Source organism: Kribbella sp. NPDC023972, assembly GCF_040639075.1.
GTDB lineage: Bacteria > Actinomycetota > Actinomycetes > Propionibacteriales > Kribbellaceae > Kribbella.
In genome coordinates, this window is sequence record NZ_JBEZZH010000001.1 from 1,250,714 (window position 1) to 1,306,591 (window position 55,878).

Below are 55,878 nucleotides of genomic sequence, written 5' to 3' on the forward strand. Positions count from 1 at the left end.
AGCCGGCGCACCACTACCGCCGACAACGGAACTCGCAGCAGAGCACAGCGTCTCGGTCGGAACCGTCAATCGAACTGTTGCCCTTCTGAAAGCCGAGGGACTCGTCCAGGCCAGCCGCGGCCGACGCGCGACAGTGATCGAAACGGGTTGAGCACAGCAACTATCAGGTGAAACGACCGACGGCGCTCGGGAGCGTGCACCGCGGCTGCTGCAGCGCTCGCCTATCTGATCGGTCTGAGCCCTTCGTTGCTGGCGGAATCGGTCTCGCGTTGGCCGACCGGGATAGTGGTCGCTGCTGGTTTCGGATTGGGTGTCATCTTGCTGGCCTCGATCGGGACTGCGCAGTGGTTGATCCTTCGTTATCAGGTGGCCATGGCCGGGGGCTGGATCGTCGCGGCTGCGGTCGCCTGGCTGTGCGGTTTGGGAGTCTTCCTCGGCTTTGCGATGCCGCTGTGGCGGCCGGGGCAGCCGCTCGTTCTCACGGTGGGGACCGGCATCGCCGGCGGTTTGCTGATGGCAGCTACCAGCTCGGCGATCACGGGTGTGGCCCTTCGCCGGCTCGTGTAGGGCCTCTCCGATGCATCAGATCGCTCATATTCCAGGTGAGCGCGGCCGGTCTTACCGACCGGCGGCCGGGGGGTGTCGAGCAATCGATCGAGCTCGCCGCCGGCATTTTCCTATCCGGCATCTGAGATCTGCTGCAGGTCACGCAGGTCACGCGTGGAGACCGCCCTGCGGGTCAGCAATGCCGCCCAGCCAGCGCCGAGAGCGCCGAGAGCGTAGTCTCAGAGGGCAGTGCGATTGGCAGTGACCGAGAGCAGCGAGCTCGCGGCCTGCAAGCAGCGCGCATTGCCAATGAGAGGGAAGCCGATGGACAAGCTACCCACACCTTCAGCGCGGCCCGATGATCATTCAAGTAGAGCCGATCAGCGCGAGCGCAACGCCGACTCGAGAGAAGCGGCGTTGGACACGCGTGAAAGAGCCGTCGAGGCCGCGGAATCCGCGGAGGCGGGCCGTGACCAGGAGAACCAAGCCATCCTTGAGGCCGCCGACAAGCGCGACGAGGCGGCCGACGTCCGCGACGCGGTCGCCGATGAGCGCGACAAAGGCGCCAGCCTGGACTCATTTCTCCGGGACGCCGACTACAGCCCAGGACACAAGGCAAGGATGTCAGCCGGCATGGACCGGGTCGATTCGAAGGACGACCGGCACTCGGCCGCCGATGACCGCAGCAATCTGACCCGAGACAACCGGGAGCGGTCCGAGCTTGACGATGACTAGCTTCACCGAGCACACCCAGGAACCGTTCGTAGAGCAGCGGAATCCGGTGCAGCAGACCCGTTACTGGATAGGCGCAGCCGGTAGCTGCAACGCCGAGCACGATCAGGGCGGCAAGGAGGACGCGCATCACGCGACCGTAAGGTACCGCTGAGATCTCGCCCGCCTCACGTCATGGCTCAGCCTCATCTCAGTTGCTGCGACTGGGCGCGCTGGGCTAACGCTCAGCAGTTCAGCGTGGGAACACGCTGGGAACCAAGAGGGGTCGATTCGAGTCAACTGGAGTCAAAATCGACCGAACTGGAGTTGGCTGGCTACGCGTGGAGGGGCGTATGTCGGCGGGGGCGTCGGTTTCCTAAACCGCACGTCGGCCGACCCGACGGCACGGCCAGTGTGCCTCAGGCGGGAGAGCGCCATCTGCGGAAGCACTGCTGCGCTTCGCCGAACCACATGCTTGGCCCATCCACGAAACCGCTCCCGGGTTTGCCAGTCTGGCGGTTGACGACGATCACCGCTAAGGATGGCTCGCCCCGCGCGATGCACTCCGCAGAGACACGGCGTAGAACTCTGTTGATGTGATGCGGTAGCGGAACGTCGTCGGGAAGTCTATAGCCATAGCGAGTTCGCCACAACTCAGCGTCGTACGACGCATCGCCGCCGTGACGAGTGCGCCTCGCGCCGTCGCCGCGTACCGCTCAGAATCCATGCTTCGCCCTTGGCTGGCGGATCCGACGCGCCGACGGTCACCTCTGCTGGCCGCGACTTGATCCCTGCGGAGTCTTGCGACCGCTGCCCGAGGGTTCGACGATGGCTGCATCCCCCCTCAGAAGGAGCATCATGAGCGAGCAGACGAGCAATGCCTTGCCGATCGTGCTGATCCACGGGCTTTGGATGACCGCCCGAAGCTGGGACCGCTGGGTGGAGTACTACCGGGCGAAGGGACATGAAGTCGTCGCGCCGTCGTACCCCGGATTCGAGATCGAGGTGGAGGCCCTGCGTGAAAGGCCCGAGATCATCGCCGAGGCGACCGTCCCCGAAACGCTCGACCATCTCAGCGAGGTGGTCGAGAGCCTGGACCGCCCGCCGGTCATCATGGGCCACTCCTTCGGCGGGACCTTCACCCAACTCCTGGTCAACCGCGGCTTCGGCGCGGCCGCCGTGACGATCGACTCGGCGCCACCCGAGGGCGTGCGGGTGAACCCGCCGTCCCAGATCAAGTCCCTGTTCCCGGTCCTCAAGAACCCGGCCAACCGGCACCGCGCGGTGGGCTTCACCAAGGAGCAGTTCCACTATGCCTTTGCCAACACGGTTAGCCGGGAGGAATCCGACGCGGCGTACGACCTTCTCCACATCCCGGCGCCCGGCAGTTGGGTGTGGGCGTACGGCCTGATAGCCAACTGGAAGCCGGGTCACCAGGAGACCTGGGTCGACTACGACCTGGACGACCGTGCTCCGCTGCTGTTCATCATTGGCGGCCAAGACCACTTGATGCCGCCCTCGGTGATCCGTTCGAATGCGAAGAAGTACCGCAATTCCGAGGCGCTGACTGAGACCTACGAGTTTCCGGACCGCTCACACTTCACCGGTGTCGAGCCTGGCTGGGAGCAAGTGGCCGACTACGCGCTCGAGTGGGCGACGAGCCATGCGCGAGAGCGGCAGGGCTGACCAATGCGCAGGCAGGTGGCGTCGCCACAGCTGGACGCCGGGATGACTGCGATGAGTCGGCCGCCGGGGTCGACTCCACACGGGCTTCCCGTTGAGATCGTCGAGGAGTCGAATGGTAGGTGGGCGATCACGTCCAAGACTCTGAAAGCGAGGAACCGTGGCGATTCACACGAAAGCCGAGGCGCTTGCGATCATTCGCCGTGCCTACGGACCCGACCTTGCCGATTCGATCGCAGGACAGCTGCCAGATCAGATCGACCCTGACAACGAGGCGGACGCGGACCTGCTCTTCCGCCTCGGCGTGACCCGAGAGGGTCTCGTCGATGCACTCGGCGGCGAACTCTGAAGGCCGGCCGAGCCTTAGCGCCAGGCCGGCACGAAACCATGCCGCGCGCGAGCCACCAACTATAAGTCTGAGGTGGTTGGAACGACACCAAGCCGAGGGCAACCAGACCGGCTTGCTACTTCGAAAGAGCGCAGGCACCGTGACGCGAAGACCAACACCATCTTCGCCTCGGCGGTCGGCTCACCCCATCCGCCGCTTCAGTCGCATGGAAACCTGTGCTGAACCCAGGACATAGCGGCGGCTATCGGCACCGTGCTGAGCTGCCCGAGACGAGATGGTGCTCCGGCATCACAATGGAGTCCCGCGCACGTGGCGGTTGCCGGGCGGTCGTGGGGAGGGGTTGTGGTGGAGAAGCCGATCATGCTTGTGGTCATGGACGATCAGACCGTCCGAGCCGCACTTGTCGACGATCTTCAGCGGCGCTTCGGCGCGGACTATCGGGTCGTGGCTGCCGGATCGGGTGCGTCGGGGTTGGCGCTGGCTGCGGAGGCCAGGGGGCGAGGCGAGGAGGTTGCGCTGTTCATCGTCGACCAATCGCTGGCCGGGCGGCCTGCAGTCGACGTCCTGAGTCGCGCCCGCGAGGTCGTTCCGGTGGCGAAGCGCGTTCTGCTGATAGACCGCGGTGACTGGTCGGCGGCTCACCCGGTCGTGGCGGCGATGGCGTTGGGACAGGTGGATTACCACCTCTACAAACCCTGGCATCCGCTCGAGCGGATCCTGTATCCGGCGGTCAGCGAGTTTCTTGCCGCGTGGGACAAGTCGCAGGAAGCGCAGGTCGTGCCGGTCCGGATCGTCGGCGCCGAATCCTCGGCGCGATCCCATGAGCTGCGGGACACCTTAACCCGAGTCGGTGTCCCGTACTGGTTCTACGATCACGACTCGACCGCTGGAATCGAGTTGCTGGCGGCCGCCGGTGTGGACCGCTCCAGGCTGCCCGTGGTCGCGTTCTACGACGGGACGGTGCTCGTCGATCCGGCCCTGCCCGAAATCTGGCAGGCCTTGGGGGTGCGGACCCGCATCGATGTCAAGTCCTGTGATCTCGTGGTCATCGGAGCGGGGCCGGCCGGATTGGCGTCTGCTGTGTACGCCGCGTCGGAGGGATTGGAGACCCTGGTGCTGGAGTCTGCTGTGCCGGGCGGACAGGCGGGAACCAGCTCGCTGATCCGGAATTATCTGGGTTTCCACCGGGGCATCAGCGGCGACGATCTGACCAATCGCGCCGTCGAGCAGGCCTGGTTGTTCGGAACGAGATTCGTGCTGTCGCAGGCGGCGGTCCGGCTGGGCACGCGGAGTCGGCTCCAGTTGGTGACCACCAGCGACGGCAGCGAGGTCACGGCCCGTGCCGTCGTCATCGCGACCGGGGTGACGTGGCGTCGCCTTGACATCCCGGAGCTCGACGCCCTAGTCGGCGCCGGAGTCTTCTACGGCGCGGCAGGCGCTGAGGCGAAGGCCATGCAGGGGCGCGACGTGTTCGTCGTCGGCGCAGGCAACTCAGCCGGTCAGGCCGCGATGCACCTCGCCAGGTACGCGGCGTCAGTTACGATGCTCGTCCGCGGCGAGACGCTCCGCGCCACGATGTCGGAGTACCTCGTCTCGGAGATCGAGCAGGCGCCAAACATCCACCTCCGGCTCGGCACCGAAGTAGTCGGCGGAGCAGGGGCGGGACGGCTTGAAGGCATCACGCTCCGGGGGCCAGCCGGTGCCGGTACGGAGGTAGTCGCGGCCTCGGCGCTCTTCCTGCTAATCGGGGCCGAACCGCGCACTGCGTGGCTGAACGACTCCGTAGCACGAGACGACCATGGCTTCGTGCTCACCGGTCGAGATCTCTTCACCAATGGTGAGGCTTCGCCGAGCTGGACGCTGCGGCGCCCGCCGATGCTCTTGGAGACCAGCATGCCGGGGGTGTTCGCCGCGGGCGACGTCCGCCATCGGTCCATCAAGCGCGTCGCCGCGGCCGTCGGCGAGGGCTCCACCGCGATTCAGCTGATCCACGAATACCTCAGCGATCCCGAAGGCCTGGACACCAGGTGATCTTCGCGGTCCCGCTATCGGCGATTTCGTAAGTACAGAGATACCTGCGAACTGGCCAGAGCCGAGCCCGTGGACTGACTCCGTTCGCGCGACGGCTCTTACTTGAGAGCGACGGCGACAGACAGACGCCGAGGTGCGCGTAAAGCCTCCCAAAATCCGGCGACACCCCTGGGCTCCGGCCACAGCTCCCTGCTGGGACTGAATCAATATGGGTAGATTCAGCAACGGCCCTCGGGCAGACCCTCGGGAAGGTAGCGAGGGGTAACTCGGCCAGAAGATGCAGCCCGAAGGCTGCAGACGGCCCACCAGTCCCGCGACCCGGCGCCGCTGGCGACTGGCTTGGGGACTGAACTCCTGGTGAAACGACCAGGCCAAAGTGGTCCCAGAGCGCACAGGAGTCGGCCACAGATGGGCCGAGTTCAGGCGCGCTGACTCAGTCCGTCCCCCTTCTAATCCGACGGTCAGGATCCGAGCGTCCGAAGCATTGTCTGGGTGGTGAGAGTCAGGAACCGTGTTCCGAGCCCCGCGGATGCCCTGGCCAATTCGACTGACGCTTGCCAGGTCGCCCTTGGAACCAAGCGCCGGCGATCACGGTCGTGGGAGTCGACACCAGGCGAACCGGTGAATGCTTGTGACGCCTGGAGGTTGAGTCGGGGACTTCGATTTCCAAATCTGGAAGTCGCCGGCGCGGTAGCGCGACTCGCAACCACCACCCGCAGGCTGTTGAACAGCGAGTCGTGTGGCCCTGTGGATGACGTCGGCGACTGTCTCGGTTACCGTGCCGACTATGGGTCTTTGCGACATTACTGACCGTCAGGCGGTGGTTAGTGCGCTATCCGAGTTCGATCAGATCGGTCGCGAGGCATTCCTCGCTAAGTACGGCTTCGCGCGGGCACGCTCGTACTTCATTGAGCACGAAGGAAAGCTGTACGACTCCAAGGCCATTGCCGGCGCTGCCCACGGCATCCAGCACGGCACAGCGCTGGTGCCCGCCGACTTCAGTGGCGGCGATGCCACAGTCGCTGCCCTCATGCGACGGTTGGGCTTCCACATGACCACAGGCACATCGGGTAGTACGCCCCATTGGTGGGATGGTGATGCTCGAGAGAAGTACCTGGGTGGAGATCCGCCAGGTCGAAGGCATCGGCACCTATTTGCAGTGTCCTCTGCTCAGGGAAAACGGCCAGCAGGACCCCTGGTACAACCTGGTCCCGACCGTTGCGGTCGGAGACGTAATCTTCCATTGGAGCGTTCGTGAGGGACGGTTCGTGGGAGTCAGCCAAGTCGCCACGCCAGCCCGCGTTACCCGTAGCGGCGGGGATGATGGGTATTGGGTTGATCTGGAGGGATTCACGCCCCTCGCAGTGCCGGTCGACCACCATGTGCTGCGTGGCAAGGCCGATTTCATCTACGAACTGCGCGATGCACTCGAGGAGCGACACGGCCGGCCGCTCAACGTTCCATTCCAGTTCACGAACGACCGATCTCAGCTTCGGTTCATGTCGAACTACTTTGCCAAGCTCCCCGCCGACCTCGTCACCGAGCTGTTCGGTGCAGAGGCGAACTGGCACCCGCAGGCGGTGACCGTCTCCTCAGCGCATGCCCAGTCGAGTCGTATCGTCACTCATCAGGTGCCGTCCCCGGCGTTCCTCGCGCCGTTCAGGCCCAAGGCTGATACAACGTATGAGGCCTTCGTGACGGCTGGACGACAGCGTCGCCATCGTGACCACGAGACGCTTGTCAACGCCTGTGCTCTGTGGCTGCAATCAAGTGGCCACACATCGGCCCGCAACGCAGCCGTGGATCTCGGATTGCTCGACGGAACGGTCATCATCGAAGCCAAAATCATTGGAGGCGCCTGGCCGGGCGCCATCCGCGCCGCCCTCGGGCAGCTTTACGAGTATCGCTACTTCCAAGTTGCACGACCTGACGCCGCGCTGATTTTCCTGTGCGATCAGCCTGTACCGACCGAGTGGGTCGCCTACCTCGAGGACGACCGCGGCGTCGGATGCATGTGGCCTGCACCGCCATCCGGTTTTGCATTGACTTCACTGGCCCGTCGAGCACTTCGGCTATAGCTAATCAGAGAGTGTCGTCCGTCGCGGACCCGATTCTGTATCCGCTGCCGCACCTTCGTGAGCTGCTACGCACATTGGAGGAATCCATGTCCGTACTCGTTGTGACAAGCTGCACTGGTCTGAAGGCCACAACGTCAAACGCAGAGCTCACAGTAGAGCACTTCGACGATCCAGATCGGCTGGCTAGACGCGAAGCCGAGCTATGTGCGCTCATGCGGCCCGCCGGAACGATGTACACCGGTCAGCAGCACGTCGCGGCCATGGACGGCGTGCGAGTGTTGCGCGCCGCGCTCGGCGCCGACGCGATCGCGGTCGCCATCATCTCAGCTGGCTACGGCGTACTGGACGAGTCACGTCGAATCGCTCCATACAACGTGACTTTCCACGGGATGCCGAGACAAGCAATTCGATCTCGCTCCGCGAAGCTCGGTATCCCCGGCGCGATTCGCGCACTGCTTCCGGGGCATGACGTGGTCTTCCTCCTACTCGGCAAGGACTATCTGACAGCAATCGATCCACCGCTTGCGCCTGACCGACGTCAGCGGCTGGTGTATCTGGCAGGGCCGCGTGAAAGCCGTGTCACGACCGGCAGCGTGGTCGTACCAGCTGGCAACGCCCAAGCAAGATGCTATGGCGCCGGTGTGGTGGCACTCAAAGGCCGGATCCTGCAACTAATCCGACACGAGATCGAACGGAGCGGCGTACAGGCGCTCGCGAGTTGCCCGTGGGTCGAGCGTCGAGTTTGGACAGGCGGAGCCAGGCACGCTCGGCTCCATCCAACCGAGTGGCGGGTAGACGACCCGAAGGCATCCCGACGCGAGGTCGGTAGCCTGAGGCATGGCAATTGTTGGTAACGAGGAGCACAAGCGTCGGCTCCAAGAGATCGAAGAGACCGACTTGACGGCGGAGCAAACACTGCTCGCCAACATGCTGGCGACGTGGGATCAGACGTTGGTCGAGGCGTTCCACGAGCACGAGACGGTCGCGGGTGCCCTCCGCGCGGTCGGGCTCACCCGCGCTGCTGATGTGCTCGACGGTCGAGGACGTCCCGAGCACTGAGAGCGGGCGAGCCTGCCGAGGCGGAACTTGCGAGGCGCCCCCTGGGGACTGCGTTGGGGACTGAACTGGCGGCTAGAGAAGTAGATCGGAGTGGTCGCCTAGCGCACTGAAGTAGGCCAGCGATCCGCAAGTTAAGCCGTGATGACCCGGTCCGTCCCTCTTCTAATCCGTTGGTCGCAGGTTCGAATCCTGCCGGGCGCGCCATGTGATGTCTCAAGACATAGGCGACAGCCGAACCCACGATTCGTGGGTTCGGCTGTTGGTTATTTGGGGTGTTTGCGGGTGGGGCCGGGTGGCCGTCCGGTGGGCTGGTAGTCCTTGGTGGGGTCGAGGACCAGTTCGCGTAGGAGTTCGCCGGTGGCGGCGTCGACGACTCTGATGTCGAGGTCGTGGACGAGCAGGAGAACGTGGGTTCGGGCGTGGGTTCGGCCGATGCCGAGGTGGTGGAGCCGGCCGTTCACGCGGAGGGTGACCACGCCGGTGTCGTCCACGCGGTCGGTGCGCACCCGGTGGTGAACCTCGCCGGTCCGGTCGGTGCTGGGGGTGGCCTTGGGGCGGGCGGTGTAGGCGGTGGCCGGGGTGGCTCGGTGCGGCAGGGACCGGTGCGGGCGGTGCTGGTTGTAGGCGGCGACGAAGGCGTCGAGCAGGGCCTGGAGTTCGGTGATGGTGGTGGGCTGGACGGGTTGGGCTCGCAGCCACTTCTTCATCGTCTGCTGGAACCGCTCGACCTTGCCGCAGGTGGTGGGGTGGTTGGGGCGGGAGTTCTTCTGGACGGTGTTCAGCTTCCGCAGCTCGGTCTCGAGGCCGTTGCGGCCGCCTTTTCCGCCCGATAGCCGGGTGGTGTAGACCATGCCGTTGTCGGTGAGCGTGGAGGCCGGGATTCCGTACTTCGCAACGGTTTCGCGGAACGATGTGACCACGATGGGCCGGTCATCCGGGGGTGGGCGGTGACCGAGAGGGCGTAGCGGGAGTGGTCGTCGAGCCAGGTGATGATCTCCACGTCGACCCCTGGTGAGCCGTCGGGGCGGGTGAGGCGGTAGTGGGTGAAGTCGGACTGCCAGCACTCGTTCGGCTGTTCCGCGGCGAACCGCAGGTACGACGATCTGGGCCGCTTGGCCGGGTCCGGCACGACCGCGCCTGCCCGGGCCAGGACCCGGTGGATCGTCGCCCGCGACAACCTGACCTGGTGGTGGTGTTGCAGGTGCCAGCCGATGGTGTCCGCGCCGGCGTCCAGGCCCTGCTCGGTCAGCTGTTTGCGCAGCGTGAGTACCAGCTCCACCGTCTCCGGTGGGTGGCCCGCGGCGAGGTCCTCGGCCGCCGCGACCGCGGCTCGAACGCCGCCTCACCCTCGGCCAGATACCTGGCCTTCAGTTTGTAGACCCACGCTCGATGCACCCCGTACCGCAGGGCCACCTCACACGCCGTTTGACCCTCGACGAACAAAGCAGTGATGACCAACCGAGCCTTCGACATGCCCGAGCGTCCAGCCCGCCAGCTCTGTCGCCGATCACCTGAGACACGTGTCGCCTATGACTTGAGACATCTGTCGCCGATGTGTTGAGCCACAACACTGCCGGGCGCGCCACCTCACGAACAGCACATATGCCGACCAAGGCATATACTCGGTCGGCGTGCGTGGAACAGTTTTGTGAAACCGCGCCCCCCAGACTGGCGCCACGGGGAGGCGCCGCGGGGCCATATAGAGCAGTACCGCGGCAAGTTCCGCGCAGTCGTGTCTGCTGGCTCCGATCCCCTTACACGCAACGCAGGCACCTCAGGAGCTCCCTCTACGCAACTGAGGACGAGGCCGAGATTGAGGGCCTCAACAGGAAGTACATCGGAGCCCGTTCCGGCTCCACCCAGTTCGCCAAGCTCGACCCCGAGCTGCTGGAGAAGTTCTGCGCCCGGCTCCGCAAGTGCAAGCACCTGTGCGGCGGGCGGCGTTCAGGCAACCACGTCTGGTTCCGCTCGGAGCGAGCTCGGTTCGACAGATCCACTTCGTCCTCCCCGGCGCCGGCCACAGGGGTGTGCGATGGAAATACCTATTGGCTCACAACTTCCCTCCAACAAGACGCTTCGCGCCCAGTTCCAGGTGCCGATCCTCGCTGGCCCCACGCAGGGGAATGAGGTCCAAACGCGCGAACGTGCATCCTGGGCCTGCCGCCGCTCGTAGCGACTCTGATCGATGCGGGCCCACACGGCGCCCGCGAGCAAACCGCCCAGAGCACCGACTCCCCCACCCGCTTCCTTCTCGGCGGAGTCGTAACATCAGGCTCGGGTTGTAGCTCCGGCGCGGAAGCGCAGACTTGCTCGGTCGAAGAATTGAAACTTGGCGGACGGACCTCGGTCGCCTGGTGCCTGGTCGGGCTCTGTGGCAGGACACGTTGGGGTACGGCTGGGGTACGTACAGCAGCGAGATTTAAGTTGCTGGTCGGTCGGCCAAACCCGCCCATGAAACCGGCCCTCACCCGAGTGTTGCACCCTCTGGCATCGCCGCTGGCCCTGTGGAACAGTGATCGAAATGGCGCCGCAGCAGGCGGCACCACAAGCTGCCGGGGGGAACCATGAAAGCACGAGCGGCAATCGCCTCATCGTTGGCACTTCTCGCGTCGACGGTGTTCGTCGGGACGGCGGCTGCCGCCCCGCCGGGCGCGGGACTGGAGACGGTCCAGGCGACGTGCGGTGGTCAGGAAGTTACCGCGACTGTGACGGCCGGCGCGACGTTCTGGGTCGGCGAGCAGCACTACCTGCTCACTTCATTCACAGGAACGTTTACGCCGGTTGAGGGCGAGCCGGAAACGTTCACCAAGACGTACGGCCAAAGGCAAGGCTTGGCGGACGAGATCACATGCACCGGCACTGAGGAGGTCCCAGGCGAGGGGACGTTCACGTTCGTCGTTACAGCCGTCCCCGTCCCATAGGGTACGGGCGGCACGGTGGATCCCGTCGAAGTACGGCGGGATCCAGCCGTTCCAACGGTCACCCGAGTGACAGTGACTTCCCGCCGCCGGCGGCATGCGACTCTCTACCAGCGGTTTCGGCAACACGGCCGGCCGCAGCGAGCGCGAGATTCCCATGCGCATCCGTCGTTTCGTGCCACGAGTCATGGCATGCATCTCGACCACCCTAGATCGCGGCTCTCACCCGGTTGGCCCGACCAGGCGCACCGGCCGCCGGCCTTCGATCCGTAGTCGAGTTTGTACCGCGGCAGATAAGTGCGGCTATTGGCCGTTTCTCAGTTCAGGCTGATCATGGTGGACGTCGCCACAGGTTCCAGATCTCCAGAGCGAGCGGCGTAGCGCTCGATGGGCCCCGCTGTCTGTGCGTCAAACCACCGGACAAAGGCCTTGTACGTCAGCGCCTTCACGTCCTCGGGCCCACGACAGTCACTCCGCGTAGATGACGCCGCAGGGAAGGCACATTGAGCAGGTGCGCACTTCTGCCGAGAGCAGTCATGGTCGGAACCTCGTAAGATGTGGCCGGTGGGATGGGAGGCACTCGGGCAGTGGGGTGGAGACGTCGCTCGCATCGAACCGCTGGCTGGCGGAGTCGCCAACGACGTGTGGAGCGTGCGCGTCAACGGGAACCTCGCGGTCGGTCGTCTCGGCACCAGGAGCGACGCTGATCTGGCGTGGGAGACCGAGCTCCTGCAACACCTCGGCCGGGAAGGTCTGACCGTGCCGGTGCCGATCCCCACCACGGACGGCCGGCTGTTCGCCGACGGTCTGGTGGTGATGACCTACCTGGAGGGCGGACCGCCCGAGACGCAGGCCGACTGGCGCCGCGTGGCCGGCACGCTCCGCGAGCTGCATCGGTTGACAAAGGGCTGGCCGCAGCGCCCAGGCTGGCGATCGTCGACCGACCTCCTGCACGCCGAGACCGGGACGAAGATCGACCTCGGCGCGATGCCCCCTGAAAGCGTCGCTCGATGCCGAGCCGCGTGGGCGCGGCTCACCGGACGTCAGACCTGCGTCGTCCACGGCAACCCCAACAACCCTGGCAACGTCCGCATGACCGCGAATCAGGTCGCGCTGATCGACTGGGACGAGTCGCACGTCGACGTCCCCGACCTCGACCTCGTGCTGCCCGACAACGCCGCCGGCCTCGACGACGAAGCGTACGACATCGCCGCGCAAGCGTCGGCCGCATGGGAAGCCGCCGTCTGCTGGGACGACGAGTACGCAGTCAAGCGGCTCGCCGAAGTCCGAGCGGTCTGAGAACGCGTTCGAGAAGTGGGGTTATTGGCGGTCGTGTGCGCACATCTGCCGCAGAGATCGCGCGCCCAGGTGTCTCGGCTCGTCGTAGGCGACCGGCGCAAGGCTCGTGCGGCGTCGTAACCCCGGCCGGCCGCTTACAGAGCCAGTGCAAGAATCAGTTCCTGGAAGAGTTCCTAGCCGGATGTGTCACTGGTCTGTCACGGACGTCTTGAGACTCGGCACTCTCTTCGGCACAGTCGCGCATCACTCTCGGCGGCATGAGCGGAAGTCACCAGTCAGTCAACGCGATGGACGTGCACTGGGAAAACCGGTATGGCGCAGAACTGGTTGTACTCACCGGCGCAACCGCGGAGTTCGCCGTCGCTCGCCCACCACGCACCAAGCCCGAAGCTCTCGCTCTGGCATGGGAGTACTTCGTCTACAACGACGGCTACTACGACCAGTACGGAGCGGACAACCTCACCGAGCTCGCCGCCAGTCTCCTCGCCGCGCCAGTCTGGCTCGCCTGGTGGGATTGAACCCACACCGACCACTCTCCACCGCGCTCATCACCCGATCACGGAAGCGTCCGGAATTTGGCATGACCGCACGCATCGCGCCATGAGAGTGCGTTCGCGACTAGTGTGCCGCCATGGTCGCCCAGATTCCGATCTCAGTCGCTGCACTTGTGCGCGACGGTCTCGTGCTCCTGGTGCACCGCCATCCATCGCGTCGGTGGTATCCCGACTGCTGGGACCTCGTCGGCGGACATGTCGAGTCAGGCGAGTTGCCTCACCAGGCCGTCAGTCGGGAATGCCTCGAAGAACTCGGTGTCCACGTCCACGACCCCCTACCCATTCCGATGACGGTCACTGACCCCACCCTCGACATGCACGCGTTCCTCGTCACACGCTGGGAAGGAGAACCTGTCAACGCCGCACCCGAGGAGCACGACGACCTTCGCTGGTTCCGGCCCAGCGATCTCGCAGACCTGAAGATGGCCCACCCGGCCAGCCTGTCGAGCATCCTGAGCGCCGTCCAGGTCGCAACCGGTTAGCCGCTACGAACCGTCCGCTCATCGGCATGACCGCGCTTCCCTCTCGCGGCAGATGAGGGCGTTGGATCGACGCCCCACCGTAGCGAAGCGTCAGTGCGGGTACGCCGCCGAGTCGGTTGGCTCTATGTCCGCGCTGAGAGTTGTTGTTCCCAGAACGGCTCTGCCTGCGACTCGACGAATCGCAGCACTTCTGCGGCGAGCGCGTCGTAGTTCTCGTGGTGCAGCTCCTTCGCGCCCGGCTCGTAGTTTCGCGGCCCGAAGACGAACCAATGATCGCCCTGGGGAGAGTCCGCACTTCCAAGTCGCCGTCGAGGGGCGGGGATGTCCTGGGCCGTCACCTTGTGAGGTGGCTTGTGCTTGCCCCAGGAGGTGGTGAAGCCGTCAGGCCCGCACTCAGCGACCTCGACGGCGAAGCTTCCGCCAGCAGAGAAGAACTGGAAACTGATCAAGCAGATTTGGGCGTCGGAGCGGCGATGCCGGTGCGGCAGAGATCCGGTGAATCCCTTGGAAGCAGCTGCTGTGTGATCGCATCCTTCAAGGCGCCATCCATCGCCTCACGCGGCGTCATGCCGTCTCCTTCCCACGCTGTCGACGTCAAGATCCTCGTCACGGTGGGCTTCAACCCTACTGGGCCACAACGTCCCGTCATCGGCATGAGCGGATGGTTTCTGGGACGGATGCGGGCAACCACCATTCATCGGTAGAGTTGTGGGCATGTGTGCTTGTGCGTCCGTGACTCGTCCCTGCCGTTTTCGCTGACGGCGCTGGGACAGTCTGTAGGTAAGTTCCTCGGTTCCGCGCCGCCGGCTTTCTGCCAGGCGGCCGTTTCGCGTTGCCTGGCCCCTGCCATCTCTCAGGAGCCGCCACATGTACGCACACAAGCACCCCGAGCCGACCGATCCGCGCGTCGGACCTGCAACCGTTTACTTGATCGTTGGCCTGCCCGGCGCAGGGAAAACAACTCACGCGAAGGAACTGGAGATCAGCGCGTCGGCCCTACGGCTGACTCCAGACGAGTGGCAGATCATGCTGTTTGGCGATCAAAACCCACCAGACAAGCGTGACCTCGTCGAAGGCAAGCTGGTTCAGCTCGGCATGCGGGCCGCGGAGCTGGGCACTAATGTCGTCTTCGACTTCGGGTTCTGGGGAAAGGACGAACGATCAGCGCTCCGCTGGATCGCTGGCGCCGTCGGCGCGCGTAGCCAAGTCGTCTACCTGCCCATTGACCACAAGGAGCAACGCAGGCGTGTCACCAATCGGTTCGCAACCACGCCCGATCAATCCTTCCACATGACCGACGTTGAACTCAAGCAGTGGCGGGCTCAGTTTCAAGCGCCGGACGACGAAGAACTGCGAGGTTCTCAGATCCCACCCGTCCCACCGGAGCACGCGACATGGTCGGCGTGGGCCTCGCAGCGCTGGCCATCCTTGCCCGATCAGTACGCACCGACCGCCGCTAACTCCCGCTACTCACACGAACCATGACCCAATACGCTGCTTCGAATCACCGTGCGCACATCGGCGTACGTGCGTTGGCCAGCGCCGCAGGGGTCGCCAGGCTTCCAGCTGGTCGCGCATCAGATGGCGGACATGTGTCGCGCACCTGCAGGCGGATCACAGTGCTGGATGGTTCTGCCCAGTAAGCCAAGCAGTGCGGCTGCCGACGTTCTCATTACGAGGAGGAAGTACAGCGAAGCACCAGTCACCACGCATGAGGCCGAAGCGCTTGTTGCTGGCGAACGTGGACCAGAAGCGCTCGCGCCGTCGCATAGGCTCTCTACCAGCGGTTTTGCTGACACGGACGCACGCACCACACGCGAATTTCCCAGTGGTAGCCGTCATTTCGCACCACCGTCAGCACGACGGCTGGCCGCCTACCAATGCCGGCCGCTCGGAATCCACGGCTGACCGCGCCTCGCGCTGCCCAGCCGCTGCAACAAGGTGCAAAATCACTGAATTGGTACTCGGCCGGTGCCGGTGCCTACCGTGCCGAGATGAATGATGCCCAAGGCAACCGTCACTCTTGGAGCGCCGAGACCAATGGGCTACCCGTCCACCACTCGGGCGCCTGCTCCGGTAGCTCGCCGGTAGCCTGCACCGGCCGACTCGCATCCTGGCCGTCGGAGGCCGCCGATCCAGCGACCAGCCCTGATCGTCCGTCCCCCAGGTTCCTCTGCTACCGCAGTTCGTCCAGCAGGTGAAGCTGTCCGCCTGGGTCGAGTTGGCGTTTGCTCCGCCGTGGTTGTGGTGGTCAGTTAACTGCACTGCCGAGGTCGCCTACTGCTTGGCTGACCGTTGTTTGGACCACGTGATCCAGCCGACCGCGGTCGTGATCGCAGGGACGGCGAACAAGGTGATCAGCCACTGCACGGGGCTGGATGGCGACTCGCGATCCAGCGGGTTGCGGTCGGCGCCGGTGATCGCTGCCCAGCTCCATGGCACGTGGACGACCAGGAACACCAAGGCCGCAATGCCGACAAGCAAGGCGGCCTGGCCGCGACGGAAACGCCAGAGTGCAATGAGCAAGACGATCGGATACACAACCCACGATGGCGTGATGCCGTCGTCTACCCAGGAGACAGGCGCACACAGCAGACTAACGATGATCATGCCCAGGAGCGATCTCCGCCACGGTTGAACGTCGGCGCGCTGCTCCACCGAACCGCTCATCGGCCACCTCTTATCCCTGACCCCTGGACGCGCGGGCGGCGCTGCAGCCTTCGTGCGCCGCCGAGCCCCTCCCCGCAAGCCCGTCACCTCGATGGTCGTCCCGTTCCTGCATTGCGTCAACGGCGTCGGGCCGCCGCGAGCCCGCGCCTGTGGAAGGTGTACCGGTTCCGACGCCCGTCGACTCTGGAGTCTCAGCGTCTGGGCTTTGCCTGGTGGGGTGTGCACCGCGGCCCGCGTTGACCCGAACCGGTATCGGGTGTGGATCCACGAAGGATTGCCCGCTCGCCTGATGGGCAAGGCGATCCTGTTCGGCCTCAGACACCACGTTCTGTCGATCCTGGTCAAGGTCGTGATCGGGTTCCTGCTGATCGGCGTACTCGGCGTGTGGGTTCCTCGGCTTCAACCACTACGTGGTCCTTATGCTGTCGCCCTTCCTCGCACCGCTCGTCGTACCGTGGGCCGCTCGCATCCAGCAGAAGCTCGCCGATCAGGCCGTGTTTCAGAAGTCGGTGTGGGAGCGGCTGGGGGTGGTGGGACGACGGGCAGCGTCAGTGTGGCGGTGTTGGTAGCGACCTCGTTGGGAAGGCCTGGTTTTCGACGCGCCAGTGTTCGGCCGCCGCGCGGAGGTCCGCGGTGCTGAGGTCCAGGACCAGAAAGTACGCGTGGTACTCGGGCCAGTCATGGCTCGTCTTCCAGGGCGGCATGCTCTCGTGCGAGAAGTGGACGCGCACTCGGGCTCGTTCGGTGTTCGCGCCTTGCAGGCTAAATGCCAGGTTCGGCTCTGTGAAGGCGAGCAAGCCTTCGGCAGATCCGGCCGCGGTCGGGGTCACAGCGCCTGCGGCTAGCTTCGCCAACCAGATGGCGAGACTCTCTGTCTCCTCGGTTGTCAGACAGGGCTGAACGAAGCTCCACTCGCCACCACCGGCGGTGCGGACACGACCACCGATCATCAGCCAGTCATCGAAGTCGGCGGCGTCGTCGTCTAGCTCGCCCTCCTGTTTACTGTCCCTCCCCGTTGCGCCAGCGAAGGGGTGGTGCCTGTGTTGCCGGCGACTAGCCTGCTGGCGTTCCGGTCGCCACGCTGGACGGGGCCGGGAGTACGCCTAACTGGGTTAGCCAGCTGAGTTGGTCGAGGATGTTCCAGTGTTCGACGATCCGCCCGTCACGCACGCGCATGATGTCGACGTACTGGAACGTCACCCGCCTGCCCGTCGCTGGAACGCCGGCGAAATCCCCTGTGTTGGTACCCGACATCGTCTTCTTGGTCACCACCCGGTCGCCCTCGGCGATCATGTCATCAATGGTGAACGTCGCGTCGGGGTATGCCTGGGCGAACGCCTGAAGAAACAGCTTGCCACCTTCCCGATCCGAGGGGACGCCCGGAGGGCTGCTGAGGTTGACGAAATCCGGGTCATTGAGTTCGTCGTAGACGTCGAAGTCCTTACCGTTTTGGACTTCCTCGACGAACCGCCTGATCACCGCCTTGTTCCGCTCAGTCTCGTTGCGGTCTTCCATGGTTGTCACCACCTCGGAGTCGTGGCGCCGACCACCGGCGCCGACCAGCACCTAGCATCGCAGTGCAGCTTTCCCGACCGACAGAGAATCTGTTCCCGACCGTCCGGGAGCTCCAACTTCGGTCTCTTCCCGGTCGACATCCCACTCAGTGCCCACCATCAAGGCATACACCCAAACGCCTCACCGCACATCAGCGGCGATCACACGGTCCACGACGCAAAGGTGACGCTGTCGGGAAGGACACTGATGTCGTTTCGGTTGCGGGTCCACAGTCGGGCTTGGTCGCGGCGTCGCACGATGGCGACCCGGCTACTTGACTGAACGCTTCAGCCTGTGCGCTTCCTGCATGACCGCTGGGACGCCGTGGGAGCGAGTTGAGCGGTCCGATGTCCCGCCAGTTCGTGGAGTGGCTACGCGAAACCGCGGTTCCGCAGCGAGGCGGCCGTAGAACCTTGTCAAGGCGTGTCGGGGGTGACGAGCCTGTTCTGGTAGGCGAGGACTACGAGCTGGGCTCGGTCTCGGGCACCTAGTTTGGTCATGGCGCGCTGGATATGGGTGCGGACGGTGAGGACGCTTAGGTGGAGGACCGTGGCGATCTCGGCGTTTGAGTGACCTCGGGCTGCCAGTTTCATGACCTCGAGTTCGCGGTTGGTGAGATCCCGAAGGGCGGGGCTGGCGGGTGTTGGCGGCGAGGTGGCCAGAAACTGGGTGATGAGGGCCTTCGTGGCGCCGGCGGACAGAAGGCTCTCTCCGGTGGCGATCAAGCGGATGGCGTCGAGGAGAGCGTCGGTGGTGACGTACTTGCCGAGGAAGCCGCTGGCGCCGGCGCGGAGAGCGCGGGCGACATGGTCATCGTTCTCGAAAGTGGTGAGGACCAGGACGCGGGTTTCGGCGAGGTCGGCGTCGGCGCAGATCGTTTCGGTGGCGGTGAGCCCGTCGGTTCCCGGCATGCGCAAATCCATCAGCACGACGTCTGGGCGGTGGAGCCGGGTGAGTTCGACGGCCTCGGCGCCGTCGGCTGCCTCGGCGACGACCTCAAGGTCCTGGCAGGAGTCGATCAGGATCCGGAAGGTCCCACGGAGGAGGGCTTGATCATCGGCGAGGAGCACTCGGATCGTCATGACGACGTCGGGATGGTCGGGAGACGGAGCGGAGCTGCGTGGGTCTGTAGAGGGAGGGTGGTAACGACCTCGAAGGTTCCGGGGTTCACGTCGTTGACGGTCAGGTGGCCGCCAACGGCTTTGGCGCGCTCGTGCATACCAGTGAGGCCGAAGCCCGGCGTATCCGACTGCGGCGGGACGCTCGGGCTTCTGTTGTTACAGATCCTGATCGTGAGGGCTCCGTTCCTGTAGTGGAGGCTGAGATGGGCGCTACCGGTCGAACTGTGTTTGGTGGCGTTTGTGAGAGCCTCTTGAATGATGCGATAAGCGCTCAAATCGATGCCCGACGGCAGTTCCTGCGGGTCACCTTCCACTTCACAGGTGACCTGTAGCCCTGCAGATCCGCAGGAGGTCAACAGGTCCGGGAGCTTGGCCAGGCCGGGCGCCGGCTCCAGCGATTCGTCATCCGCGCCGCCTGTGCGCAGGACGCCGATGGTGTCCCGCAGGTCGAGCATGGCTGCGGTGGTGGTGGCTTGCAGGTCGGCGAGCATTGTCTTGGTGAGTTGGGGGTTGCTGCCGAGCAGGTGCGCTGCGGTGCCGGCCTGAGCGTGCGCGACGGCCATGTGGTGGGCAACGATGTCGTGAAGATCTCGAGCGATCCGCAGGCGTTCCTCGCTCACCCGCAGTCTGGCCTCCTCCTCACGGGTCCGTTCGGCGTACTCCGCTCGCGCGTGTACGGCGTCGAGGTACGCGTGCCGCAGTCGCGAGCTGCTGCCGAGGGCCAGCGGCAAGAGCAGCCAGAGCGCAGGCCCCAGCGCCCGCAGTGCCACCATCTCGTCGAAGTCCTCGAGGCCGACCGCAGTCGCGACGACAGCCGCGGTCGTGATGCCGCCGAACGTCCAGCTGGTCCGTGGCGTGGTTGTTGCCGCCAGCCAGTACAGCGCAACCATCACCGGGGCCAGCAGGAGCGGGGTGAGCAGGTAGCCGACGCTGCCGGTGACGACTGCGCACAACGTCGTCACAACCACCGCAAAGCGGGCGTGGCCGCGCGCCCTCAGGAGGGTCAGGCAGGCAAGCCCGGTCAGCAGCGCAGCGATCCACACCTCGTCCGGGCGGCTCTCGCCCGGACCCACCAGGGTCAGGCCGAGTAGGGCGCCCCCGGCGAGCGCGGTCACGATCACGGCATCGGTCAGCCAGGGGGCGCGTTCGGCGTACTGCTCAAGGTCGACCACGACGATCACCCCGTTCCGAGTTTGGTGCCCTCCACGTCAACAGTAGGCAGGATCTTGTCGAGCCGGCGCGGAAGCCACCAGGCACGCCGTCCGAGCAGCGCCAGGACGGCCGGAACGATCGCCATCCGTACGACGAACGCGTCGAACAGCACTGCGGCGGCCAGGCTGAAGCCGAGCATCTTGATGAAGGAGTCCTGCTCGGTGATGAACCCGCCGAAGACGGCCATCATGATCAGCGCAGCCGCGACCACGACCCGGGAACTCTGGGCCATCCCGGTCTCGATCGCTCGGCGAGCGTCCTGGCCGTGCAGGTACGCCTCTCGCATCCGTGAGACCAGGAACACCTCGTAGTCCATCGCCAGCCCGAAGACGACCCCGATCATGAAGATCGGTACGGCGCTCATGATCGGTCCGGTTACCTCCACTCCCAGCAGATCGGCCGCGAACCCCTTCTGGAAGACCAGTACCACCGCTCCGAGCGCGGCGAGGACCGAGAGCAGGAAGCCCAGGGCCGCCTTGATAGGCACCAGGATCGATCTGAACATGACCAAGAGCAGCAACGCGGCCAGGCTCACCACGGTTGCAAGGTAGGGCACCAAAGCGCGTTGGAGCTTGTCGGACAGGTCGATGTTGATCGCCGTGGTGCCGGTCACCTTGAACGTCGCCCCGGTCCCAGCGGTGATCTGCGCCCGTGCAGCACGCAGCCGCTGCACCAGGTCCGTGGTGGCGGCATCGGTCGGGCTCGTTGCCGGGACGGTCTCGAAGAGCGCCGTGTCACCCGCCTCGTTGAACTGAGCCGGCGACACCGAGGCGATGCCGCGGGTGCCGGCCAGCTTGGTGGAGATCGAGGCGGCAGCGGCCTTCGGATCAGGCGAGCCCTTGCCGTCGACAACGATCATCAGCGGGCCGTTGAAGCCAGGGCCGAACGCACTGGCCAGTTCGTCGTACGCGCGGCGTTGTGTCGTCGAGGTCGGTTTTGCCTCGTCGCCGAGCAACCCCAGCCGCAGTGCGGTGGCCGGCACGGCGAGGGCACCGAGCAGGACCACACCGGCGGTGAGCACGGCGATGGGGTGCCGGAGTACGAACTGCGCCCACCGCCGGCCGCCCGTACGCTCGGACACCGGCTTCCCCCGGCGCTGAGCGCGTGACAGCACCTTGGCGGGCACGAACCCGAGGATCGCCGGTACGAGCGTCAGCGCAACGAGGACCGCGATCACCACCGCAGCCGCGGCCGCAAGGCCCATCTTGGTCAGCATGGGCATCCCGACCACCGAGAGCCCGGTAAGCGCGATCACCACGGTCAGGCCCGCGAACGCCACCGCCGAACCCGCCGTACCGACCGCCCGGCCGACGGCCTCGATCGGCGACCGCCCGCGGCTGCGTTCCTCGCGGTACCGGGCGACGACGAAAAGGGCGTAGTCGATCCCCACGGCCAGGCCGAGCATCAGCGCCAGCGTGGTGGTCGTCGTCGAGAGGCCGAACACGTCGCTGAGCGCCAGCAGGGAGAGCAGGCTGACCGCAACCCCGAGCAGAGCTGTGAGCAACGGCAGCCCTGCCGCGACCAACGACCCGAGGGTGATCACCAGGATCACCGCGGCCAAAGAGATGGCAACAATCTCGGCCACGCCTGCCGGACCACCCGACTCCAGCGCATCGCCTCCCGCGTCGACCGTCAGTCCCGACCGTCTGGCTGTCTCGACCGCCGCCGTGAGTGCAGCACGACTATCGGCCGTGACCTCGTTGGCGGGCACTTTGTACATCACACTCGCGTACGCCGCCGAGCGATCCGCGCTGACCGCATCCGACTGGAACGGATCGGCGACGTTGGCCACCTGTCCCGCCGTGCCGAGCTGCCGGACAGCCGACCCGATCGCGGACTTGAACGGCTCCGCGGTGACGTCAGCACCCTTGGGTGCCACGAACACGACCGTCGCCCCACCTGCATCCGCAGTCAGTCCGGGGAACCGCTCCTGCATCAGGTCGAACGTCTGCTGCGACTCCGTCCCCGGCATCGAGAAATCGTCGGCGGGCGCCGAGGGAGCCGTCACGCCGGCGAAGACCGCCCCAGCCAGGATCGCCAACCAGACAATGAGAACCGGACCTCGGCGCCTGAAAGCGAACCTGCCCAGCCGAGCGAGAAGCGTTGCCACAAGAAGTCTCCAACACGAAGGAATCGGACGCACCCACGATCCCGGCACCACCCTGGCCGAGTCGTCCTGCAGGAGACGGCAATCGCCTACTGAGTCCGCACCAGAGTCGCGCCGTCGAATACTGCAACTGCAGTACTCGACTCGCTCCGAAGCTTCGCGATCCACTACAGCTGTTCAAGTGGGGTCTTTACCGAACATGTGAGTTCGGGGCAGTGCAGACGACCATCGCCGAGTCGTCGACCGCCGGGTCTGGTCGGCCCGGTTAAGTCTGCTGGGTTTCGTCCAGCCCGCCGGCGATCCCAGTCTCGTGGGCGAGTACGACGGCTTGCACGCGATCGCGGCGGCCCAGCTTCGCCAGGATGCGGGCGACGTGAGTCTTGACTGTTGTTTCGGCAAGGTAGAGCTCCGAGCCGATCTCGGCGTTGGACAGGCCGCGGGCCATCGACCGCAGTACGTCCAGCTCACGTGGCGTGAGGTTGTCGAGTCCGCGTGTGCTGGCAATCAAACCTGCTGGAGGCGCGCGACATAGCTCTCCACGAGTCGGCGGATCACCGTCGGACCCAGCTGGGTCTCCCCCGCAGCGCAGGCCAGCACGGCCGACACGAGATCGGCCGGCGGCGTGGTCTTGAGAAGGAATCCTGAGGCGCCAGCGCGCGGTGCGTGAAAGACGTACTCGTCCAGGTCGAACATCGTGAGCACCAGGACGCGGGTGCTGGGGCTGTGCCGGACGATCTCGCGTGTTGCTGATAGACCGTCGCCGCCGGGCATCTCGATGTCCATCAGGACGACGTCGGGATGCAGTTCGCGCACCGCCCGGATGGCGCCGGGGCCGTCGGATTCCTCGCCGACGACGTCGGTCGCCTCGTGAGCATTCAGGATCGCCGCGAGTCCCGCCCGCACCAGGTCGTGGTCGTCGACAACAAGCACACGAACGCTCATGGCGCGACCTCGGGCGACGCTGGAATCCGAACTGTGACAGCGAAGCCGGAGCCGTCGGCTGCCGGGCCTGTCACGAGGTCGCCGCCGAGCCGCTCGACTCGTTCGGCGATCCCGACCAGGCCGTAGCCGCGGCGACCAGTGGTCGACCATCCCGGGCCATCATCGACGACGCTGACGTGGGTCGCTCCCGATGTTCTCTGAACTGTCACCGTGACCTGAGCGCCGTGCGCGTGGCGAAGCACATTCGTGAGCGCCTCCTGGACGATGCGGTAAACAGCTGACGAGGCGGGACCGGAAAGCGGGTGGTCCACCGATATCGAGATCCTCAGCCCGGCGCTCCGCATGCGCTCAACGAGTGCGGCCAGATCTGACACGTCGTGGTCTACCTGGCCGGCACCCTGGAGAGGCGCGCCGATCGCGCCCTCGCCGATGGCGCCGACGAGCTTGTCGAGCTCTGTCAGGGTCTCGTCTGCCGTTCTTTGTATGACGTCCAGCGCGGCTCGAGCTCGCGCCGGATCGGAGTGCCGGAGCACGCCTGCTGCCGCGGCCTGCACGACCATCACGCCGATCGCACCGGAAACGACGTCGTGCAGGTCTCGCGCGACCGCGACTCGCTCACCCAGCACGGCCTGTTCGGCCGCAAGGGCCAACTCGGTTCTGCGCCGAGCCGATGTGTCTCGGGCGGCAGCGCCGCGCTGCTTGCTCCACCGCACGGTCATGCCGCCGACGGCACCTGCAACCATGATCAGCTGTGTGATCCGCAGGTTCGATGGGTCGAGGCGTGCCAGCGACACCGAGACGACGATAGCCATCGCGGACAGTGCCAGTATGTTCCCCGCAATCCGCCGGGTCGCGGCTGTGCATGCCCAGGCCAGCCCGCCGAGGGAGGCGACCATCCAGAGCCCCGGCGTGACCGGCTGGACAAAAGGTCGCCGGCGCCGAAGGCAGCCGCCGACCAGACCGCCCCCAGCCAAGGCGCGACCCGCCATGTGACGATCGCCGCCGCGGCGGCCGCAGTGAGCACAACGGACACCGCTGGCTGCGCCGGCGAGGGCATGTCGGCTTGCCCATAGGCGAACTGCTCGAACACGGCAACAGCACCCACCGCCACCGCCACCAGCATGTCTCGCCTCGGCGGCACCACCAGCGCGGTCGCCGGCGTATCGACATATCGGGGGCTGGCCTCACGGGCGTCGCGGAGAAGGCCGAGCATCCGGCGTAGCTCGGTGGTCGCCCGACGTCCGGCGAGCTGGATCCCGTCCAGAGGGCGGGTGGGGTCGGATCGCCATGTACTGGCGGCCTCGTCGGCCAGGGCAGCCATCCGCACGACCGCCGCACGTACCGCCGCCTCGATGTCTGCCGCCAGCCTCACTCGCTCCTCAACGACAGCCCGCCGTGCCGCCTCCGCCGGCAGGGTAGCCGCGAGGCTCCTGGCCAGGGCCTGCTCGGCCCGGGCTCGCCGGACGGCGCTCAGCACCAGCCGCAGACCCACGAGCAGACCGATCAGCATGACAGAGCCGAACAGCAGTTCCAGCCACCCAGCACCGTCATCGGCGACCACGGCAACAGAGGTGACGGCGACCGCCGCACCGATGATCCCCACATCCCCCACACGTGACCTGGTCTCGTCTTCGGCGATAACCGCCCTCACCGCGCTTCGGGTCCTCCTCGAGGACGACCCCGGATCCGACTCCGAGCAGCTGAGGTCGGTCCTCGTCGGCCGACGACATACGACTTCTGCGTTCCTAGCGTGCTCGGTAGGCGCCACCGCGCGAAGACAGACGCACCCGAGGGAGTCAGGAAATGAGAATGCTGACACGAGTCACGCTCGTCGCCGCCGTCGCCGCATCGTCGATCGCCATCGGCGACGCTGTAACGATCGCTGCGACCGGCCAATTTCGTGGACGAAGAGTCGCCGCGCTTGGTGTCTTCGCTGGTCAACGGGGTGCACGCGACGACGTACGCGCTGATTGTCGCCGTCCTGGTTCGGGCGGGCGACGCGATCGACCACGGGAGCCGGTTGCGGCGGTGGTCGCGCCGTCTGCTGGCGGCAGCCCTGGCCGTACTAACGGTCGCTTTCGCGACGGCCACAATCATTGGTCGATTCACCAACGTCATGGAGGCCTTTGCCGGTGCGTCGTTCCTGCTGATGTTCGTCCTCGGCGCCTTCCTAGGCGTACTCCTCCTGCGCGGGCACGCCAGCATCGCAGCCAGTCTGATGGTCGCACCGCTGGTGCTGCTGCCCGCAATGATCGCGCTCAACCTGGTAGCCCCCCGGTTGATGCACCCCGGCTACGCCCTGGCGGCCCTGTACATCGGGTTGGCTCTGCTCGGTGGCCTGCACGATCCAGCGACCGCCGGAGAGCATCGGCCGACGCGGCGCCTCCTGATTGGGCGGGGCGCGGTTCGATCGCCCCGACCGTAGCCCGCATCCGCTGGCCTGTCGCGTCCCGAGGACCCTTGCGTCACTGGCGGAAAGGGTCCTCGAACGAAAGCCGCGGACTGGCGAGCTGCCGGGACAGTTTGTCGTCGATGAGTCGAAGGCAGACGAGTTCAAGGTCGCCGCGTAGTCCGGTCAACAAGCTGGGCCGTTCTGGGCGAAGGATCCAAAGATCGGGAACCGGATTCTCTGTACTAGTCAAGCTCTCGCAGGAGAGGTCAGCTTTCGGTCACGACGTAGTGCAGGCGAACGGAGCCGCCGGTGTCGGTGTGCACCGAGAGCAACTGCAATCGGGTCGGGGACTCGCCTACGGCAAGGGGTGGCCCGTCCATGACCGACGGTGTGCCGAGTCCGCCAATGAGAGCAGGCGCCAGCGTCAGATGCAGTTCGTCGATCAGACCTGCCCGCAACATTGCACCGTTGAGGCCCCCGCCCGCGGTCGACAGCACGCAACTGATGCCGAGCTCAGTGCCCATCGCGGCGATCCCTCGCGCCAGGTCGACGCGCTCCTCGCCGACCACGAGATAGCAGATGCGTTCCCGGCGGAGATAGGCGAGATAGTCGGCCGGGGTCGACCCCGCCACCAGGACCAGCGCGTCCCAGTTGTGATGTTTCTCGGTCCAGCGCACCCTTCCGCGGCTGTCGACAACGGTGAACCACATGTGCGGCGGGGACGGTTGTCCGGTGATGTCCGGTGGGAGGAAGTGCTGGTAGAGCCCGGCGGTGTCACCGTCGTAGGTAGGTAGTTCTTCCGGAATCTCGTGCTCGGCGACCAGGCTGCCGCTGCCCTCCAGGATCGCGTTGCAGCCGTACTGCTGTCTGAGCACGTCGAGGATGTCGAGCGGCACCGGATCGGCGGCACGCGGCGTCATCGCGCCCCACAGATCCAAACTTGGCTGGTGCATCAAGAGCGCGTCCCGGGTGAGCGCGACCTTCCCGTCGACACTGGCTCCCACGCTCACCACCACGCGCGGTCGCTCCCGCATCACAGCCTCCTTCGGCTCGCTGGACGGCGGACACCAGATCTACCACCGGCCACCGACAACGCGCGCCGGCCACATCCACGCCCGGATGCCGATGACCGGCACACCGGACAACCGGGAGGCGTGTCTCGCTCCCGGGAACGCCTCATATGAGGCGTGGCGTCCCATTCAACTGTCGTTCTTCTCGGCCCTGCGGCTGGCTTGCGCGTGCGGCGCCAGGTTCGTCTTTGGGAACGCGTCAAAGCGCCGGCGCCCGACGCTGGAGCGTGGTCGATCGCTGCGTCTAGCAGAGCGCAGGCGACTCCGGTTCCGCGGATGTCGCGGTCGACGTAGAAACAGGTGACGGCGAAGACATCGTGAGCCCCAGGAGCAGGCCGTACTGCCGAGACCGTTCAAGCCGGCTGTGGTCCTCACGCCGCGCGACGGCGACCCAGCCAACCGGACGGCCGTCAATGTAGGCGGCCAGCGTCCCGAAGGAGTATCCGCTCAACAAACACGGCAAGATCGATCGTGGACAGCTGGCGTCCGAACGGATCCGCCTGAATGTCTCAGCTTCAGAAGCAGAGCGGGTGCCCGGCCGGATCGGCGTAGACGGCATTCTGCAGGTGGATCCCGCCCAGCTCTTCGGCACGTGCCATCGCGGCCTTGGCTGCCGGGGTTTGGAAGTGGGGAATTTCGTGGTCCACCGTGAACCGGTAGTCAACGTGCAGTTGCGCCGGATAGGCGGGGTCGGGCCACCGCGGAGCGGGGAACTGTGCGTGCTGAAACGCCAGGTTGGGCAGATCATCGTCGTCGAGGTCGACCACGACTCGCTCAGGTGAGTCTTCGAGCCGCTCCTGTACGCCGACGAAACCCTCGTAGAACCTTGCCAGCGAGCGCGGGCTAAAGCAGTCGTAAACCAGGTGTGCGACCGTCGGATGAACGGTGCCCAGGGCAACTAGCCTAGGAGCAACGGGGCGGCGGGCGATGGTCAGATGATGCTGGTCCAGATCGTGGTGCCTGCGGAATTGCCGATGAAGGGGTTGTTGACGGCCCACAGCACGCCCTTGGCGTATTCCGGCACGTCGAAGTCGCAGGAATCCCGATCAGCGCACGCCAGCCTGCTCAACCGACCTCCTCCACTTGTCGGATCTCTCAGTACCCGCGCCATCCAACCACGGTCCGATCGCCGCCCCCCGGGCCGCCCCGCACCGGTCACTCTCAGGGTTTTCCTACCGAGTTCTTAGCGTGCTTTATGGGCAGTTGGGGAACGTCGATCGTCTAAATGGTTGTTGGACACCACGAAGGACGAGAGGACGGAGCTGCTGTGGCAGGTTTGGGGATCGCCGAGGCGCCGGGTACCCGCCTGGCGCAGGACAGGGCCGAGGTGCGGTACCCGGCGGACTCGGTGGTGGTGCTGGCCGGGATCCCGGGGGCCGGCAAGAGCACGCTGCTTCGCCGGTTGTTTCCGGAAGGTGCCGACCACCAGGGCGTGCGCGTGTTCGACTCCGAGCGGCTGCGGGCCCGCTGGATGCCGGTGCTTGCCGCCGTCCCGTACCCGTGGTGGCGGCCGCTGCTGCACCTCACCTACTACGTGAAAGTCCTCAGCGCGATGCGCGAGGGCCCGATGATCCTCCACGACTGCGCCACTCGCCCCTGGGTACGGCGACTGATCGGTTGGCGCGCGCGGCGCTCGGGTCTCGCGGTGCACCTGATCCTGCTCGACGTACCCGGCGACGTGGCCCGCTCCGGCCAGCACGCCCGCGGCCGCGTCGTCCGCAGCGGCAGCATGGCCACCCACTGCCGCCGCTGGCCGCGCCTGATCGCCCGGGCCGTCGACGACCCCGGCCACCTGGTCCCCGGTGCGGTCTCCGCGACGATCCTGACCCGCGGCCAGGCGAACCGACTGGAGCAGATCGCCTTCGAGTAGCAGCGGCGACCTCAGGGTGCGGATCGACACCAGTTGACCCGGGTCACCACAGCCTGGCCGCAATCACGCGACCAGGCTGTGGTGCCGGCCGTTACTGGCTCTCGTCCGCGTCCAGCGGGCAGGTGTCCTCGGTGCGCTCGCCGGTGAAGTCGACGTCCGGGTGTGCGTCGCTGAGCAGTGCAGCAACGTTGTTGGCCGCCTCACCGCCGTAGTGCTGCGGGTTGTCCAGGACCTGCTGCAGGGTCGGGTTCGCGACGCCGCCCTTCCTGGTGCCGTTGACGTCTGGGTCGAACAGCGCGTTGTAGGACTGCGTCATGTCGACGCCGGTCTCGGCCACCGCGCCCGGGTTGTTCTTCCAGAACCCCGGTGTGCAGAACTCACCTCCGGGCGGCGTGGTCGTCGTTGTGGTCGTGGTCGGTGCTGTGTAGGTGGATGTGGTGGTCGTCGTACTCGTCGTACTCGAGGTGGCGCCGGCTTGGGAGACAAAGCCAAGGCCGAGCACACCTCCGGCGGCGACAGCAGATACTGCGGCGACGACAGCGAACACCCCACGGTTGCGGCCCATCGAAGGCCCCCCTTTGTGTGAAATCGAGCCACCGCGGACACCGCGGCGACACTCCCCTGCCCGTCTCCCCACAGACGGATTTCCTCGAAGGTACGACCAAGCTCCGCAGATGACCAGAGGTCGACGATCTCTCACCCACAGTTACAGGCATCTCACGCACGCCGCGTGATCGCACCGAATCGGTCGGTAATTGTTGCAGATCGTGACCTCGCCGGGAGTTGACGACTTACGACGGAAGCCCGGATCCTGACCGAAGCGGTCGTCCGCCATGATCGCGTCTGCTGCAGGGGGGAACCTGTCATGCACTCACGTTTTCCGCATGCCCGGGCACTGGTCGCCGCGGTCGTGCCGCTCGCGGTGGTTCTCGCCGCCGCCGCTCCGGCCACCGCGCAGGATCCGCCGCCGACGGCGGGTGCGCACGACCACCGCGGCCACGATCACGACCATGCCGCCGAGGACCTGGTCGGCGTACCGATGAACGAGATCGAGCGCGCCGCGAAAGCCCGTTCCGACGAGGTCGCCCGGCAGACCGGTCAGCGGCCCGGCCGTCGTTCCCCCAAGGAGCAGGCGGTGGCCGACGCGGTCGCCGCGGCCGCGGATCCGGCCATGTCCGGGACCTGGAGCGGCGTGATCGACACTCCCGTCGTACCGGTGTTCAACGCCACGCTGCCGAACGGCAAGGTCCTCATGTGGGACTCCATCGGTGAGGGTCCGACCGAGTCGTACAGCGACCAGTCGTTCACCCGGGCCGCCGTGTGGGATCCGGTGACGAACACCAGCAGGCGCGTCGACGTCCAGGGCTACAACATTTTCTGTGCCGGCTACGCCCAACTGTCCGACGGCACCGTCCTTGTTGCCGGAGGCAACCGTGATGCGTCGCTGAACGGGCTGCGGAAGACCCACCTGTTCGACTGGCGGACGGAGACATGGCGTCGCGGTCCGGACATGGCCGCCGAGCGCTGGTACCCGTCGGTGACCGCGCTGCCGAACCAGGAGGCGCTGATCCAGGGCGGCGGCCCGGAGAACGCCGAGGTGCACCAGACCAACCAGTGGATCCGGCTGCTCACCGGGTTCACCACGCCGTCCAGTCGCCTGTACCCACTCCTCACCGTCCGTCCGGACGGGAACGTCGACCTGGTCGGGACCAACGCGGTCATGCGCACGCTGCAGACGAGTGCGACCGGCGCCCAAGTCGGTACGTCGATCCGCGACCTGATCAACCGTGACTACGCCAGCTTCGCCACTGTCCGGGTCGGGAAGACTCTGGTCGCCGGTGGTGGCATCGTCGCTGAGGACGGCAAGGTCGGCGTACCCACCCGTACCGCGGTGGTCGTCGACTCGAACGACCTGACGTACGCGCAGCCGACCGGGTCGATGGCCACCGGACGCCGGCAGCACAACCTGACCGTCCTCGCCGACGGCGATGCGCTGGCCACCGGTGGCATGAACGCCGTGATGAGCGACGGCAGCGTCAATCTGGCCGCCCCGGTGTACGCCGCTGAGCTCTACGACACCGAGACGGGTACGTGGCGCACACTCGGCGCGGCGAATCGGATCCGGCAGTATCACTCGACCGCCCTGCTGCTCCCCGACGGCCGGGTGATGACCGGTGGCGGCGGCATCTGTGGTGAGTGCCAGCGCGTCGGTTACCTGGAGAAGAACCTCGAATACTTCACCCCGCCGTACCTGTACGGCGCCGACGGCCAGCTCGCGGCTCGTCCGGAGATCACGGCGGCGCCGGCGACCGCGTCCTACGCAAGCACCTTCGCGGTGACCTCGCCACAGGCCGGGGCGATCGCCAAGGTGGGCCTCGTCGGGCTGGGTGCACCGACACACGGCGACGACCAGGGTCAGCGGTACGTGCCGCTCTCGTTCAGCGCCTCGGGTACGACGCTGACCATCGACTCACCGGCCAACATCAACGTCGCCCCACCCGGCTACTACATGCTCTTCGTTGTCGACAGCAACGGTGTGCCGTCGGTGGCGCGGATGGTGCGACTGACCGCGACGGCCCCGGCGGCCCCGGCGCCGATCCGGCTCACCATCAGCGGCCCGGGCGACCGGTGCCTGGACATCGACCACAGCTCGATCCTGCCCGGCACCAAGATCCAGCTGTGGGACTGCAACGGCACACCGGCGCAACGCTGGACGCGCCCGGCCGACGGCACGCTGCGAGCGCTCGGGGTCTGCGCCGACGTACCGGGAGGCAATCTGAAGGCCGGCGCTCCACTGCGGACCGACATCTGCAGCAGTATCGATCCGGCCCAGAAGTGGACCATCGAAACCGACGGCCGGATCAGGTCCACCACCAAACCGAAGCTCTGCTGGTCGGCTCCCGGAAAGACCAACGCCGAACAGGTGACCCTGGCGAACTGCAACGGCTCGTCGACCCAGGTGTTCCGGTACTAGTCGGGGTGCTCCCTACCCACGATCCGGAATTGTCGGTGGCGCGTGATTGGCTCGGACTTCTCGATGGGGAGGAGTGCGCGTGAAGGTTCGAGTTGGGCGTGAGGTGCTGGCCGAGGCGGTCGGTTGGGTGGCGAAGGGGCTGCCGAGCCGGCCGAGTGTGCCGATCCTGGCCGGGATGCTGGTGGAGGCCGGCGACGGGCAGGTGACGTTGTCCGGGTTCGACTACGAGAGTTCGGCTCAGGTGAGCGTGCCGGCCGAGGTGGCGGACGAAGGGCGGTATCTGGTGTCCGGCCGGTTGCTGGCCGACATCTGCCGGAGCATGCCGCGCGACTCGGTGGAGCTGAGTGGCGAGGCGGCTCGGGTGCAGGTGAGCAGCGGGAGCTCGCGCTTCGTGCTGCAGACCTTGCCGCTCGGCGAGTATCCGGCGTTGCCCGAGGTGCCCGCGGCGACCGGTGTGGTGAGCGGCGACGTGTTCGCGCGGGCGGTCGGACAGGTGGTGAGTGCCTCCGGGCGGGACGACACGTTGCCGGTGTTCACCGGGATCAGGGTGGAGATCCGCGGGTCGACGATCTCGCTGCTGGCCACCGACCGGTACCGGCTCGCCGTGCGGTCGTTCGCGTGGGAGCCGGTCGATCCCGCTGTGGAGGCCAACGCGTTGGTGCCGGCCCGGACGCTCGCCGAGGTGACCAAGTCGATGGCCGGTCACGATGTCACGCTCGCGCTCGGTTCGACCCGCACAGGGGACGGGTTGATCGGGTTCGAGAGCGCCGTCCGGCGGGCGACGAGCCGGCTGATCGACGGCGACTTCCCGAAGGTCCGCAGCCTGATCCCGGCGGCGTCCGCGATCACCAGCACAGTGCGGGTGGAGACCGCGGCGCTGGTAGAGGCGGTGAAGCGGGTCGCGCTGGTGGCGGAGCGGACGGCGCCGGTGCGGCTGACATTCGCGGACGGTACGGCGACCTTGGCCGCAGGTAGCGGCGAGGAGGCGCAGGCGTCGGAGTCGGTGGAGGTCGTTCTGACCGGCGACCCGGTGGTGGCCGGGTTCAACGCGGGCTACCTGCTGGACGGTCTCGCGTCGATCGGCGCCCCGGTGGCGCATTTCGCCTTCACCCAGCCGACCAAGCCGGCCAATCTCACCGGCCTCCGCTCTCCCGACGACGAGCCGGCCGACGATTCGGCGTACATCCTGATGCCCATGCGCCTGCCAAGCTGATGTGGAGTTCGGCTATACCTGAGCGCGTGAGCGTGGCTGAGGAAGTGATCGCGCGGTACCTCGCCCGGCGGGACGTGCTCGAGCCGGCCGACCGGATCGTACTGATGGGCTCCGCCGTGCTGGAGTCGGTCGCGACGGCAGCCGAGCTGTACCACCAACGGCTGGCCCCACGAATCCTGATCAGCGGCGGCATCGGCCACTCGACCCAACACCTCGAGGACGCGGTACGACGACGCGGTCTCGAGGTCGACACCACCGGCCGACCGGAGTCCCACGTCTTCCGCGAGCTACTCATCAGCTCGTACGACGTACCGCCGGAGTCCATCGTGGTCGAGGACCGGTCGACGAACTGTGGTGAGAACGCGGAGTTCACCCGGCGGATCATCACCCGGCCGGAGAGACTGCTACTGATCCAGGATCCGACGATGCAGCGCCGGACCCACGCCTGCTTCGAGCGCTCCTTCGCCGACCTGCCCGGCACGCGCCTGATCAGTCACGCACCCGTCATCCCGTGGATCGGCCCGGACCACGTCAGCGCCGGCCCCGGCCACCCGGCGATCTGGAGCCGCCGTAGGTTCACCTCCCTCCTCCTCGGCGAGATTCGCCGACTCCGCGACGACGCCGACGGCTACGGCCCACACGGCCGCAACTTCATCGACCACGTTGCCGTGCCGGACGATGTGCTTGCCGCGTACAACCTTCTCGCTGCCGAGCACCCCGACCTGATCCGTCAGTAGCCGGAGGCGTCAGCTCGGGCCGATGAAGTAGCCGGTCAGGACGGCGGCCAGCGTCTCCGGCGGCAGGGTGTGGAACGTCCCGTCGTGGCCCTCCACGTTTCCGTGCGGCAACGCGGCCGCGGCCTCACGCACCGCCTGCTTCATCCACTCCGGACTGGCATTGCTGTACAGCGCCAGCACCGGGACCTCGATCGACGACAGCAGATCAACTGGTACGGCGCTGTCCCGCATCTGCAGGCCGTCGTACACCAAGGTGTGCGCCATCGCCTCCAGCCCGGCCCACATCGGCGTCTCCCGGATCTGGTCGACGACTTCCTTCGGCTGACCGACCGCCTCCACCATGAACAGCTCGGCCGCACCGCCGGGGTTGCCGGCCTCGACGTACTCCTGCAGCCGCTCGATGTACCGCTGCGGCGCCGGCGGCGCGCCCTCGACCCGGAACGGCGGCTCCATGATCGCCAGCTTCTCGAACGGCAGCCCGGCCTGCAGCAGCACCATCACCCCGGACGAGAACGCGCACGCGAACCGCGCTCCGGTCGCCGAGCGCACCGCGTCCAGGTCTTCCCACTCCCGCTCGACCGCGTACGGCGTGGTGTCGCCCGACTCACCGCGGCCACGCCGGTCGTAGTTGACCACGGTGAACGCGCCGGACAACGCCTCGGCGTACGGGGCGAAGAACGACCGGTCGGTGAACGCTCCGGCGATCAGCACCAGTCCCGGGCCGTTGCCGTAGGTGTCGTACGCGATCTCGGTGCCGTCTGGTGAGACAACCTTCTTCATCACAGCTCCTTTGAACAGGGGACTCCCCACCCATCCGTCGAACAGACCCGCTGTGGATAGACCCAGAGGAATGTGATCCACATCACACGACACCATCGCGACCCGCGGAACCTTTCCGGAGGCAGAAGCGGTCACTACAGTTGGATTATGTATACAGACGACTGGTATGCGATCCACAGCCTGGCCGGGTTCTGATGCTGCTCCGCCAGCTGGAGTACCTCGTCGCCCTGGCCCGGGAGAAGCACTTCGCGCGGGCTGCCGACGCCTGTTACGTGTCCCAGCCGTCACTGTCCGCCGCGATCCGCAAGCTCGAGCAGGAGCTCGACGTACCGATCGTCCGGCGCGGTCGCCGGTTCGAGGGTCTTACCCCCGAGGGTGAACGGGTCCTGCTCTGGGCACAGCGGATCCTCGCCGAGCAGGACGCGCTGCGGCACGAGCTGTCGCTGATGCGCGGCGGCCTGACCGGCACGCTCCGGCTCGGCGCGATCCCGACCGCGATGCCCGTCGTCTCGCTGCTCACCACCCCGTTCTGCGAACGGCACCCGAACGCGAAGGTGACCATCGAGTCGCTGTCCTCGCGCGACATCACCCACAAGCTTGCCGAGTTCGATCTGGATGTCGCGATGACGTACCTCGACGACGACACGCTCGGTCAGGTCCGCAAGACACCGCTGTACGAGGAGCGCTACCTGCTGCTCACCCCGCAACACACCGAGCTGGCCGAGTTGCCGGTGGCAACCTGGGCACAGGTGGCCGAGCTGCCGCTGTGCCTGCTGTCCCCCGGCATGCGCAACCGCCGGATCATGAACGGCTACTTCACCGACGACGGGGTCACCGCCGCACCGGCGATCGAGAGCGACACGGTCTCCGGCCTCTACAGCCACCTGCACGTCAACCACTGGTCGACTGTCATCTCGCACGCGTGGCTGCACATGTTCGGGGTGCCCGACGGTATGCGCGTCGTACCACTGAAGAGCCCGGCACACGGCCCGCGGGTCGGTCTGGTGATCGCGGCCCGCAGTCCCGAGCCGGTGCTCGCCCGCGCGCTCCTCGACGTCGCCCGGCAGGCCGGCGTACACACCGCCCTGGACGCGCTGCTCGACGTCCACTTGATGGGTTCGGGCTATCTCGACATAGCAAGCAAGTCTTTGACCACCGGACCCTGATCCGGCGACTGTGGAAGTCCCTTCACCACAAGGAGCTTCCCCGCATGTTTGTCAGGTAGGACGACCGCCCGTTGACAGTGGGCGACCGGCCGGTGCCTCCGCGCATTCCCGCCCGACACGTCTGTTAGCGGGATCACGTCGTACGTAACCGGGATCACGTGAGACGTGGGCATAACCGGTGAGTACACCTGGTTGAATGTATACAGAAGGCAGAATTCAGAACAGCTCTCCTACGGGGAGCAGGAAGGGTAACGATGATTTTCACGCGTAGGTTCGGCGCTCTGGCGGCTCGTCCGCAGTTCCCGGATGCCCCGGAGCTGCAGCAGGAACTCGACCTCGACCTGGACGTCGAGCTGGCCAAGCTCACTGACGAGGACAGCCGGCACCGGGCGGACGAGACCGCCGCCTGACCCCGGGCGCCACCAGCGTGGCGCCGGGATATATGACCGCGCCGGTGCCGAAGGCCCGGCCAAAAGCATGGCACTTGGTAGACTGTCTACCAAGTGCCATGATCATCTCCTCAGCGCTTGTCCCGGGAAGGACCTCATGACGACCATCAGCACGGGTACCACCGACCCCCTGTCCCCCGGTGTCCGGCACGTCAAGCGGCCGACGCCGCTGCGTGAGTCCGTCTACGAGGCCCTGACCGAGATGATCATCGACGGCACCCTCGAGCGCGGCCGGCACCTGGTCGAGGTGGAGTTGGCCGGCATGCTCGGGGTGTCCCGGCAGCCGGTCCGCGAGGCCCTCCAGCGGCTCAACAACGAAGGCTGGGTGGACCTGCGGCCGGGCTTCGGCGCGATGGTGCACGTGCCCGCCGAGGACGAGGTCGACCAGCTGCTGGCGGCCCGCGCGGCGCTGGAGTCGGAGTCGGCGCGGCTCGCGGCCCGGCACGCGACGAAGGACGACGTGGCCAAGCTCAAGGATCTGTGCAAGGTCGGTACGACGTACCACGAAGCCGGCGACATCGACGGCGCGGTCCGGACGAACGGCGAGCTGCACAGCCTGATCACCCAGATGTCCGGCAACAGGTTCCTGGTGGACTTCGCGGCCCAGGTGGATCGCCGGGTCCGGTGGTACTACACGCCGGTCGCGCCGGTCCGCGGTGCCGCGTCCTGGCGGGAGCACAACCGGCTGGTCAAGGCGATCAGCGAGGGTGACGAGGACAAGGCCGCGCAGATCATGCGTGAGCACACCGAGCACACCCGCAAGGCCTACCACGACCTCCAGGCCGCCAGCGGCCCGGGCGACGAGACCCCCGAGACCGACGCGGCCGCCCCCCGCCGTCGCCGCCGTACGACGACCTGACCGCAACACACTCAAGGGGATATCCCCCAGAGTTGTGCCTTCTCCACTCCTAGACCAAGGGCGAAGGCACAACATCGGCGGATATCCCCTCGAACGTCGAACGTCAGGCCAGCTTCTTCTTGCGGCCACGGCCCGTGGCGGCCTTGCGGGCCTCGAGGGCGGTGGCGAGGTGGACGTACTGCTCGACGGTCCGCCGCGCGTAGAGGTTGTGGTCCAGGATGCGCGGCCACCAGTGACGGCCGAGCTGTTCATGCATCCAGAGGAAGCCGATCGCGAACCCCATGCTCACCAGGGCCCGGAAGGCGAGGAACTTCCACGGCTCTGGTGGCAGTCCCGGCGCACCGGTCACCACCCATTCCGTGGCCACCGAGTGCACCAGCAGGGCGAGCGGGAACCCGATCACCCAGTAGACCGCCGCCGGCGCGAACACACCGGCGGGGACCTTGCCCATCGCGACCAGGACGGCGTACCCGGCCCCAAACAGGACGAGCGGGACGCCCAGGCCGAGACCGGTCACCACGGCCCAGCCGGCCGGCTGGCCGACGAACGCGGCCAGACCACCGGCGATGATCCCGGCCGCGGCACCGACCGAGGCGGCCGGGACCGAGAACTCCGCAAGCTGCTTCAGATCGGCTCCAGGAGTTGTCATGGTCAGCCCACAACCACACCGAAGCGAGCCAGGCTGTAGAACAGCAGGCCGAGGTAGAACACCGCGCCGAACCCGATGATCACGTTGCGCACCGGCCCGGGCCGGATCGGTTTGGGCAGCAGCTTGTTGTTCACCAGGAGCAACACGACGCAGTAGGCGCCCATCGCGAACGTGGACAGGAAGGCGAGGATGTCCAGGATGCCCGCCGGACCCTCGGCCGGCCCGAACAGCAGGATCAGGATGCCGAAGGTGATCACACCCCAGAGGAATCCGGCGTACAGCCTCGACATCGAGAACCGCTTGGCCCCCGGCACGAAGTAGTACGTCATGTCCGCCTGACCGCGGGAGAACGAGTCGAACAGCCCGAGGGTCGCGTTCAGCCCGATCAGCGCGATGAAGCCGAAGAACAACGTGCCCAGGACCGGGCTGCCGGCCGAGGCGAACGCGTCGGACATCGCCTTCAGCGCCGCCTCCCGTTCACCACCCTCGATCAGCCCCGCCACGTCCGGGTTGGTGCGGGCCGCCGACATGGCCAGCACGGTGAACGAGATGGTGACCAGCATCGTGATACCCCAGAAGAGCAGCAGCGCGTCGAAGGTGACCCACTTGCGCCAGCCCTTCCACTTCTGCATCTCGGCCGGGTCCTCGGTGTCGAACATGAAACCCCGCGACGGCATCGACTCGGCTTCGCCGGCCGACCGCAGACCGCGGATCTTCGGGATGTGCGCGCCCATCGCGGCGCCGCTGTCGCGCAGCTGCAGGGTGTACCACATCTGCTGCATCCCGGACGGGCCGGCGAACGCGATCGAGCCGACCACGATCGGGAACCACGCCTCCGACAGGGCCTTGTCCGGGAAGTACCCGAACGCGAGCATGCCTGAGAGCGTGTTCGCCAGGTCGTCCCAGCTGCCCACGATCGCCGCGATCACCGACGTACCGACGACCAGCAGGCCGATCAGCAGGCCAAGCAGCTTCTCGAGGAAGTTGTAGATCACCGACAACAGGCTGAACAGCACGCCGACGAAGATCAGTGCCACACAGGCTGAGGCCTGCCAGGGTATGCCGCTGATTTCCTCGAACGCGGCGGCGCCCGCGGACAGGTGGCCGGGCCACATGTAGATCAGGATCGCCGCGACGTAGAAGAACCACATCAGCGGTTTGAAGATCCGGGCCGCGCCGAAGAAGATGCTCTCGCCGGTCGCCATCGCGTACCGGGCCATCTCCAGCAGTACGAACGCCTGCAGGGTGACGCCGACCATGAACAGCCAGCGGATGTCCGGCCCGAACACCAGGACGAGCCGGGGCCACATGTAGGACTCGCCCATGCCGACGCCCAGCGCGACCAGGAAGACGGTCGGACCGAGGATGTGCATCGAGGGCGGTGCGTCCGGAAGTTTCCGGATCGGCATCGGTTCGAGCCGGCCCGCGCGCCAGACCCGCTCGGTCACGGCCGCCGAGGCGGGCTCTTCGGGTACTTCTGAGGTCTTGCTCGTGACGTCCAAGGCGGACTCCTTAGATCGACGCCAACTGGCTTTACCGCTCCCCCGTGCACTCCCCCCGGCCCAAACGCATCACCGCTTCCTCCTCTGAGGCGAACAAACGACCTACGAACCGAGCGGACCCGCGTTCCGGGCCCAGCGGTACTTGGCACCGAGCACCTGGACCGGCGTCTCGGTGGTGTACGGGTAGGCGACCACACCGTGGTCGAACAGGTACTGACTGGCTTCCTCGACCTCGACGTCACCGGACAGCGAGGCGACCACCGGCTTGTCGATGCCCTTGGCGCGGTACTCCTCGACCACCTCGGCGACCAGCTTCGCGAACACCATCGGCGGCGTCACGATCGTGTGCCAGTAGCCCAGGATCAAAGCGTGGATCCGGTCATCGGAAAGCCCCAGCGCGATGGTGTTGCGGTACGTCGACGGCGGCTCGCCACCGGTGATGTCGACCGGGTTGCCGGAGGCACCGAACGGCGGGATGAACTTCTTGAACGCCTCGTCCAGGTCGGCCGGCATCGACATCAGCTGCAGGCCGTTGTCGACACACGCGTCCGACAGCAGTACGCCGGAACCGCCCGCGCCGGTGATGATGACGACGTTCTCGCCCTTCGGCGTCGGCAGCAGCGGGATGCCGCGGGCGAACTGGAGCATCTCGTTCAGCCCCGGTGCCCGGACCACACCGCTCTGCCGGAGGATGTCGTCGTACACCTTGTCGTTGCCGGCCAGCGCACCGGTGTGCGAGCTGGCCGCCCGCGCGCCCATGTCGGTCCGGCCGGCCTTCAGCACGACGACCGGCTTCTTCTTCGACACCCGGGCCGCCGTCTCGGCGAACGCCCGGCCGTCCTTCAGATCCTCCAGGTGCATGGCGATCAGGTTGGTGTTGTCGTCGCTCTCGAAGAACGTCAGGAGGTCATCCTCGTCGATGTCGGCCTTGTTGCCTACTCCAACGATCGCGGAGACGCCCATCCGGCTGGACCGGCTGAAGCCGAGGATCGCCATCCCGATGCCTCCGCTCTGTGACGACAACGCGACACTGCCACGGACGTCGTACGGCGTGCAGAACGTCGCGCACAGGCTCTCCGGCAGGTAGTAGTAGCCGTAGATGTTCGGGCCGAGGATGCGCACGTTGTGCTTGCGCGCGATCGCGACGACCTCGTCCTGCAGCTCCTGCTCGCCGGTCTCGGCGAACCCGGACGGGATCAGGATCGCGCCGGCCACGCCCTTCTGACCGCACTGCTCGAGCGCTCCGCCGACGAACTTGGCCGGTACGGCGAACACCGCGACGTCCACGTCACCCGGTACGTCGGTGATCGACGGGAACGCCTTCAGTCCCAGGATCTCGTCGGCTTTCGGATTGATCGGGTAGATGTCGCCCTGGTAGCCGCCGCTGACCAGGTTCTTCATCACCGAGTTGCCGATCTTGCCGGTCTCGTTCGAGGCGCCGATCACCGCGACCGCGCGGGGTTTCATGATCCGGGTCATCGCGGTCAGGATCTGCTCCTGGCTGTACCGGTCGACCGGCTTGCCGGCCTCGGCGTCGACGATGATCCGGAAGTCCACCGCGGTGGCGCCGTCCGGCCCGGCCAGCACCGGGTTCAGGTCCACCTCGGCGAACTGCGGGAAGTCGGTGACCAGGTCGGACAGCCGCATGATCAGGTCGGCGACGGCGTCCTTGTCCACCGGCTTGGCGCCGCGGACGCCGTTCAGCATCTCGTGCGCGCCGATCCCGTCGATCATCGAACGGGCCTCGTCGGCCGACACCGGGGCCAGCCGGAAGGTGACGTCCTTCAGCACCTCGACCAGGACGCCACCCAGCCCGAACGCGACCACCTTGCCGAACGTCTGGTCGGTGACCGCGCCGACGATGACCTCCTGCACGTCGCCGCCGGTGACCAGCATCTTCTGCACCTGTACACCGGTGATGTCGGCATCAGCCTTGTAGGCCTTCGCATTGTCGACAATCTTCGCGAACGCCTGCTTCGCGGTGTCCTCGGAATCCACTCCGACCACCACACCGCCGGCGTCGGTCTTGTGCAGGATGTCCGGCGAGACGATCTTCAGCACGACGGGGAAGCCGATCTCGGCCGCCAGACCGGCCGCTCCCTCGGCAGTCGTGGCCAGCCCCTCACCCGGCGTCGGGATGCCGTACGCGTCCGCGACCTGCTTGGCCTCGGGAGCGCTCAGCGAGGTGCGGCCGTCCGCCAGAGCCTGGTCGAGGATGGTCTGGACTGCTGCCTTATCATAGGTCATGCCTGATCTCCAATTCAGGATGAGTACGGCGTCAGACGACGCCGGCGGCCTTGAGTTCCTCGAGCTCGGCGGTGTCGATGCCGAGAGCGCCGTACACGACGGAGTTGTGCTCGCCGAGACCGGGTGAGGTCTCGACCTCGACCGGGGAGTCGGACAGCTTGATCGGGCAGCCGACGGTCTTGAAGCTGCCGCGCTGCGGGTGCTTCACCTCGACCACGGCGCCGAGCTCGGCCAGCGTCTCGTCCTCGATCAGCTCCCGGGTGGACATGATCGGCCCGCAGGGCACGTTCAGCGCGTTGAGCTTGTCCATCACCTCGAACTTGGTGTGCTGCTCGGTCCACTGCTCGATCAGTGCGAACATCTTGTCCAGCTTGTCGAGCCGGGCGGCAGGCGTGGCCCAGTCCGGGTCGTCGGCCAGCTCGGGCTTGCCGATCAGGTTCGCGATCGGCGCCCAGCCGGGTGGCTGGACGATCACGTAGATGTAGTCGTTCGGACCGCCCGGCGCGCACCGCAGCGCCCAGCCCGGCTGACCGCCGCCGGAGGCGTTCCCGGACCGCGGCACCTCGTCCCCGAAGTGCTCGTTCGGGTACTCGCGCAGCGGTCCGTGGGCGAGTCGCTGCTGGTCGCGCAGCTTGACCCGGGTCAGGTTGAGCACCGCCTCCTGCATCGCGACGGTGACCCGCTGGCCCTTGCCGGTGTTGGTCCGCTGGTACAGCGCGGCCAGGATGCCGGCGACCAGGTGGATGCCGGTGCCGGAGTCACCGATCTGGGCGCCGGTCGCGGTCGGCGGGCCGTCCTCGAACCCGGTCGTGCTCATCGCGCCGCCCATCGCCTGCGCGACCACCTCGTACGCCTTGAAGTCCTCGTACCGACCCGGGCCGAAGCCCTTGATCGAGGCGAAGATCAGCCGCGGGTTGATCAGTTGCAGCCGGTCCCAGGTGAAGCCCATCCGGTCGATCGCACCGGGAGCGAAGTTCTCCACCAGGATGTCGGCGTCCTTCACCAGGTCGGTGAAGATCTCCTTGCCCCGTTCGGACTTCATGTTCAGCGTGATGCTGCGCTTGTTGCAGTTGAGCATCGTGAAGTAGAGGCTGTCGACGTCCGGGAGGTCGCGCAGCTGCTGGCGGGTGATGTCACCGGTCGGCGCCTCGAGCTTGATCACGTCGGCGCCGAGCCAGGCGAGGATCTGGGTACACGACGGTCCGGACTGGACGTGGGTCATGTCCAGGACACGAACACCTTCGAGGGCCCTCTGAGGGGACACGGTCATGACGGGTCCTCCACTACTTGTACATGGTCTGGTTCATGGTTCCGGGGGCGTACGCGTCCGGGTCGACCCAGACGTTGATCAGCGACGGCAGCCCCGACTCACGGGCGCGCCGCATGGCCGGCCCGATGTCCTTGGGGTCGCGGACCTCCTCGCCGTAGCCGCCGAGCAGCTTGGCGAACTCGTCGTACTTGACGTCGCCGAGGGTGTTGCCGACGCGGCCGCGGGCCTGGCCGTACTTGGCCTCCTGGCCGTAGCGGATCTGGTTCATCGAGGAGTTGTTGCCGACCACACCGATGAACGGGAGGTTGAAGCGGACCAGCGTCTCGAAGTCCCAGCCGGTGAGCGAGAAGGCGCCGTCACCGAACAGGGCGACCACCTCCTTGTCCGGGCGGGCGTACTTGGCCGCCATCACGAACGGGATGCCGACGCCGATCGTGCCGAGCGGGCCCGGGTCCATCCAGTGGCCGGGCGACTTCGGCTGCACCACGCCGCCGGAGAAGGTGACGATGTCGCCGCCGTCGCCGATGTAGATCGAGTCGTCGGTGAGGAACTCGTTGATCTCGTGCGCCAGCCGCAGCGGGTGGATCGGGTTCGCGTCGGACAGCTGCTTCGGCAGCCGCTTCTGGTACGACGCGTCCTCCTCGGCCCGCAGTTCGGCGAACCAGGCCTTCCGGTCGCCGGCCTTCTGCACCCGGCCCGAGGCGGCCTGGGTGACCGCGGCCAGGATCGCGCCCGGGTCGCCGACCAGGCCGAGGTCGATGTCGCGGTTCTTGCCGACGGTGCGGTAGTCCATGTCGATCTGGACCACCGTCGCGGTCTTCGGCAGCCGGCGGCCGTAGCCCATCCGGAAGTCGAACGGCGTACCGACGATCAGGATCAGGTCGGCGTTGTTGAACGCGTACCGCCGGGACAGGTGGAAGTGGTGCGGATCGCCGGGCGGCAGCGTGCCGCGGGCGGAGCCGTTCATGTACGCCGGGATGTTGAGCTTCCGGGCGAAGTCGATCGCGGCATCGGTGCCGCGCGAGGTCCAGACCTGGGTGCCGAGCAGGACGACCGGCTTCTCGGCCCGGACCAGCAGGTCGGCCAGCGCCTCGATGTTCGCCGGGTCGCCGATGCTCTTGGTGGAGGCCCGGTAGCGGCCGGCCTCCGGGACTGTGGCCTGCTCGACCGGGACCGAGTTGTCCAGGATGTCGCGCGGGATCTCCAGGAAGGACGGGCCGGGGGCGCCGTTGAAGCACTCCCGGAAGGCCATCGACACCATGTCGGCGACCCGCGCGGTGTGCGGCACGGTCGCGGCGAACTTGGTGATCGGCGTCATCATGTCGACGTGCGGCAGGTCCTGCAGGGACCCCATCTTGTGCTGGTTCAGCGCGCCCTGGCCGCCGATCAGCAGCATCGGGCTCTCCGCCCGGAACGCGTTCGCGACCCCGGTGACGGCATCCGTCGTACCAGGGCCGGCGGTGACGACGGCGCAGCCGGGCTTACCGGTCATCCGGGCGTAGCCGTCGGCCGCGTGCGCGGCGACCTGCTCGTGCCGTACGTCGACCACCGCGATGCCCTCGTCCACACAGCCGTCGTAGATGTCGATGATGTGACCGCCACACAAGGTGAAGATCACGTCGATCCCCTCGGCCTTCAGGGCCTTCGCGACCAGATGACCACCTGAGATGGTCGCGGGAGCCGGCTCCTTCACATCGACGGCTGGTTGGGTCTCCGACACTGTCTGCGCCATCTGCAGTCATCTCCTCGGAAGGGCCGGGGTTCGCCCCTGTTGTGTCAACAGAATGTAGATTGCATACCGTATGGTGTAGTCGTAGTCTTATCGCACGCCCCGGTGGTTGTCCAGAGTTCGCTCCCAGGGAGGCCGCGATGACGATTCACGACGATCTCGACCGGACCCGCCAGGCCGTGCAGGCCCTGGAGAAATCCCTGCTGGCATTGAGGAATCAGCTCGGCCCGCATCTCGACGTACTGCGGCTCTTGGACGACCTGGAGCGGTGCGCCACGGACCTGCGCCGGCTAGAGCAACAGGTCCGCGCGCCCCGGCGACACGAACTCGTGGCAATCCCGGACGGGGACTACGACCACGGATTCTGGGCGGACGTGGAACACGAGGGCTTGGGAGCACCCGGCCGCCGGGCGCCGTGACCGGTCCCCGTGACCCGCTGCGCCGGAGGCGCCGCATTGAGCACCGTCAGACATTGTTTGAGTAACTGCCGCAGGCGTACGTCGCGGTCGCCGTCCGAAGCACGGGCGGCGACCGCGACCGCTTCCGCGGCCTGTTCAGTGGCGACGAACGTCCGGTAGAACGGCTCACTCCAGCCGAACCGGCCGAGCACCGGCAGCCACCAGCGCGCCGCTCCCCCAGGCTCGTCGCGGCCGGTGATCAAGTGCAGCGCGGTCTGATGAGCCTTCGACAACCGGACGCGTTCGTCCTTCGTCATCTCGCCACCGGCCAACGCGGTCGAGACACAGAACGCGACCACTCGAGCGGACGACTCGAAGCCGGGCCGCGCGGTGCCGATGAAGCTCGACGCCAGCGGCAGCAACGCCCGCCGGCCGGCCGAGCTGCTGTGGTCATGGACCGCCCTGGCAACCGCGCTCAGCGTCGGATGCACGCAGGTCGGACGGTCCGTCCACGGTTCACGGGCCAGCTTCGACACCAACTCCATCACGCACGGATCAGGCCGCGCGACCTTGACGTAGCCGCTCACTCGCCCGACCCGACGACCGGCGTACCCAACTGCGGCCGCACCGGGAGCGCCGGCCGGCCCGGTTGTTTCAGGAACCGCACGATCAGAGCAGTCAGTACGCCGAGCAACCCGGCGCCGAGGAACAGCGGCCGATAGCCGACGGACGCCACCAGCGAAGCCGCGACACCGACGCCGACGAGTCCACCGGCGGCCTTGGCGGAGTACAGGATCGCCTGGTTCTGCAGCAGACTGTGCTCACCGAAGAACTCCAGCACGAGGTTCGCCATGATCGCGTAGAAGGCACCACCGCCGGGGCCGGCGAACATCGCGCACAGCACGAACGCCCAGCGGGCACCCGCCTCACCGGCGACCACGAGACCGACATGGGTGAAGCCTTCGACCATCAGTACGGCGGCCAGCACGCGACGCCGGCCGAACCGATCAGACAGGTGGCCGGCCAGCGACCGCCCGAGGCCGTTGACCGCGGCAAGCATTCCGGCCGCGAACCCGGCGACCGCGACGCCCAACTGCGCGGTGACCGCGTAGCTCACGACGAACGCGATACCGAATAAGGACAACGCCGTACTCGAGGCCAGCGTCAGCCACATCAGCGGCAGCGCACCGGTCCGCATCGCCTCGGCCGGCCGGTAGTGCCGGACCGCCGGCGCGTTGTGCGGGATGCTGCGGTTGAGCTTGCGATCGACCGCCCAAGCCTGCGCGTCGATGTGCGCGGGCCACCAGTGCCGTGGCGGATCCTTGAGCACGCCGCCGGCCACCAGCACGACCAGGACGGCGACGAGCGCAGTCAGATCGAAGACCACGCGCTGACCACCGCTCGATGGGAAGACCGTCAGCAAGGCGATGCTCGGTACCGCGCCGACCGCGAATCCTCCGGTGACGAAGCCGATGGTCGCCGTACGGCGATCCGGGAACCAGCGTGCCGCGGTGGTGATGCAGGCGGCGTACACCAGACCGGCACCGGCTCCGCCTGCCACCGCGTAGCCCAGCAGTACGAGGGGGTAGCTGTCCGCATGAGCGAGCGTCGCCAGGCCGACCGCGGCGAGCAGACCTCCGATCACGACGAGCTGAGTCGGCGTGGTACGGCGTACCCGCTGGGCCCAGGCGGCCGGAATGGCGGTCAGTGCCTGGCACGCGACGAAGACGGCGAGCAGCCACATCGTCGCCACCGCGCTCCAGCCGCGCCCGTACTGCAGGCCGAGCGACGCCGTACCGAAGGAGTATTGCAGCGGGCTGATGGCGACCATGCAGGACCAGGCAGCCCACAGTTGCCAGCGTCGGGGGTGCCCGGTCAGGTCCCGGGCGTCTTCGCCGATCCGGTAGCGGCGTCCGTAGACATCGCGCACGTCCCGGGGCGTTGGAGTCGCGTGATTCATCATCGTCTCCTGACTACTGCATACCGTATGGAACCTTGGTACTCCTGTCCGGAACGGCTGTCCAGACCCGGCGTGTTGCGGCCGGGGTCTTGTGACGAGATGTGCATACAGAATACAGTCGCCGATAACCCCGCCGAAGGAGGCTGCTGCCGTGGACCTGATGGAGTACCAAGCCAAGGAACTGTTCGCCCGGCACGGCGTCCCGGTGACGCTCGGACGGGTGATCGAGGACCCCGCCGACGCCGCCGCGGCCGCCGCGGAACTGGGCGGCCGGGTGGTGGTGAAGGCACAGGTGAAGACCGGCGGCCGCGGCAAGGCCGGCGGCGTCAAGCTGGCCGGCTCCCCCGACGAGGCGGTCGCCAAGGCGAGCGAGATCCTCGGCATGGACATCAAGGGACACACCGTCCGCCGGGTGCTGCTCGCGCCGGCCGCCGACATCGCCGAGGAGTACTACTTCTCCTTCCTGGTCGACCGGGCCAACCGCGACTACCTCTGCATCGCCAGCACCGAGGGCGGTGTCGAGATCGAGGAGGTCGCGCACACCAACCCGGACGCGATCGCCAAGGTCGCGATCGACCCGGCCGTCGGCGTGGACGAGGCCAAGGCCGCCGAGATCGTTGCCACCGCGGGCTTCCCGGCCGGCGCGGAGGACGTCGTACGGAAGCTGTGGGACGTTTTCGTCACCGAGGACGCGTCGCTGGTCGAGGTGAACCCGCTGGTGAAACTCGGCGACGGATCACTCGAAGCCCTCGACGGCAAGGTCACGCTGGACGACAACGCGTCGTACCGGCATTCCGATCACGCGGGGTTCGAGGACAAGGCGGCCGCGGACCCGCTCGAGGCAGCGGCCCAGGAGAAGGGCCTGAACTACGTCAAACTGGACGGCTCGGTCGGGATCATCGGCAACGGCGCGGGCCTGGTCATGTCCACCCTCGACGTCGTCGCGTACGCCGGTGAGCCGTACGGCGTGAAACCCGCCAACTTCCTCGACATCGGCGGTGGCGCCTCCGCGGAGGTGATGGCCAACGGTCTCGGCATCATCCTCTCCGACGCTCAGGTCCGCAGTGTGTTCGTGAACGTGTTCGGCGGTATCACCGCCTGCGACGCGGTGTCGAACGGGATCGTCCAGGCCCTCGCACTGCTCGGCGACCAGGCCGACAAGCCGCTGGTGGTCCGGCTGGACGGCAACAACGTCGACGAGGGCCGCCGGATCCTTGCCCAGGCCAACCACCCGCTGGTGACCGTGGTGGACACGATGGACGGCGCCGCCGCCCGCGCCGCCGAACTGGCAGCACAGAACCGAAAGGCGTGAGAGCGATGGCGATCTTCCTGACCGAACAGAGCCGGGTCATCGTGCAAGGGATGACCGGGTCCGAGGGACAGAAGCACACCAGCCGGATGCTTGCCGCCGGCACCAACATCGTCGGCGGCGTCACCCCCGGCAAAGGCGGGCAGTCGGTCGACTTCGCGAAGCGATCGATCCCGGTCTACGGATCCTGTGCCGACGCGGTGAAGTCGGCCGGCGCGGACGTGTCGGTGGTCTTTGTCCCGCCCCGCTTCACCAAGGGCGCGGTGATCGAGGCCGTCGACGCCGGCGTGCCGCTGGTGGTGGTGATCACCGAGGGTGTGCCGGTCCACGACACCGCCGCGTTCTTCGCCCACGCGGCCGCCGCGGGCACCCGGATCATCGGCCCGAACTGCCCCGGCATCATCAGCCCGGGACGCGCCAACGCGGGCATCATTCCCGCGGACATCGCGGGTCCCGGCCGGATCGGGCTGGTGTCGAAGTCGGGCACGCTGACCTACCAGATGATGTACGAACTGCGGGACTTCGGCTTCTCCACCGCGATCGGGATCGGCGGTGACCCGATCATCGGTACGACGCACATCGACGCGCTGCAGGCGTTCCAGGACGACCCGGACACCGACGCGATCGTGATGATCGGCGAGATCGGCGGCGACGCCGAGGAGCGGGCGGCCGCGTTCATCAAGGACAACGTCACCAAGCCGGTGGTCGGCTACGTGGCCGGGTTCACCGCGCCGGAGGGCAAGACGATGGGCCACGCGGGTGCGATCGTGTCCGGCTCGTCCGGTACGGCGGCCGCGAAGCAGCAGGCCCTCGAGGCCGTCGGCGTACGCGTGGGCAAGACCCCGTCGGAGACCGCACAGTTGATGCGCGCCGTGATGGCGGTCGAGGAGGTCGCCGTCTGACCGCGATCAGGTACGACATTTCGCTGGTTAGCCAGCCAAATGGTGGGTTTGCCACCCGGATTCAGGGTGGCAAACCCACAACGTGATGGGTCTACCCAGCAAGTTGGGGTCGGCGGGGCGGCGCCGTACTGCTTCTGACCACCAGCTTGGTGGGTACGGCGACGGGGTCGTGGTGGTGTTCGCCGGCCTGGATCTCGCGGATGAGGGCGTCGACGCTGAGCCGGCCGACATCGGTGAAGTTCTGGAGGATCGTGGTCAGCGGCGGCCAGAAGTGCGCGGATTCCTCCATGTCGTCGAAGCCCACCACGCTCACATCATCCGGCACGACGCGGCCCCGCTCGTGCAGCGCGCGGAGCACGCCGAGCGCCATCTGGTCGTTGGCGGCGAACACCGCGGTGACATCAGGGTTCGCGGCCAGCTTCCGGCCGGCTTCGTACCCGGAGCTCGGGGTCCAGTCGCCGTCGAGCACCGGCGGTACCTCACAACCTCGCTGCGTCAGGGTCAGCTCCCAGGAACGCCGGCGCCGGTCCGCCGCGAACGACGTCGGCGGACCGCTGACGTGCCAGACCGTCTCGTGGCCGAGATCCAGCAGGTGCTCAGTCGCCAGGCGCGCGCCCTGGGCCTGGTTGCTGTCGACGATCGGGTAGTCGTAGCGGGCGCTGGAGTCGACGACGACGACCGGTAGCCCTTCGGGCAGCTGTATGCCGGCCTCGTCCAGCGTGTGCGCCTCGATCAGGATGATCACGCCGTCGACCGCCTGCTCACCCAGCCGGCTGAAGGCGTTCGTCACCGCGCGCTGGTTGACGTCGAGCACCGGCAGCAGGTTGATCGTGTAGCCGCTGATGGTGGCCGCCGCGGCGACCGCGTCGAGGGTTCGCGTCGTACCGAAGCTGGAGAGCTCGAAGACGATCACCCCGATGCTGCGGAACTGCCCGTTGCGCAGGGCGCGGGCGGCGCTGTTCGGCCGGTAGCCGAGCTCTCGCATGGCGGCCTGGACCCGGTCCCGGGTGGCCGCGTCGACATTGTGCCGGTCGTTCGCGACCCGGGACACGGTCTGCCCGGACACCCCGGCCAGCCGGGCCACGTCGGCCATCGACGGTCCGCGCCGACGCCGTACCGGCGACTCCTCCGCTGACATCGGCACCCCTCCTCGACTTGTGCCCGCAGTGTAGACATGTTGACGTAAACACGCTACCGTCTCGGCGTTCGATGTTGACGTCAACATCGCGTGTCGGCGACGAGTTCACGAAGGAGGCCGACGGGCGCATGAGTCAGTCCGTTGCACTGCGCCGAAGGCGTGGAAGCTTCAGCCAGGAGAGCAAGGGGTGGGTGTTCGTCGGGCCGTTCCTGGCCGTGTTCGCGCTCACTTTCCTGGCCCCGATCGGGTACGCGATCTACCTCAGCCTCTTCCGGGACCAGGCGTTCTTCGGCGGCACCGTGTTCGTCGGCCTGGACAACTACACCGAGGCGCTGCGGGACCCGAAGTTCTGGGAGGCGTTCGGCCGGGTGGCGGTGTTCCTGGTCGTCCAGGTGCCGGTGATGCTGATCCTGGCCCTGCTGGCCGCGCTGGCCATCGACAGCGCCCGGCTGCACTCCGCCGGCTTCTTCCGGATCATCATCTTCCTGCCGTACGCCGTACCGGGTGTGGTCGCGGTGTTGATGTGGGGCTACATCTACGGCAACGACTTCGGCCTGGCCGCCAGCCTGAACGACCTGTTCGGCACCAGCGCGATCCAGCCGCTCAGCGGCAGCTGGATGCTGCCGTCGATCGCCAACATCGTCACCTGGGAGTTCGTCGGCTACAACATGCTGATCTTCTACTCGGCGCTGCGCACGGTCCCCGGTGAGCTGTACGAGGCGGCAGCGATCGACGGCGCCGGCACGTTCCGGACCATCCGGGCGGTGAAGCTGCCCGCGCTGCGCGGCGCGATCGTGATCGCCACCATCTTCTCGATCATCGGCAGCTTCCAGCTGTTCAACGAGCCGAACATCCTGCGGACCTTGGCGCCGAACGTGATCACCACGTACTACACGCCGAACATGTACGCCTACAACCTGTCCTTCGCCGGACAGCAGTTCAACTACTCCGCCACCATCGCGATCGTGATGGGCGTCATCACCGCGATCATCGCGTACGTCGTCCAGCTGCGCGGCTCCCGGGAGGCCTTGTGATGACGACCACCGTGGACGCCCCACGCGTCGGGAGCACGACGCCCCGGGTGAGGAACAAGAAGACCGGGAGCTCGCCGCTGCGGCCGAAGAAGTCGCCGCTGCTGACCGGGGTGATGGTGCTCTACCTGATCTACACCCTGGTGCCGCTGGTCTGGTTGTTCATCAGCGCGACCAAGACCCAGAACGACCTGCTCTCCAGCCCGGGGTTGTGGTTCGGCAAGAGCTTCGCGTTCTTCAGCAACATCAGGGACACGCTGACCTACAACGACGGCATCTTCCTGCGGTGGCTCGGCAACACCCTGCTCTACGTGGTGGTCGGGGCCGGCGGTGCGACGCTGCTCGCGACCGCGGCCGGCTACGGCTTGGCGAAGTACAAGTTCGCCGGCCGGCGCGCCGTGTTCGCGGTGCTGCTCGGTGCGGTCGCCGTACCCGGAACCGCATTGGCGGTGCCGACGTTCCTGATGTTCTCGAACCTGGGACTGACCAACACCGTCTGGGCGATCATCATCCCGTCGCTGATCAGCCCGTTCGGGCTCTACCTGATGTGGGTCTACGCGACCGACGCCGTACCGGTGGAGCTGCTCGAGGCGGCCCGGATCGACGGCGCCGGCGAGGTGCGGATCTTCTTCATGGTCGCGCTGCGACTGCTTGCCCCCGGCATCGTCACCACCCTGCTGTTCGCGGTGGTCTCGACCTGGAACAACTACTTCCTCCCGCTGATCATGCTCAGCAAACCCAACCTCTACCCGCTCACGGTCGGGCTCACCCAGTGGAGCAACCAAGCGACCGGCGTGGGTGCCCGCCCCATCTACAACCTGGTGATCACGGGGTCGTTGCTGACCATCGTGCCTCTGGTGATCGCCTTCCTCCTGCTTCAGCGGTTCTGGCAGTCGGGCCTGAGCGCAGGGAGCGTCAAGTGAAAGGAATCAGGATGAAGTCACATCGGCGCATCCGGCAGCTGGTGGTTGCCGGAGCCGCACTCACCGCGTTGGCGGTCGTGGCCGCGTGCGGCGGCGGCTCGGACAGCTCCGGCAGCAGCGGCGGGAGCCAGACCACGGGCTCGGTCGACGCCGTCGACGCCGCGCTGAAGGCGGGCGGCACGATCACCTACTGGACCTGGACGCCCTCGGCCGAGGCTCAGGTCGCCGCGTTCCAGAAGCAGTACCCGAACGTGAAGGTGAACCTGGTCAACGCCGGTACCGGCAACGACCACTACACCAAGCTGCAGAACGCGATCAAGGCCGGCTCGGGTGCGCCGGACGTGGCCCAGATCGAGTACCAGGCGTTGCCGCAGTTCGCGCTGCCCGGCTCGCTCGTCGACCTGAACCAGTACGGCTTCAACCAGTACGAGTCCGCCTACACTGCCTCGACCTGGGCCGCCGTGCACGCCGGTGGCGGTCTGTACGGCCTGCCGCAGGACTCGGGCCCGATGGCGATGTTCTACAACAAGGAGGTCTTCGACAAGTACGGCATCGCCGTACCGAAGACCTGGGACGAGTACGTCGCCGCCGCGAAGAAGCTGCACGCGGCCAACCCGAAGGCCTACATCACCAACGACGCCGGTGACGCCGGCTTCACCACCAGCATGATCTGGCAGGCCGGCGGTCAGCCGTTCAAGACCGACGGCAAGAACATCACCATCAACCTGCAGGACGACGGCTCGAAGAAGTGGACGTCGACCTGGAACCAGTTGGTCGAGGGCGGCCTGGTCGGGAGCATCCCGGGCTGGACCGACGCGTGGTTCAAGGCCCTCGGTGACGGCACCATCGCCACCCTGCCGACCGGGGCCTGGATGCCGGGCGTGATGGAGGCGTCGGTCAAGGCCGGCGCGGGCAAGTGGCGAGTCGCCCCGATGCCGACGTACGACGGCCAGCCGGCCACCGCCGAGAACGGCGGCAGCACCGAGTCCGTGCTGAAGCAGAGCAAGAACCCGGCGCTGGCGGCCGCGTTCGTCCGGTGGCTGAACCACGACGAGGGTGTCAAGCCGTTCCTGGCCAGCGGCGGCTTCCCGGCCACCACCGCGGACCTGAAGGACCCGGCCTTCGTCGACAAGGCGAGCGCGTACTTCGGCGGCCAGAAGATCAACCAGGTGCTCACCGGCGCGGCCGACACGGTCGTCAAGGGCTGGAGCTACCTGCCGTACGAGCTGTACGCCAACAGCATCTACGGCGACACGGTCGGCAAGTCGTACCAGTCCAAGTCCGATCTCAACACCGGCCTGAAGGCCTGGCAGGACGCGTTGGTTGCGTACGGCAACCAGCAGGGCTTCCAAGTCAACGGCTAGTCAGTACCTCGAAGCCGGCAGCGGCTGGGATCCGGCCCGGCCGCTGCCGCTTTCTGTCCAGAGCTCGATCCGTCCGCCCAGGACTTGTTCAGAAAGAGAGAGATGACCGAGTTCGCGATCGGTGAGTCCGACTTCCTTCTCGACGGCCGGCCCTTCCGGATCCTGTCCGGGGCACTGCACTACTTCCGGGTGCACCCGGACAGCTGGGCAGACCGGATCGAGAAGGCCCGCCTGATGGGCCTCAACACCATCGAGACGTACGTGCCGTGGAACGCGCACAGCCCGCGGCCGGGCACCTTCGACACCTCCGGGATGCTCGATCTCGAACGGTTCCTGCGGGAGGTGGCGGCGGCGGGCCTGTACGCGATCGTCCGCCCCGGGCCGTACATCTGCGCGGAGTGGGACAACGGCGGGCTCCCCGCCTGGCTCTTCCGGGAGCCGGGCATGGGGGTCCGCCGGTACGAGCCGAAGTTCATGGCCGCGGTCGAGACGTACCTGCACAACGTGCTCCGCATCGTCCAGCCCCTGCAGGTGGATCAGGGCGGACCGGTCCTGCTGGTCCAGGTCGAGAACGAGTACGGCGCGTTCGGCGACGACCAGACCTACTTGAAGTCGGTGGCCGAGATCATCCGGAACGCCGGGATCACGGTGCCGTTGGTGACGGTCGACCAGCCGGTCGACGCGATGCTCGCCGCGGGCGGACTGGACGGCGTACTGCGGACCGGCTCGTTCGGCTCGCGGGCCGACGAGCGGCTGGCGACGTTGCGGAAGCACCAGCCGACCGGGCCGTTGATGTGCATGGAGTTCTGGGACGGGTGGTTCGACCACTGGGGCGGACCGCATCACACGACCGGGGTCGCGGAGGCGGCGGCCGAGCTGGATGCTTTGCTCGCGGCCGGCGCGTCGGTGAACATCTACATGGTCCACGGCGGCACGAACTTCGGGCTGACCAGCGGGGCCAACGACAAGGGCGTCTACCGGCCGACGATCACGTCGTACGACTACGACGCCCCCTTGGATGAGTCGGGGAACCCGACGGCGAAGTTCCACGCCTTCCGGGAGGTCATCTCCCGGTACGCGCCGGTCCCCGACGTTGTCCCGGCGTCGCGGCCCGCGGCGCCGGAGACGTCCGCCGCACTGGGCTCGCCGATCCGGTTGCTCGCGGATCCGTCGGCGTGGGGCTCGTCGTCGCGGCACGACGTGATGCCGACCCTCGACTCGCTGGACGCACAGCTGGCCATCTTCCGGACTGAGGTCACTGCCGACGGACCTACGCTGCTGAGCGTTCATGAAGTGCGGGATCGGGCGTACGTGTTCCTGGACGGCGCTCCGGTCGGTGTGCTCGATCGCGAGCGGCACGACCGGGCGCTGATGCTGCCCCACGGCGGGCGGCTCGAGATCGTCGTCGAGGACCAGGGGCGGGTGAACTACGGTCAGCGCATCGGCGAGCCCAAGGGCCTGATCGGCCCGGTCCAGCTCGGCTCGGCGGATCTCACCAACTGGTCGGCCTGGGTGATCGACCTCGACCGCGTTCCCGAGCTGTGGACTTCCACGGACGGCGCCGGTCCGGCACCGGATGCCTCCGGCGTCGGGCCGACCGCTTGGCGGGCCGGCTTCGACGTCGCCGAGCCGGTCGACCACTTCCTCTCCACCGTTGCCTGGGGCAAAGGCATCGCCTGGGTCAACGGCTTCTGCCTCGGCCGCTACTGGCGCCGTGGTCCGCAGGAGACGCTGTACGTGCCAGGCCCGGTACTCCGACCTGGCCACAACGAGCTCGTCGTACTCGAACTCGACGTGATGGCCGAGCCGGTCGCCCATTTCGTCTCCGGGCCGTCGCTCGGGCCGACCGAGCTGTAGTCGAACAGGTGGGTCCGGCGTCGCTGTGGCCGGACCCACAAGGCTGTGCCTTTTGCCGGGCCTCCGGCGCCGGCGTGGTCACGGGGCCTTGGCTCCCAGCCTTCCCTCGTCGCTCCAGTCGCTGCGCTCCCTGCGCTCCTCAGTCCAGGCTGGGAGGCCCCGTGACCTAGGATGCGACGCCGACTTTTGATGCGAGCAGGTCGGCGACGGCGTGGACGGCGCGCAGGGTCGGTGCCTGGGTACCGGTGAGGTCGGCCAGCTCGACGACGGCCGCGAGGATGACGTCGAGCTCGAGCGGCTTGTCCTTCTCCAGGTCCTGCAGCATCGACGTCTTGTGCTCGCCGACCCGTTCGGCGCCGTTGATCCGCTTGTCCACCGAGATGTCCGGATGGCAGCCGACCGCGGCCGCGATCTCCAGCGTCTCCTCCATCATCAGCCGGACCATCGCCCGGGTGCCCTGGTGCGTCGCGATCTCCACCATCGTCGCCCGGGCCAGCGCGCTGATCGGGTTGAATGCCGCGTTGCCGAGCAGCTTGATCCAGATGTCCTTGCGGATGTCCTCCTCCACCGGGCATTTCAGCCCGCCGGCGATCATCGCCTCGCTGAAGGCAACGCACCGGTCGGAGCTGCCCCCGGCCGGTTCGCCGATCGAGAAGCGAGTGCCTTCGAGATGGCGTACGACGCCCGGTCCCTCGAGCTCGGTCGAGCAGTACACGACACAACCGACGGCGCGGTCGAGGGAAAGCACCCGGGTCACTTCGCCGTCCGGGTCG

The 55,878-nt window shown here is 67.0% G+C and carries 56 protein-coding genes and 1 pseudogene (2 of these 57 only partly in view); 28 read left to right on the forward strand and 29 right to left on the reverse strand.

Features of this window, described 5'->3' with window-relative positions; all coding sequences use genetic code 11:
• The 8 genes from AB0F43_RS05795 to AB0F43_RS05830 form a co-directional block, all read left to right on the forward strand.
• Positions 1-151, forward strand: partial view of a GntR family transcriptional regulator gene (locus AB0F43_RS05795; RefSeq protein WP_360473034.1) — the 3' portion only. The gene continues 32 nt to the left of window position 1, outside the view; the window shows 151 of its 183 coding nt (coding positions 33-183); its start codon lies beyond the left edge, outside the window; the stop codon is at positions 149-151.
• 167 nt (positions 152-318) lie between these two features.
• Entirely contained in the window at positions 319-567 is a 249-nt protein-coding gene (locus AB0F43_RS05800) for a hypothetical protein (RefSeq protein WP_360471147.1), read from the forward strand.
• A 240-nt stretch (positions 568-807) separates the two neighbouring features.
• A complete protein-coding gene (locus AB0F43_RS05805; protein WP_360471150.1) occupies positions 808-1,281 on the forward strand; it encodes a hypothetical protein in 474 nt (157 codons plus the stop codon).
• 834 nt (positions 1,282-2,115) lie between these two features.
• Positions 2,116-2,943, forward strand: a complete 828-nt coding sequence (locus AB0F43_RS05810) for an alpha/beta hydrolase (RefSeq protein WP_360471152.1) — start codon at positions 2,116-2,118, stop codon at positions 2,941-2,943.
• A gap of 157 nt (positions 2,944-3,100) precedes the next feature.
• On the forward strand, positions 3,101-3,289 hold the full coding sequence (locus tag AB0F43_RS05815) for a hypothetical protein (RefSeq protein ID WP_132208518.1): 189 nt from the start codon (positions 3,101-3,103) through the stop codon (positions 3,287-3,289).
• A gap of 657 nt (positions 3,290-3,946) precedes the next feature.
• Positions 3,947-5,320: an FAD-dependent oxidoreductase gene (locus AB0F43_RS05820; RefSeq protein ID WP_360473036.1), complete on the forward strand. Its 1,374-nt coding sequence runs from the start codon at positions 3,947-3,949 to the stop codon at positions 5,318-5,320.
• 1,091 nt (positions 5,321-6,411) lie between these two features.
• Entirely contained in the window at positions 6,412-7,398 is a 987-nt protein-coding gene (locus AB0F43_RS05825; RefSeq protein WP_360471156.1) for a hypothetical protein, read from the forward strand.
• An 837-nt stretch (positions 7,399-8,235) separates the two neighbouring features.
• Positions 8,236-8,457: a hypothetical protein gene (locus AB0F43_RS05830; protein WP_360471159.1), complete on the forward strand. Its 222-nt coding sequence runs from the start codon at positions 8,236-8,238 to the stop codon at positions 8,455-8,457.
• A gap of 263 nt (positions 8,458-8,720) precedes the next feature.
• Here AB0F43_RS05830 and AB0F43_RS05835 read toward each other — a convergent pair whose 3' ends face one another.
• The 3 genes from AB0F43_RS05835 to AB0F43_RS05845 are packed head-to-tail and all read right to left on the reverse strand — an operon-like array spanning position 8,721 to position 9,930.
• Positions 8,721-9,308, reverse strand: a complete 588-nt coding sequence (locus AB0F43_RS05835) for an integrase core domain-containing protein (protein ID WP_360471162.1) — start codon at positions 9,306-9,308, stop codon at positions 8,721-8,723.
• A complete protein-coding gene (locus AB0F43_RS05840) occupies positions 9,236-9,736 on the reverse strand; it encodes a hypothetical protein (RefSeq protein ID WP_360471080.1) in 501 nt (166 codons plus the stop codon). Before AB0F43_RS05840 ends, AB0F43_RS05835 begins: the two co-directional genes overlap by 73 nt.
• A complete protein-coding gene (locus tag AB0F43_RS05845) occupies positions 9,703-9,930 on the reverse strand; it encodes a helix-turn-helix domain-containing protein (RefSeq protein ID WP_360471082.1) in 228 nt (75 codons plus the stop codon). The genes AB0F43_RS05840 and AB0F43_RS05845 overlap by 34 nt, the downstream gene beginning before the upstream one ends.
• Positions 9,931-11,021: 1,091 nt before the next feature.
• On the opposite strand from AB0F43_RS05845, the gene AB0F43_RS05850 reads away from it, so the two are divergent.
• The 4 genes from AB0F43_RS05850 (at position 11,022) to AB0F43_RS05865 (ending at position 13,710) form a co-directional block, all read left to right on the forward strand.
• Positions 11,022-11,378, forward strand: a complete 357-nt coding sequence (locus AB0F43_RS05850) for a hypothetical protein (RefSeq protein ID WP_360471165.1) — start codon at positions 11,022-11,024, stop codon at positions 11,376-11,378.
• A gap of 552 nt (positions 11,379-11,930) precedes the next feature.
• On the forward strand, positions 11,931-12,674 hold the full coding sequence (locus tag AB0F43_RS05855; RefSeq protein ID WP_360471167.1) for a phosphotransferase: 744 nt from the start codon (positions 11,931-11,933) through the stop codon (positions 12,672-12,674).
• A 257-nt stretch (positions 12,675-12,931) separates the two neighbouring features.
• Positions 12,932-13,192 carry a DUF4253 domain-containing protein gene (locus AB0F43_RS05860; protein ID WP_360471170.1) on the forward strand — a complete coding sequence of 87 codons (261 nt, stop codon included), beginning with the start codon at positions 12,932-12,934 and terminating at the stop codon, positions 13,190-13,192.
• 113 nt (positions 13,193-13,305) lie between these two features.
• On the forward strand, positions 13,306-13,710 hold the full coding sequence (locus tag AB0F43_RS05865) for an NUDIX domain-containing protein (protein WP_360471173.1): 405 nt from the start codon (positions 13,306-13,308) through the stop codon (positions 13,708-13,710).
• Positions 13,711-13,832: 122 nt separating this feature from the next.
• Here the strand turns inward: AB0F43_RS05865 and AB0F43_RS05870 are convergent, their stop codons facing one another.
• A complete protein-coding gene (locus tag AB0F43_RS05870; protein WP_360473039.1) occupies positions 13,833-14,198 on the reverse strand; it encodes a DUF4304 domain-containing protein in 366 nt (121 codons plus the stop codon).
• Positions 14,156-14,278 (reverse strand): hypothetical protein, encoded by a 123-nt coding sequence (locus AB0F43_RS05875; protein WP_360471175.1) that lies wholly within the window; start codon positions 14,276-14,278, stop codon positions 14,156-14,158. Before AB0F43_RS05875 ends, AB0F43_RS05870 begins: the two co-directional genes overlap by 43 nt.
• A 299-nt stretch (positions 14,279-14,577) precedes the next feature.
• Between AB0F43_RS05875 and AB0F43_RS05880 the strand changes: the two genes are divergently transcribed.
• On the forward strand, positions 14,578-15,195 hold the full coding sequence (locus AB0F43_RS05880) for an ATP-binding protein (RefSeq protein WP_360471178.1): 618 nt from the start codon (positions 14,578-14,580) through the stop codon (positions 15,193-15,195).
• A gap of 792 nt (positions 15,196-15,987) precedes the next feature.
• Here AB0F43_RS05880 and AB0F43_RS05885 read toward each other — a convergent pair.
• The 9 genes from AB0F43_RS05885 to AB0F43_RS05925 form a co-directional block, all read right to left on the reverse strand.
• Entirely contained in the window at positions 15,988-16,368 is a 381-nt protein-coding gene (locus AB0F43_RS05885) for a hypothetical protein (RefSeq protein WP_360471181.1), read from the reverse strand.
• 1,065 nt (positions 16,369-17,433) lie between these two features.
• On the reverse strand, positions 17,434-17,895 hold the full coding sequence (locus tag AB0F43_RS05890; RefSeq protein WP_360471183.1) for an ester cyclase: 462 nt from the start codon (positions 17,893-17,895) through the stop codon (positions 17,434-17,436).
• Positions 17,896-18,350: 455 nt separating this feature from the next.
• Entirely contained in the window at positions 18,351-19,016 is a 666-nt protein-coding gene (locus AB0F43_RS05895) for a response regulator transcription factor (RefSeq protein ID WP_360471186.1), read from the reverse strand.
• Positions 19,013-20,227, reverse strand: a complete 1,215-nt coding sequence (locus AB0F43_RS05900) for a histidine kinase (RefSeq protein WP_360471189.1) — start codon at positions 20,225-20,227, stop codon at positions 19,013-19,015. The genes AB0F43_RS05895 and AB0F43_RS05900 overlap by 4 nt, the downstream gene beginning before the upstream one ends.
• Positions 20,228-20,232: 5 nt before the next feature.
• Positions 20,233-22,308: an MMPL family transporter gene (locus AB0F43_RS05905; protein WP_360471191.1), complete on the reverse strand. Its 2,076-nt coding sequence runs from the start codon at positions 22,306-22,308 to the stop codon at positions 20,233-20,235.
• Between the two features lie 331 nt (positions 22,309-22,639).
• Positions 22,640-22,882, reverse strand: a complete 243-nt coding sequence (locus tag AB0F43_RS05910) for a LuxR C-terminal-related transcriptional regulator (protein ID WP_360471194.1) — start codon at positions 22,880-22,882, stop codon at positions 22,640-22,642.
• Positions 22,879-23,316: a response regulator transcription factor gene (locus AB0F43_RS05915; protein WP_360471197.1), complete on the reverse strand. Its 438-nt coding sequence runs from the start codon at positions 23,314-23,316 to the stop codon at positions 22,879-22,881. The genes AB0F43_RS05910 and AB0F43_RS05915 overlap by 4 nt, the downstream gene beginning before the upstream one ends.
• Positions 23,313-24,110 (reverse strand): ATP-binding protein, encoded by a 798-nt coding sequence (locus AB0F43_RS05920; RefSeq protein WP_360471199.1) that lies wholly within the window; start codon positions 24,108-24,110, stop codon positions 23,313-23,315. Before AB0F43_RS05920 ends, AB0F43_RS05915 begins: the two co-directional genes overlap by 4 nt.
• Entirely contained in the window at positions 24,062-24,967 is a 906-nt protein-coding gene (locus tag AB0F43_RS05925; RefSeq protein WP_360471202.1) for a hypothetical protein, read from the reverse strand. Before AB0F43_RS05925 ends, AB0F43_RS05920 begins: the two co-directional genes overlap by 49 nt.
• 273 nt (positions 24,968-25,240) lie before the next feature.
• On the opposite strand from AB0F43_RS05925, the gene AB0F43_RS05930 reads away from it, so the two are divergent.
• The gene (locus AB0F43_RS05930; RefSeq protein WP_360471204.1) at positions 25,241-25,741 is read left to right on the forward strand and encodes a hypothetical protein; all 501 of its coding nucleotides are present in this window, start codon (positions 25,241-25,243) and stop codon (positions 25,739-25,741) included.
• Between the two features lie 233 nt (positions 25,742-25,974).
• Here the strand turns inward: AB0F43_RS05930 and AB0F43_RS05935 are convergent, their stop codons facing one another.
• The 4 genes and pseudogenes from AB0F43_RS05935 to AB0F43_RS05950 all read right to left on the reverse strand — a co-directional run bounded on the left by AB0F43_RS05935 (position 25,975) and on the right by AB0F43_RS05950 (position 27,847).
• Entirely contained in the window at positions 25,975-26,742 is a 768-nt protein-coding gene (locus AB0F43_RS05935) for a dihydrofolate reductase family protein (protein ID WP_360471207.1), read from the reverse strand.
• Positions 26,742-27,095, reverse strand: a pseudogene (locus AB0F43_RS05940) (GNAT family N-acetyltransferase); the annotation flags it as partial. The pseudogene AB0F43_RS05940 and the gene AB0F43_RS05935, both read right to left, overlap by 1 nt.
• 198 nt (positions 27,096-27,293) lie before the next feature.
• Positions 27,294-27,728, reverse strand: a complete 435-nt coding sequence (locus tag AB0F43_RS05945) for a VOC family protein (RefSeq protein WP_360473042.1) — start codon at positions 27,726-27,728, stop codon at positions 27,294-27,296.
• Complete coding sequence (locus AB0F43_RS05950; RefSeq protein ID WP_360473083.1) at positions 27,710-27,847, reverse strand: hypothetical protein; 138 nt, start codon at positions 27,845-27,847, stop codon at positions 27,710-27,712. The genes AB0F43_RS05945 and AB0F43_RS05950 overlap by 19 nt, the downstream gene beginning before the upstream one ends.
• A 198-nt stretch (positions 27,848-28,045) precedes the next feature.
• Between AB0F43_RS05950 and AB0F43_RS05955 the strand changes: the two genes are divergently transcribed.
• A complete protein-coding gene (locus AB0F43_RS05955; protein ID WP_360471210.1) occupies positions 28,046-28,648 on the forward strand; it encodes an AAA family ATPase in 603 nt (200 codons plus the stop codon).
• Between the two features lie 91 nt (positions 28,649-28,739).
• Here AB0F43_RS05955 and AB0F43_RS05960 read toward each other — a convergent pair whose 3' ends face one another.
• Positions 28,740-29,213 carry a hypothetical protein gene (locus AB0F43_RS05960; RefSeq protein ID WP_360471212.1) on the reverse strand — a complete coding sequence of 158 codons (474 nt, stop codon included), beginning with the start codon at positions 29,211-29,213 and terminating at the stop codon, positions 28,740-28,742.
• Between the two features lie 300 nt (positions 29,214-29,513).
• Between AB0F43_RS05960 and AB0F43_RS05965 the strand changes: the two genes are divergently transcribed.
• The 3 genes from AB0F43_RS05965 (at position 29,514) to AB0F43_RS05975 (ending at position 33,572) form a co-directional block, all read left to right on the forward strand.
• Positions 29,514-31,622 (forward strand): galactose oxidase-like domain-containing protein, encoded by a 2,109-nt coding sequence (locus AB0F43_RS05965; RefSeq protein WP_360471215.1) that lies wholly within the window; start codon positions 29,514-29,516, stop codon positions 31,620-31,622.
• 79 nt (positions 31,623-31,701) lie between these two features.
• Positions 31,702-32,835, forward strand: coding sequence for a DNA polymerase III subunit beta (gene dnaN / locus AB0F43_RS05970; RefSeq protein WP_360471218.1), 1,134 nt, complete (start codon positions 31,702-31,704; stop codon positions 32,833-32,835).
• Between the two features lie 26 nt (positions 32,836-32,861).
• On the forward strand, positions 32,862-33,572 hold the full coding sequence (locus tag AB0F43_RS05975) for a YdcF family protein (protein WP_360471221.1): 711 nt from the start codon (positions 32,862-32,864) through the stop codon (positions 33,570-33,572).
• A gap of 9 nt (positions 33,573-33,581) precedes the next feature.
• Here the strand turns inward: AB0F43_RS05975 and AB0F43_RS05980 are convergent, their stop codons facing one another.
• A complete protein-coding gene (locus AB0F43_RS05980; RefSeq protein WP_360471224.1) occupies positions 33,582-34,352 on the reverse strand; it encodes an alpha/beta fold hydrolase in 771 nt (256 codons plus the stop codon).
• 194 nt (positions 34,353-34,546) lie between these two features.
• Between AB0F43_RS05980 and AB0F43_RS05985 the strand changes: the two genes are divergently transcribed.
• The 3 genes from AB0F43_RS05985 (at position 34,547) to AB0F43_RS05995 (ending at position 36,826) form a co-directional block, all read left to right on the forward strand.
• Positions 34,547-35,518, forward strand: a complete 972-nt coding sequence (locus AB0F43_RS05985) for a LysR family transcriptional regulator (RefSeq protein WP_360471226.1) — start codon at positions 34,547-34,549, stop codon at positions 35,516-35,518.
• Between the two features lie 254 nt (positions 35,519-35,772).
• On the forward strand, positions 35,773-35,928 hold the full coding sequence (locus AB0F43_RS05990) for a hypothetical protein (RefSeq protein ID WP_360471229.1): 156 nt from the start codon (positions 35,773-35,775) through the stop codon (positions 35,926-35,928).
• A 136-nt stretch (positions 35,929-36,064) separates the two neighbouring features.
• Complete coding sequence (locus AB0F43_RS05995; RefSeq protein WP_360471232.1) at positions 36,065-36,826, forward strand: GntR family transcriptional regulator; 762 nt, start codon at positions 36,065-36,067, stop codon at positions 36,824-36,826.
• 103 nt (positions 36,827-36,929) lie between these two features.
• On the opposite strand, the gene AB0F43_RS06000 is transcribed toward AB0F43_RS05995, so the two are convergent.
• The 5 genes from AB0F43_RS06000 to AB0F43_RS06020 form a co-directional block, all read right to left on the reverse strand.
• Positions 36,930-37,475: a hypothetical protein gene (locus AB0F43_RS06000; protein WP_360471235.1), complete on the reverse strand. Its 546-nt coding sequence runs from the start codon at positions 37,473-37,475 to the stop codon at positions 36,930-36,932.
• Positions 37,476-37,477: 2 nt separating this feature from the next.
• Positions 37,478-38,977, reverse strand: a complete 1,500-nt coding sequence (locus AB0F43_RS06005; RefSeq protein ID WP_360471237.1) for an Nramp family divalent metal transporter — start codon at positions 38,975-38,977, stop codon at positions 37,478-37,480.
• Between the two features lie 102 nt (positions 38,978-39,079).
• Positions 39,080-41,224 carry an acetate--CoA ligase family protein gene (locus tag AB0F43_RS06010; RefSeq protein WP_360471240.1) on the reverse strand — a complete coding sequence of 715 codons (2,145 nt, stop codon included), beginning with the start codon at positions 41,222-41,224 and terminating at the stop codon, positions 39,080-39,082.
• Between the two features lie 31 nt (positions 41,225-41,255).
• Positions 41,256-42,494 carry a formyl-CoA transferase gene (gene frc, locus AB0F43_RS06015; RefSeq protein ID WP_360471242.1) on the reverse strand — a complete coding sequence of 413 codons (1,239 nt, stop codon included), beginning with the start codon at positions 42,492-42,494 and terminating at the stop codon, positions 41,256-41,258.
• Positions 42,495-42,507: 13 nt separating this feature from the next.
• Positions 42,508-44,226, reverse strand: a complete 1,719-nt coding sequence (locus AB0F43_RS06020) for a thiamine pyrophosphate-binding protein (protein WP_360471244.1) — start codon at positions 44,224-44,226, stop codon at positions 42,508-42,510.
• 137 nt (positions 44,227-44,363) lie between these two features.
• On the opposite strand from AB0F43_RS06020, the gene AB0F43_RS06025 reads away from it, so the two are divergent.
• Positions 44,364-44,642 (forward strand): hypothetical protein, encoded by a 279-nt coding sequence (locus AB0F43_RS06025; protein ID WP_360471246.1) that lies wholly within the window; start codon positions 44,364-44,366, stop codon positions 44,640-44,642.
• On the opposite strand, the gene AB0F43_RS06030 is transcribed toward AB0F43_RS06025, so the two are convergent.
• Both AB0F43_RS06030 and AB0F43_RS06035 read right to left on the reverse strand, forming a co-directional pair.
• A complete protein-coding gene (locus tag AB0F43_RS06030) occupies positions 44,573-45,208 on the reverse strand; it encodes a hypothetical protein (protein WP_360471249.1) in 636 nt (211 codons plus the stop codon). The genes AB0F43_RS06025 and AB0F43_RS06030 overlap by 70 nt on opposite strands.
• On the reverse strand, positions 45,205-46,551 hold the full coding sequence (locus AB0F43_RS06035; protein ID WP_360471252.1) for an MFS transporter: 1,347 nt from the start codon (positions 46,549-46,551) through the stop codon (positions 45,205-45,207). The genes AB0F43_RS06030 and AB0F43_RS06035 overlap by 4 nt, the downstream gene beginning before the upstream one ends.
• A 181-nt stretch (positions 46,552-46,732) precedes the next feature.
• On the opposite strand from AB0F43_RS06035, the gene sucC reads away from it, so the two are divergent.
• Both sucC and sucD read left to right on the forward strand, forming a co-directional pair.
• Entirely contained in the window at positions 46,733-47,893 is a 1,161-nt protein-coding gene (gene sucC / locus AB0F43_RS06040; RefSeq protein ID WP_360471255.1) for an ADP-forming succinate--CoA ligase subunit beta, read from the forward strand.
• A 5-nt stretch (positions 47,894-47,898) separates the two neighbouring features.
• Complete coding sequence (gene sucD / locus AB0F43_RS06045; RefSeq protein ID WP_360471257.1) at positions 47,899-48,792, forward strand: succinate--CoA ligase subunit alpha; 894 nt, start codon at positions 47,899-47,901, stop codon at positions 48,790-48,792.
• Positions 48,793-48,883: 91 nt separating this feature from the next.
• On the opposite strand, the gene AB0F43_RS06050 is transcribed toward sucD, so the two are convergent.
• Positions 48,884-49,930 carry a LacI family DNA-binding transcriptional regulator gene (locus AB0F43_RS06050; protein ID WP_360471260.1) on the reverse strand — a complete coding sequence of 349 codons (1,047 nt, stop codon included), beginning with the start codon at positions 49,928-49,930 and terminating at the stop codon, positions 48,884-48,886.
• 128 nt (positions 49,931-50,058) lie between these two features.
• Here AB0F43_RS06050 and AB0F43_RS06055 point away from each other — a divergent pair, with 128 nt between their 5' ends.
• From AB0F43_RS06055 to AB0F43_RS06070, 4 genes are all read left to right on the forward strand, one after another.
• Positions 50,059-50,964: a sugar ABC transporter permease gene (locus AB0F43_RS06055; RefSeq protein ID WP_360471263.1), complete on the forward strand. Its 906-nt coding sequence runs from the start codon at positions 50,059-50,061 to the stop codon at positions 50,962-50,964.
• The gene (locus AB0F43_RS06060; RefSeq protein ID WP_360471265.1) at positions 50,964-51,884 is read left to right on the forward strand and encodes a carbohydrate ABC transporter permease; all 921 of its coding nucleotides are present in this window, start codon (positions 50,964-50,966) and stop codon (positions 51,882-51,884) included. The genes AB0F43_RS06055 and AB0F43_RS06060 overlap by 1 nt, the downstream gene beginning before the upstream one ends.
• A gap of 11 nt (positions 51,885-51,895) precedes the next feature.
• The gene (locus AB0F43_RS06065; RefSeq protein ID WP_360471268.1) at positions 51,896-53,248 is read left to right on the forward strand and encodes a sugar ABC transporter substrate-binding protein; all 1,353 of its coding nucleotides are present in this window, start codon (positions 51,896-51,898) and stop codon (positions 53,246-53,248) included.
• A 102-nt stretch (positions 53,249-53,350) separates the two neighbouring features.
• Positions 53,351-55,105, forward strand: coding sequence for a beta-galactosidase family protein (locus AB0F43_RS06070; protein WP_360471271.1), 1,755 nt, complete (start codon positions 53,351-53,353; stop codon positions 55,103-55,105).
• Between the two features lie 166 nt (positions 55,106-55,271).
• On the opposite strand, the gene AB0F43_RS06075 is transcribed toward AB0F43_RS06070, so the two are convergent.
• Positions 55,272-55,878, reverse strand: partial view of a 2-dehydropantoate 2-reductase gene (locus tag AB0F43_RS06075; protein WP_360471274.1) — the 3' portion only. It continues 371 nt past the right edge of the window; 607 of the gene's 978 nt are visible here — the last part of the coding sequence; its start codon lies beyond the right edge, outside the window; its stop codon occupies positions 55,272-55,274.

Excerpts from the sequence above, each read along its gene's own strand:
- AB0F43_RS05810 (WP_360471152.1), top strand. The coding sequence starts at position 2,116 with ATGAGCGAGCAGACGAGCAATGCCTTGCCGATCGTGCTGATCCACGGG.
- AB0F43_RS05820 (WP_360473036.1), top strand. The coding sequence starts at position 3,947 with ATGGCGTTGGGACAGGTGGATTACCACCTCTACAAACCCTGGCATCCG.
- AB0F43_RS05825 (WP_360471156.1), top strand. The coding sequence starts at position 6,412 with ATGGTGATGCTCGAGAGAAGTACCTGGGTGGAGATCCGCCAGGTCGAA.
- AB0F43_RS05830 (WP_360471159.1), top strand. The coding sequence starts at position 8,236 with ATGGCAATTGTTGGTAACGAGGAGCACAAGCGTCGGCTCCAAGAGATC.
- AB0F43_RS05835 (WP_360471162.1), bottom strand. The coding sequence starts at position 9,308 with ATGGTCTACACCACCCGGCTATCGGGCGGAAAAGGCGGCCGCAACGGC.
- AB0F43_RS05845 (WP_360471082.1), bottom strand. The coding sequence starts at position 9,930 with ATGTCGAAGGCTCGGTTGGTCATCACTGCTTTGTTCGTCGAGGGTCAA.
- AB0F43_RS05850 (WP_360471165.1), top strand. The coding sequence starts at position 11,022 with ATGAAAGCACGAGCGGCAATCGCCTCATCGTTGGCACTTCTCGCGTCG.
- AB0F43_RS05855 (WP_360471167.1), top strand. The coding sequence starts at position 11,931 with ATGTGGCCGGTGGGATGGGAGGCACTCGGGCAGTGGGGTGGAGACGTC.
- AB0F43_RS05860 (WP_360471170.1), top strand. The coding sequence starts at position 12,932 with ATGAGCGGAAGTCACCAGTCAGTCAACGCGATGGACGTGCACTGGGAA.
- AB0F43_RS05865 (WP_360471173.1), top strand. The coding sequence starts at position 13,306 with ATGGTCGCCCAGATTCCGATCTCAGTCGCTGCACTTGTGCGCGACGGT.
- AB0F43_RS05875 (WP_360471175.1), bottom strand. The coding sequence starts at position 14,278 with ATGACGCCGCGTGAGGCGATGGATGGCGCCTTGAAGGATGCGATCACA.
- AB0F43_RS05880 (WP_360471178.1), top strand. The coding sequence starts at position 14,578 with ATGTACGCACACAAGCACCCCGAGCCGACCGATCCGCGCGTCGGACCT.
- AB0F43_RS05890 (WP_360471183.1), bottom strand. The coding sequence starts at position 17,895 with ATGGAAGACCGCAACGAGACTGAGCGGAACAAGGCGGTGATCAGGCGG.
- AB0F43_RS05895 (WP_360471186.1), bottom strand. The coding sequence starts at position 19,016 with ATGACGATCCGAGTGCTCCTCGCCGATGATCAAGCCCTCCTCCGTGGG.
- AB0F43_RS05915 (WP_360471197.1), bottom strand. The coding sequence starts at position 23,316 with ATGAGCGTTCGTGTGCTTGTTGTCGACGACCACGACCTGGTGCGGGCG.
- AB0F43_RS05935 (WP_360471207.1), bottom strand. The coding sequence starts at position 26,742 with ATGCGGGAGCGACCGCGCGTGGTGGTGAGCGTGGGAGCCAGTGTCGAC.
- AB0F43_RS05960 (WP_360471212.1), bottom strand. The coding sequence starts at position 29,213 with ATGGGCCGCAACCGTGGGGTGTTCGCTGTCGTCGCCGCAGTATCTGCT.
- AB0F43_RS05965 (WP_360471215.1), top strand. The coding sequence starts at position 29,514 with ATGCACTCACGTTTTCCGCATGCCCGGGCACTGGTCGCCGCGGTCGTG.
- AB0F43_RS05980 (WP_360471224.1), bottom strand. The coding sequence starts at position 34,352 with ATGAAGAAGGTTGTCTCACCAGACGGCACCGAGATCGCGTACGACACC.
- AB0F43_RS05985 (WP_360471226.1), top strand. The coding sequence starts at position 34,547 with ATGCTGCTCCGCCAGCTGGAGTACCTCGTCGCCCTGGCCCGGGAGAAG.
- AB0F43_RS05990 (WP_360471229.1), top strand. The coding sequence starts at position 35,773 with ATGATTTTCACGCGTAGGTTCGGCGCTCTGGCGGCTCGTCCGCAGTTC.
- AB0F43_RS05995 (WP_360471232.1), top strand. The coding sequence starts at position 36,065 with ATGACGACCATCAGCACGGGTACCACCGACCCCCTGTCCCCCGGTGTC.
- AB0F43_RS06000 (WP_360471235.1), bottom strand. The coding sequence starts at position 37,475 with ATGACAACTCCTGGAGCCGATCTGAAGCAGCTTGCGGAGTTCTCGGTC.
- AB0F43_RS06010 (WP_360471240.1), bottom strand. The coding sequence starts at position 41,224 with ATGACCTATGATAAGGCAGCAGTCCAGACCATCCTCGACCAGGCTCTG.
- frc (WP_360471242.1), bottom strand. The coding sequence starts at position 42,494 with ATGACCGTGTCCCCTCAGAGGGCCCTCGAAGGTGTTCGTGTCCTGGAC.
- AB0F43_RS06020 (WP_360471244.1), bottom strand. The coding sequence starts at position 44,226 with ATGGCGCAGACAGTGTCGGAGACCCAACCAGCCGTCGATGTGAAGGAG.
- AB0F43_RS06025 (WP_360471246.1), top strand. The coding sequence starts at position 44,364 with ATGACGATTCACGACGATCTCGACCGGACCCGCCAGGCCGTGCAGGCC.
- sucD (WP_360471257.1), top strand. The coding sequence starts at position 47,899 with ATGGCGATCTTCCTGACCGAACAGAGCCGGGTCATCGTGCAAGGGATG.
- AB0F43_RS06050 (WP_360471260.1), bottom strand. The coding sequence starts at position 49,930 with ATGTCAGCGGAGGAGTCGCCGGTACGGCGTCGGCGCGGACCGTCGATG.
- AB0F43_RS06055 (WP_360471263.1), top strand. The coding sequence starts at position 50,059 with ATGAGTCAGTCCGTTGCACTGCGCCGAAGGCGTGGAAGCTTCAGCCAG.
- AB0F43_RS06060 (WP_360471265.1), top strand. The coding sequence starts at position 50,964 with ATGACGACCACCGTGGACGCCCCACGCGTCGGGAGCACGACGCCCCGG.
- AB0F43_RS06065 (WP_360471268.1), top strand. The coding sequence starts at position 51,896 with ATGAAGTCACATCGGCGCATCCGGCAGCTGGTGGTTGCCGGAGCCGCA.
- AB0F43_RS06070 (WP_360471271.1), top strand. The coding sequence starts at position 53,351 with ATGACCGAGTTCGCGATCGGTGAGTCCGACTTCCTTCTCGACGGCCGG.